Below are 57,671 nucleotides of genomic sequence, written 5' to 3' on the forward strand. Positions count from 1 at the left end.
CTCAAACGCAGCTTATTATTAGAATTTTCAGGGTTTTACATACTGTTCAATCTTCTGTTTTCAAAGTGCTTCGCATCTTCTCAGGAGGTTTGTCCTGATCCGTTGCTGACGCAGAAGGAGGGATTTGAACCCTCGCGCCGCTACTAACGGCCTACTCCCTTTCCAGGGGAGCCCCTTCAGCCGCTTGGGTACTTCTGCAATTAGCTGATTTCTTATATCTTATAACGGCTAAAACCTGCCAACGGAGAGGGTGGGATTCGAACCCACGCGCCCTTGCGGACAAACGGTTTTCAAGACCGCCTCGTTATGACCACTTCGATACCTCTCCAAATGCGCTTTTACATTTTAATAGAAGTTTGTACTTTTGTCAAGCACTTTTTTCTATTTTTTCCAAATCTCTTGGAGACTCAATGTTTCTCTTTTGTTTCTGTTTTGTTGTCTCCATCAGAAGCAACTTGGATAGTTTATCATTGTTTCCGTATTCTGTCAACATTTATTTACATATTTTTCAAATTATTTTAAAACCCTTATAAACTCGCCAAAATACGTTGTTTTGCTTCCTCTGCTGTCTTGAATCTTTCTTCACTTCCTACCATATAGTAAGCTGCATCTTGCCACTCTTCTACTGGATAATCGGAAGCTGGTATTTGGGACACAGCTACGCGGAAGCGCTCTCTATAGATAAACCCACGCAGGTCCGATAAATACATGCAGCCGGATTCTGCAGCAATCCTTTCCAAAAGCCCAGCTCTGTCATCTCGGTCGTTCTTTTCCCTGTTGTTCCCAGTCCTCATCTACCGTACCCTCTCCCCTTCTTTTCATCTGATGCAGCAGATGATAATATCGTATGGCCATGTAAACTTTAAATTATCTAACATTATATTACATATTTCTACATGGTTTTACATTAAATACTTTATATAGCTAATAATATTGTAACGAATGCAACATGTCAAGTGATGGATTGCATTAATTACTACACATATTTCATTCAATGCAATACTATGGAAACAGGAGGAGTTACCCATGTATATCGATTTCAATTTTTCCAAACGCCTCTCAGAGCTGAGAGGTCAAAAGGGTGTGTCTGCACGCGATATGAGTCTTTCCCTGGGACAAAACCCCACATATATTCATAAAATAGAAAACGGGATCGCTCTTCCATCCATGATGGGCTTTTTCTATATTTGCGAGTATCTTGATATTGAACCCGCCGATTTTTTTTCTCGAAATGTCAGCAGTCCCTTGAAATTAAAGGAACTGATGGACGATGCCCAGCATTTAAACAGAGAGCAGCTTGACCATCTTCACCTGATCGTGAAAGATCTTTTAAAATCAGGGGGAAAAAAATAAAAGGACGCTGCACCTACAGCATTCCTTTTATTTTCTCCCATAGATTCTGCTTAACAGCACTCCGGCTACTTCCATGTCCTCCGGTGTTGTTACCTTTATATTGGCATAATCGCCACGTATTAATTTCACCTTTTCCTGGGTCATGGTCTCAACTACCATGGCATCATCCGTAATTCCTGTTTGATAAGATTCCGATGTAAGTAATTTTTCATATGCCTTTAATACCAGCTCATACTTAAAAGCCTGAGGCGTCTGGATCAGCCATAGGCTGCTTCGGTCTGGCGTTCTTTTCGCATACCCATTGTCGTCGGCCACCTTTATGGTATCCTTTACCGGCATTCCTACGGCGCAGGCGTGGTAGGCTCTGGCGCCTTCCAGTGCACGCTCTATCACTTCCAGTGTGATACACGGTCTTGCACCGTCATGGACCAGAACGTATTCGCAGTCAGGTACTGATCTTAAGCCTTCATAGACAGAGTGGTACCTTTCTTTTCCGCCTTCTGTGATTCTTCTTACTTTAGTAAAGCCGTATCTTTCTACGATTTCCTTTTGACAGTATTCTGTCTCGCCCGGACCGGTTACCAGGATGATATCATCAATGGAACTGGATTCAAAGGCGCTTATGGCATAGTAAAGCATGGGCTTTCCCTGTAGTTCTAAATACTGCTTATGAACCTGACCGCCCATACGGGTCCCTTTTCCTGCTGCCAGTATGACAGCGGCTGTTTTTCCCATGAGCTTTACCTCTCACCCAGCTTTAGATTGGGCACTGCATTTAGATCCCAGCCGGCCCTTGCTCCATTGATGTATTCATAGTAGGCTGCGGTACCGATCATGGCTGCATTGTCCGTACAGTAGACAGGGGACGGATAATAAAAGGAATAGCCGGCTTTGTTACAGGCTTTTTTCATTCCTTCCCGCAGTGCAGTGTTCGATGCTACTCCACCTGCTATGGCAATCTTAGTAAAACCGTATTCTTTGGCTGCTTCCATGGTATGGCTTACCAGCACATCTACTACGGCATTTTGAAAGGAAGCTGCCAGGTCGGGAACGTGAATGGTCTCTCCCATCATATTGGCGTGATTGATATGGTTTAATACGGCTGACTTTAATCCGCTGAAGCTGAAATCATAAATATTTCCCTCAACCTTTGCTCTTGGGAATTTTATGGCTTGTGGATTTCCTTCTTTTGCGGCCTTGTCAATCTTCGGGCCTCCGGGATAGCCAAGTCCTACGGCTCTTGCTACCTTATCAAAGGCTTCGCCTGCCGCATCGTCTCTGGTACGTCCCAGTATCTCAAATTCACCATAATCTTTTACAATCACAAGATGGGTATGACCTCCGGATACAATGAGACATAGAAACGGAGGTTCCAAATCAGGATGTTCTATAAAATTGGCTGAAATATGCCCTTCAATATGATGAACTCCTACCAGAGGCTTTTTCGCTCCGTAGGCAAGGGCTTTTGCTTCGGCAACGCCAACTAAGAGGGCTCCTACAAGACCTGGGCCATAGGTGACCCCAATGGCATCCATATCCTTAAGAGTTTTCCCTGCTTCAAGAAGGGCTGCTTCTATGACCTGATTGATTTTTTCTATATGCTTTCTGGAGGCAATTTCCGGCACAACTCCGCCGTATAATGTATGCAGGGCGATCTGGGAGGAAATTACATTGGAAAGAACCTCTCTGCCATTCTTTACTACGGCTGCTGCCGTCTCGTCACAGGAGCTTTCAATCGCCAGTATATATACATCTTCCTCTGTATGATTTTTCTTCATTTCCATTCCCTCATTCCTCGTCAAATTCCAGCTCTGCGGTCCAGGCATCTTTTGCCGCTTTGGCTCTTGGAAAGATTTCCCGGACTTTGTCCATAAATTCCTCTGGTCTTGTTAGGGAGGGGCTGTAATGAGTCAGCCACATCTCTTTTGGCTGGGCTTCTTTTGCCAGTTTTGCTGCTTCATAAAATGTCATGTGCTTATATTCTCTGGCCTTTGTTTCTTTTCCTTCCTCTCCGTACATACCTTCGCAGATAAAAAGATCCGCCTCCTTTGCGTATTCCGCAATGACAGGAACCGGCCTTGTATCCGTACAGTAGGTCACTTTAAGTCCACGCCTGTCCGGTCCTAAGACCATATCAGGGGTGAGAACCCGTTCTCCGTCATCAATTGTTTCCCCCTTTTGAAGACGGCTCCAGAATTTCTGAGGAATTCCGGATTCCCTGGCACGGTCCACATCAAAGCGGCCTGTCCTGGGAATGGAGATGGAATATCCGTAGCAGATCACATTGTGATTCACCCGGTAAGCATCTATTACATAAGGAGCGATGGTTATCTGCTCCCGGCTTTCTGACAGTTCTATGAATTTCAGTTCAAACGGAAGTTCCGGCGCTATGGTGCGCAGTGCTCCCACGACACGCTCCAGGCCTTTGGGGCCAATGAGGGTAAGGGGTTCGGTCCGTTCGGCATTTCCCATGGTTAAAAGAAGTCCCGGAAGTCCGCTGATATGATCGGCGTGGTAATGGGTAAAACAGATGATATCTATGGGCTTGGGGCTCCAGCCTTTTTCCTTCAGTGCAATCTGGGTTCCTTCTCCGCAGTCAATCAAAAGATTACTGCCATCACACCTTGCCATCATGGCTGTCAGCCAACGATATGGCAGAGGCATCATGCCTCCGGTCCCCAGTAAACATATATCCAACATAAAATTTCCTCGCTTTTGCTTCTATCAATGAATGGCGGTCAAAAAACCGCCTCACAAAATCATATCACAAAGCGAAGGCAATTAGCAACTATAAATATTCCAGCTGATCTTCTATTTCTACTGGTACTTTAAATTCCATGGTAATCGCATCGTAGCAATTTTCACATAAATCAAAATGATGGATCTCCCCATCTTTCTCTGAAAAGAAGTCCCAGGAATGATTGATGCTGATAACTCCTTCTCTGGCAACGCCTTCTGACACAATAATCTTTTTGCCACAACAGTTGCAAACAACCGTTTCAAGCTGACCGCCGTTTTTGTACTTTCTCATCTTACTCTCACCTTTCCTTTTACCGCCAATGCTTTTCATTTTTGAGCATAATGGTATGCCTGCAAGGCGTTCCTTTTTCACTCTTTCCATGTCTGCCCTCATTTGTCACCGCTTAATCGGAAGGTGGAAAAAAGGGCATCCCAACTGGATACCCCTACATTATAAACGGTGTTTTCCCTTATTTTTAGTGGTAAATGTTTCATGTCAAATCGCGGCACATGACCACTGCATCTTCCTGTGGATTCTTGTAATAATTTTTACGAATTCCGGTCTCAATAAAACCATAGAATCTATATAGGTTTCTTGCTGTTTCGTTGCTATTTCTTACTTCCAGAAACAAAGACTTTACGGAATTATGAATGGAATATTCCACCAACTGGTCCATAAGTTTCTTAGCAAGGCCCCTCCCCCTGTATTCAGGGCGCAGGGCAATTCGTAGAAGTTCCCCTTCAAAGGCGATAATCCGGAGGATTAAAAATCCGATTACCGTATCTCCTTCTAAAAGGACCAGCCAGGTATCGAACCGGTTTTTCTGCCCTTCTTTTATGGTATCAGGAGACCATGGATCAGAAAAACAGACGCTTTCTATTTCAGAAACAGACTGGACATCTTCCTCGGTCATTTTACGAATTAAGAACATTTCCTTTTGCCTCCTGCTCCTCACGTTCCCGCTCTGCCTGGGGCTTTCTTAAGTAATCCGGGGCATGCTCCGCTGCGGTAACGATGTTGCCTTCTTCAAAATATAGGCTTCCAAGGGCAGCTACGGAGGCGCCTCTCTGTCTGCTTACGTGAGCCGGGGCAAAGGAGAATGGAACTGTCATGGCTTCTTCAATCTGTTTTTTGTATACAGGAACTCCGTCTCCCAGGAAAATGACGGCTTCTCCCATTTCATTTAATTCCTGGATCAGATCGCGGATGTCCATGGCACAGGATTCTTTTCGAATGGAGAAACCGTCTTTATTCTCATAGATTCCGGTATACACCTGATCCCTTCTGGCATCCATGATGGGACAGACGATGGAGGCACAGCCATATAGATTGTAGGCCATGGCATCTATGGTCGGAACTGAGACCATGGGCTTATCAAGCGCAAGTCCTAAGCCTTTTCCCGTTGCGGAGCCGATCCGAAGTCCGGTAAAGGAGCCAGGTCCTGCAGATACTGCGATGGCATCAATGGTTTCTAAATCAAAGCCTGTCATCTTTACCACTTCATCAAGCATGGGCAGAAGGGTCTGGGAATGGGTCTTTTTAAAGTTAACAGTATATTCCGCAGTTACCACCTGGTCGGTGACAATGGCCACAGAAGCTACCAGGGACGAGCTTTCGATTCCAAGTATGTTCATTTACATTCCCTCCACGGTTATTTTTCGATAATCAAATCCTTTTTCCAAATCCTTTTCAATGGTAATGGATATGATTGTTTCAGGGAGAATCTCCTCGATCAGCTCAGACCATTCAATAAGGCTCACCCCGTCTCCGTAAAAGCAGTCTTCATAACCGATCTCATCCATCTCACTTACGTCACCAATCCGGTACACATCAAAGTGATAAAATGGAAGGCGTCCGTCATCGTATTGCTGAACAATTGTAAAGGTGGGGCTGTTTACCGCTTCTTTGATTCCAAGACCGGAGGCAAAGCCCTGAGTGAAAACGGTCTTTCCCACCCCAAGGTCTCCATTTAAGCAGTATACGGAGGAGGCAGCTGCCTGCTCCCCAAGCTTCTTTCCAAGTAAAAATGTATCTTCCGGCTTCCAGCTTTCTATTACCATAATCTATATCCTCTTTCGCCTCTTTGGAGGCATTTTATTAATTAACATTGCTTCTAATCGCGGTTTATGAAATCCGGCTGAGGAATCTGGGATCAGATAGTTAAAGTCGTCGATGGTCTGCAGAACCAGAATCGTTCCAACCTGCTCTGCTTCCTCAACTTTTGACCAGGGAACAAATGATACATTCTCTCCACGGATTGCCTCAATACCTTCCTCTCCCAGGGATATGATCAGAGGCTCATGATTGTTTGACCACCGGACCTCTCTGCATGCTCTCCAGTAAGTATAAAGGGGCTTGTATAACACGATAACCACATACCCGGCTATCAACAGTCCCCGGTAGAGGGGAGATATTTCGTTCCAGGTATCTGCAATGACATAAATACCTGCAAAAATCGAAATTGGATAATAAATCTTATACACTCCACGAAACATTAGCCGCATATAATACTGCCAAAGTTCCCTCACGTTCATTGTAATGTTGATCCTGATGGAATGATCCTGATCCAAGGCTTCCTCCTCCCCGTGTGATTCCCACATGTCTCTCTCTTATATTTTCATGGTCAGAGCGATACGCTTCTTCTCTGCTTCCACGCTGATTACCTTAACTTCAACGATATCTCCTACGCTGACTGCCTCTAAGGGGTGCTTTATGAACTTGTCTGACATCTGGGAAATATGGACAAGGCCGTCCTGATGGACTCCGATGTCTACAAATGCTCCGAAATCAATGACATTTCTCACGGTTCCTTTTAAGACCATTCCAGGCTTTAAATCCTTCATGTCCATGACATCAGTCCGTAAAATGGGCTTTGGCATCTCATCTCTTGGATCCCTGGCTGGTTTCTCCAGCTCCTTTACAATATCTCTTAAGGTAATTTCACCAATCTGAAGTTCCTCTGCCATGGCCTTATAATCCAGTATCTTTTTGCCGAGTCCACTCAGCCCGCCGTTTGTGAGCTGCTTTTGATCATAACCAAGCTTTGACAGGAGCTTCTTGGCTGCTTCATAGGATTCCGGATGGACACTGGTTCCATCGAGAGGATTTTTGCCTCCCTGAATTCTCATAAAGCCTGCACACTGCTCGTATGCCTTTGGTCCAAGCTTTGCCACCTTAAGAAGCTGGCTTCTGCTTAAGAATGCTCCGTTCTCCTCCCGGTATGCCACAATGTTCTTTGCAATGGGTTTTGAGATACCTGAGATGTATTCTAATAGAGAGGCTGAGGCTGTATTTAAATCAACACCCACCTTATTTACACAGTCTTCTACCACGCCCTGAAGGGCTTCACTTAAATTCTTCTGGTTCATATCATGCTGATACTGGCCCACTCCAATGGACTTTGGATCGATTTTTACCAGCTCGGCAAGAGGGTCCTGAAGTCTTCTGGCAATGGAAGCTGCACTTCTTTGTCCCACATCAAAGTTTGGAAATTCCTCTGTGGCAAGCTTGCTGGCTGAATACACGGAAGCACCTGCTTCATTCACAATGATATACTGGATCTGTTCCGGTATCTCTTTTAAAAGCTCTACGATGATAGCTTCTGATTCCCGGGAAGCAGTTCCATTCCCTACGGAAATCAGGGAGATGTTATATTTCTTAATCAGCTTTTTAACAACTGCTTTGGCTTCCTCTACTTTATTTTGAGGAGCCGTGGGATAGATGACTACAGTATCTAAGACTTTACCGGTCTCATCAACCACTGCAAGCTTACAGCCAGTCCGGAATGCAGGGTCCCAGCCAAGGACTACCCGGCCTACAATGGGAGGCTGCATGAGAAGCTGCTCTAAATTTTTTCCGAATACCTTGATGGCTCCATCTTCTGCTTTTTCCGTCAGTTCACTCCTGACCTCTCGCTCAATGGCAGGAGCTATGAGACGGTCGTAGCTGTCACTCACCACTTCTTTTAACACCGGTGTGGTATGGGGGTTGTCCCTTATAATGACCTGTTTTTCTAAGTATCTGAGAATCTGGTCTACCGGTGCGGCTGCTTTTACAGTAAGAAGCTTTTCTTTTTCTCCCCGGTTAATGGCAAGGATTCTGTGGCCGGCTGATTTTTTAATTGGTTCTTCATAGTTATAATACATCTCATAAACAGAAGGTGCCTCTTCATCCTTTGCCACTGACTGAAGGCTGCCCTGGCTTAAGGTGGCATTTCTGATATAGGTACGGTATTCTGCATTGTCAGAAATCCGCTCTGCCAGAATGTCTTTTGCTCCGTTTACGGCTTCTTCTAAGGATTGCACTCCCTTTTCCTCTGATATGTAAGCTTGCGCCTCTTGTTCCAAAGGGGTCTTTGTCATCTGGAGCATGAGGATATCGGCCAGAGGCTCTAAGCCCTTTTCCTTTGCAATGGTCGCCCTGGTTCTTCTTTTTGGTTTATATGGACGGTATAGATCTTCCACAGCTACCAGAGTTTTTGCCTCTGTAATCTTCTGTTCCAGCTCTTTCGTCAGTTTTTCCTGATCCCGGATGGAGGAGATGACCTGTTCCTTACGTTCTTCTAAGTTTCTTAAATAACGGAGGCGTTCGTCTAAATTTCTCAGCACCTCATCGTTTAAGGAACCGGTTGCTTCCTTTCGGTATCTGGCAATGAAGGGAATGGTATTTCCCTCGTCTATGAGCTTTACCGCTGCTTCTGCCTGACTCCTGGAAATAGCCAGTTCTTCATGTAACGCTTTGATTATATCCATGCTGTTCCCCTTGTTTCTTATTAGTTCTTTCAATTTTTATTATTATAGTTCATCAGACTTTGGTTTGCAAGACCCGACTGGACATGCCAACCGTTTCGTGATACAATCAAACAGTGCGAGAGAACGCAATCCTTGCTTACGAAAACACGCAAATGAGGTACAAACACAAATGGATGATAACAACAAAAATTACGGGAAAGTGCCCCAGCTTCCTCCTTCCGGATCCTTTATGAGCTATTGGTCTGTGTTCCTGGGAGGTCTTGGACTGGTAAGCGGCTGCCTTCCTTTATTCAGCATCTGGAATCTTCCGGCCGGACTGTTTTTCGGACTGGGCGGTATCGCATGCGCAGTACTTTCCAGACATGGAAAACCATTTACCCAACAGGCTCAGCTTGGTCTGATTCTTTCTGTTATTTCTCTTGTCTGCGGTCTGCTGATGTCTTTATTCATTATCTTTGTTTATGATACCATGGATACCAACACTGCTCTTGGCCGTTATTTCAGAGAAACCATTGAAACCACTACCCAGGTCCTAATTCCTAGTCGTGGCGCCGGGCAATAATCTTATTAAAAGATAGGAAGTAAATCCACGCCCCGAAAGACCAGCATATAATTTTTAAAAATCCAGTTTACCACCACGATGGCGGCCCCTGTGAGAATAAAGAATCGAACTCGTTTCTTATGATCCATGGGGCGGCTGTTTTTTTTGGAGATTTTTCGAAGAATGACCTCCAAAAGAATCACAAAAACGGTATAAAGGACCAGCGGGTGATATTGAAAGCTCATCCGCAGGTCCCCGCTTAATAAGGACAGGACCGCCCTTGTTCCGCCGCACCCCGGACAGTAAAGTCCGGTGAGGGATTGGAACATGCAGGGAGGTCCAAATTTTAATATTTGTTTTAACCAATTCATTGTATCACCTGTTTAATCTGCCAGATCAAAGGCATCATGAACCGTTCTCATGGAACGCTCCACATCTGCTTCATCAATCAGAACGGTTATCCGAATCTCAGAAGTTGCGATCATCTTAATATTTACATTGGCATTGGAAAGTGCCTCAAACATCTTGGCTGCTACTCCAGGATTGCTTGACATTCCGGCACCGATGATGGATATCTTCGCTACGCCTTCCTCACTGGTCACATCCTGAGCCGTAATGGTAGTCATGTTCTCTCTCAAGAGATCCATGGTCTCTTTTAAGTCTGTCTTTGCTACGGTAAAGGAAATGTCTTTTCTCTCTTCCCGTCCGATGGACTGAATGATTATGTCGACGTTTATGTTATGCTTTGCCAGGAGATTAAAAATCCGAAATGCTATTCCCGGCATATTTTTTACTCCAATGACCGATATACGGGCAACGTTCTTATCTGCGGCAACTCCGCTAACCAGCATTCTTTCCATTTTTGCTTCCTCCTTGACAACCGTACCTTCTTCCCTTGTGAGACTTGATCGGACAACTAACTGTACTCCATACCTCTTTGCCATTTCCACGGAACGGTTATGAAGAACCTTTGCTCCCAGGGAAGCAAATTCCAGCATCTCGTCATAGGAAACTTCGGGAAGCTTTCTGGCGTTTTCCACGATTCTTGGATCTGCTGTGTATACACCATCCACGTCCGTGTATATTTCACAGGCATCTGCATGAAGGGCTGCTGCCAAAGCAACGGCTGTGGTGTCGGAGCCGCCTCTTCCGAGGGTTGTTAAGTCATCGTATTTATTGACACCCTGAAAACCGGTGATGACTACGATCTTTCTGGAATCCAGTTCATGGAGGATTCTTTCGGTATCGATCTTCTTTAATTTGGCTGTGCCGTAAGCGGAGGTGGTATGCATGGCCACCTGAGCTGCATTTAGTGAAACAGCAGGCACGCCAAGCTCATGAAAGGCCATGGCCATAAGGGCCACGCTTACCTGCTCTCCGGTTGCTAAAAGCATATCCAGCTCTCTCTTTGGAGGATTTGGATTTATCTCAAGAGCCTTGGCAATGAGTCCGTCTGTTGTCTTACCCATAGCGGATAATACGACCACTACCTGATTGCCTTTTTCATACTCCTCAATACAACGCTTTGCTACATTGAAAATTCTTTCCTTGTCTGCGACGGAGCTGCCGCCAAACTTCTTGACTACTAACATTGTTGCCTCCTGGCGAAAATTAGAATTCTGCGCGGATGCGCTGTCTGATTCCTGACAGCTTTTTCGCTCTGTTGTCGTACTCTTTTTCTGTCATGGACTCTGTTACGACAGCAAATTCATCCATGTGGTCAAGCTCTATGGCCTCCACGGTACCAAACACTTCTTCCACTTCCTTTAATCGCTTAGACGCGATTCCCTTAATTCGTACAAAGTAGCGGAAAGACATGGTCTCCATCGGGTAGATCTTAAGGCTTTCTTCATCCCAGCCAAGTTCCACATGCTGGTCTTCATTGTTAAGAGCTTCTATAATGTCTGCAATCACTGCGCTGGCTGTGGGAAGCTTTCCAGCTCCGCTGCCATAGAACATGGAGGTTCCAAGCATGTTTCCTTTTACTAAAATACCGTTATAAACGTCACTGACGGAATACAGAGGGTGGTCCATTCCGATCATGACCGGTGCCACAAATGCATGAGCAGCCCCTTGTTCCAGACGGCTGGAGCCTAACAGCTTAATGGAGGTCCTTAAGCTTTCTGCGTAAGCAAAATCCACATCTGTGATATTTGTTATCCCTTCTGTATAAATATGCTCGTAATTCACTTCGTGACCCGCTGCCATGGCAGTTAAAATGGCAATTTTTCTGCAGGTATCATGTCCTTCCACATCTGCTTCGGGATTGCGCTCGGCATAGCCTAAATCCTGGGCTTCCCTTAAGGCATTCTCAAAGGTGTCTCCGTTTTTGTCCATCTTAGTCAGTATGTAGTTGGTGGTTCCGTTTAAGATTCCGGTGATTTCCTCAATCTCTTCTCCTGCAAGAGAGGTATAGAGAGGGCGAATAACAGGAATACCGCCGCCTACGCTGGCTTCAAAGAGAAAGTTCACCTTGTGTTCTTTTGCGATGCGAATCAGTTCTGTTCCGTATGCGGCTACCAGTGCTTTATTGGAGGTCGCCACATGCTTTCCTGCTTCCAGGCTTGCTTTTACAAAGGCATAGGCTGGCTTTAAGCCGCCCATTGTTTCAATTACCATGGAAACTTCCGGGTCATTCACTATCACGGAAAAATCATGAACAATTTTGTCTTCCACCGGCGTACCTGGAAATTCTCTTAAATCCAGAATGTATTTAACGGAAACAGGTTCGCCTACCTTTTTGGCTATGACCTCTTTATTTCTATCTAATATCTCAACAACACCAGAACCGATGGTACCATAGCCCATAACTGCAACATTTTTCATATCATTCTACTCCCTGGCTAATATTTTTACGTAATGAACCCCATTCTTTACTTCCATATCTTCCACCATCCCCGATACATTTCCAGTGGTTTCAAGTACTTCCACACTGAGAGTCAAGGTAGCGACTCCATTGACCGGGATACTCTGGTGAATGGTCAGGATATTGGCACGGTATACCGCTACTACGTGGAGAAGATCCGACAGCAAACCTGGTTCATCATCCATCTGCATCACAAGTGTAATGGTTTTCCCTTTTGTGTTATCGTAAAACGGAAAGATATCATCCTTATACTTATAAAAAGAGCTGCGGCTGATTCCGACCCGGTCAGTCGCCTCCTGAACGGTGATGACACGCTCCGATTCCAACAGTTTTTTTGCCTCTACTACTTTCAGCAATACTTCAGGTACAGCTTTCTGCTTTACCACAAAATATTTACTCTTTTCTTCCATAAAAAAATATCTTCCCTTCTGTGTCCGCAACAGAAAAACATCTGTGCTCATAGGGAAGATATTATCATATTTGTGAATGGTATGCAACTCTTTTTCTATTTATTTTCTTCGTTTTTTGTAAAAATACGTTGAAAATTCTATTCTGATTGGTCCTCGCTCATCTTTGATCCAGTGCTTATCCAGCGGAGGTACGCGTACATGAACTGGTCTAAAGAACCGTCTAATACGCTGTTTACATTGCCGGTTTCTGCATTGGTTCTATGATCTTTGACCATGGTATAAGGCTGCAGAACATAGGAACGAATCTGATTTCCCCAGCCGATTTCTGTCACATCGCCTCGAATGCCGGAAAGCTTCTCTGCATTCTCCTGCTGCTTTAACAGATAAAGCTTGGCCTTTAACATCTGCATTGCCTTGTCTTTATTCTGGAACTGGGAACGTTCATTCTGGCACTGAACCACGATTCCTGTAGGAATGTGAGTGATACGGATGGCTGAAGAGGTCTTATTGATATGCTGTCCACCGGCTCCACTGGATCGGTAGGTATCAATTCGTAAATCCTCATCGTTGACCTCCACATCAAGGTCCTCTTCAATGTCAGGCATGACATCACAGGAAACAAAGGACGTCTGGCGTTTGCCGGCTGCATTAAAGGGTGAGATTCTTACCAGACGGTGAACTCCCTTTTCTGATTTTAAATAGCCGTAGGCATTGATGCCGTTGACCTGAATGGTAACAGACTTAATGCCTGCTTCATCTCCGTCAAGATAGTCAAGGACTTCAATCTGAAAGCCTTTTTTCTCTGACCAGCGGCAGAACATACGGTAAAGCATGCTGCACCAGTCACAGGATTCGGTTCCACCAGCCCCTGCGTTTAACTTAAGGATGGCATTATGGTTGTCGTATTCCCCGGATAACAGGGTGCTTATCCGCATGGCCTCCAGCTTTTCCTTAAACTCACGAAGCATCTCTTCCACCTCGGGAACTAAGGAAGGATCATTTTCTTCATTTCCCATCTCTATCATGACGCCAATGTCTTCGTACTGCTGTTCTAATTCTTTATAACCGCCTACTGTATCTTTTAAATTCTTGGCAAGCTGAACGATCTTTGTAGATTTTTCCGGATCTTCCCAGAAGCCCGGTTCTTCCATGGATTTGTCCAGCTCATCGATTCTCTTTAACTTATTATCTAAGTCAAAGTGAATCCCTCACTTCCACTAATGGTTTTTGAAACGTTGATAATTCATATTTGTACTGATCTAACTCTACCACTGTGTCACCCACTTTCTGATTTTGATATTTATAAATATAAAATTGGGGCCCGCCCTTTCACAGGTGCGGACTCCAATCCTATAAAATACTATACTATTTTACGTCCGCAGCACTGTTTGTACTTTTTACCGGAACCGCATGGACATGGATCGTTTGGATAAACCTTTGCCTCTACCTTTTTCACAGGGGCTTTAGCTGCACTTTCATCCTTGTTGGTTCCTGTCACTTTGGCAGCAGGCTCTCTTTCGACTTTCTGCTCAACCCGAATATGGAAGAGGACTCTTACAGTCTCTTCACGGATGGCTGCTATCATCTCATCAAACATCTGATAGCCGTTCATCTTATATTCTACCAGAGGATCTCTCTGGCCATACGCCTGAAGGCCGATACTCTGACGAAGCTGATCCATATCGTCGATATGGGACATCCATTTATTATCGATTACTTTTAAGAGAATTACTCGCTCGATTTCACGAATCTGCTCTGCTTCCGGGAATTCAACTTCTTTGGATTCATAAAGCTTAATGGCTTCTTCCTTCAGCATGTGCTTTAATTCATTCTTACGGATCTTCTTATCTTCTGGAATGGTAATTGGCTTTAACGGAATTACGGAAAGAAGTAAGGTATTCAGTTCGTTTAAATCCCAGTCTTCCGGTGCCTGATCCTCTGTAATACAAAGGTCAACTGCATTTTCTACAATATCTGTCACCATCTTTAAGATGACGTCACGCATATTGTCTCCGTCTAATACTTTTCTTCTCTCGGCATAGATGACCTCACGCTGGTCGTTCATGACCTCGTCGTATTTTAAGAGGTTCTCACGAATTCCGTAGTTATTGGTCTCTATCTTCATCTGCGCTTTTTCAATGGCATTGGAGAGCATCTTATGCTCGATTTCCTCGCCTTCGGGCACACCAAGGGTATTGAACATGGTTACAAGTCGCTCGGAACCAAAGAGACGCATTAAATCGTCTTCCAGGGAGATATAGAATCTGGATTCACCTGGGTCACCCTGACGTCCGGCACGGCCACGGAGCTGATTGTCGATACGGCGTGATTCATGACGCTCGGTACCGATGATCTTTAAACCGCCTGCTGCTTTTGACTCGTCATCTAGCTTAATATCCGTACCACGGCCTGCCATGTTGGTAGCAATGGTAACTGCTTTGTGGACACCGGCATCGGCTACGATCTCAGCCTCCAGCTCATGGTATTTGGCATTCAGTACCTTATGAGCAATGCCGCGGCGCTTTAACATACCGCTGAGCATCTCGGATGTCTCGATGGTAATCGTACCAACCAGAACGGGCTGTCCCTTCTGATAAGCCTCTTCTACCTCTCTGCAAACTGCCTCAAACTTTTCTTTCTTTGTCTTATAAACGGCGTCTTCCCGGTCGTTACGTGCGATCGGACGGTTGGTTGGAATAGAAATAGCATCCATGCCGTAGGTATTACGGAATTCCTTCTCCTCTGTAAGAGCGGTACCCGTCATACCTGATTTCTTTGTATACTTATTAAAGAAGTTCTGGAAGGTAATGGTAGCAAGTGTCTTACTCTCTCTGCGCACATTTACATGTTCCTTCGCTTCAATGGCCTGATGAAGACCGTCAGAATAACGTCTTCCCGGCATGATACGTCCGGTAAATTCATCTACGATCAGTACTTCATCGTCTTTTACTACATAATCCTTATCACGGAACATCAGGTTGTTGGCACGGAGCGCAAGAATGATGTTGTGCTGGATCTCTAAGTTCTGAGGATCGGAAAGGTTTTCAATATGAAAGAACTGCTCTACCTTTTCCACACCCTGCTCGGTTAAGTTCACTACTTTATCTTTTTCATCGACTATGAAATCACCGGTTTCTGTAATTTCTTCGCCCATGATGGCTGCCATCTTGGAAAACTCAGCAGAAGCCTCACCGCGCTCTAACTGGCGGGCAAGAATGTCACAGACTTCATATAATTTTGTAGACTTACCACTCTGACCAGAAATAATAAGAGGTGTTCTGGCCTCATCGATCAGCACAGAGTCAACCTCATCAATAATACAGAAATCAAGATTTCTTAATACCATCTGTTCTTTATAGATGGCCATGTTATCTCTTAAATAATCAAAACCAAGTTCATTATTGGTTACGTATGTGATGTCACAATTATAAGCATCACGTCTTTCATCGGAGTTCATGGAGTTTAATACAACGCCTACAGTCATACCTAAGAACTCATGAATTCTTCCCATCCACTCCGCATCACGCTTTGCCAGGTAATCATTGACCGTTACGATCTGCACGCCATTGCCTGCAAGTGCGTTTAAATATGCCGGACAGGTAGATACCAGGGTTTTACCTTCACCGGTCTTCATCTCCGCAATACGACCCTGATGAAGAACGATACCACCGATTAACTGAACACGGAAATGTTCCATATTAAGAACTCTGCGTCCAGCCTCTCTTACGGTTGCAAATGCTTCAGGTAATATATCGTCAAGAGTCTCGCCTGCTGCCAGTCTCTCTTTAAACAGCTTTGTGTTGTTCTTCAGCTCTTCATCCGTAAGGGCTACCATAGTCGGACGGAGTGCCTCTATTTTATCCACAATGGGATGGATCAATTTTAATTCTCTTTCACTATGAGTTCCAAATATTTTCTGAACGAGGTTCATGTTTCATTCTCCTACTCTTCTTAACTATATACACCGTACAATCTTGTATATTGTAGCACTAACTCCTCTTTAATTCAACGAATTCATAAAAAATTAACATTCTGGTAATAATACCACCACATTCTGCCAGTTCTATTCAATTATTCCACGGCAAACAGCAGCAAAACCGGTGAAAATTATGGTTAACCTGACACATTGCACAAAAAACATGTTCGATTCTTTGATTTTCCACATTATCCACATCCGTCTATGTGCGTTTCCCCCATTTTTATCCCCACCATTTCCTCCCATAAAAGCGTAAAAAAACAGTTATACACCGAGTTATCCACATTATCCACATTTATTCTCCACAGATTACCAGTTTTCCCGAAAAGGTCTTGAAGTGGCTGATTTTTGTATACTTGTCATAAAATTTCCTTTTTCGACGGAAAATTCCATTTTTCCCTTGACTTTTTTTAAAGCCCATCTATAGTTTTTCAATAATTTGATAAAATATAAGTAGAGACATTTCACAAATAATTCACATCAATTATCTAAAAACTTTACAATCATATTGAATTATTCTCAAAAATGTGCTATACTATAACCATCTCAAGAAAAAGGAGCTGATGACTTATGCGTTTTATCATTACAGGAAGAAATATTGAGGTTACATCAGGTTTACGGGAAGCGGTTGAAGACAAGCTTGGAAAATTGGATCGTTTCTTTGCTCCTGCTACAGAAGCCACAGTAAGACTCAGCGTTCAGAAAGAAATTCAGAAAATTGAAGTAACAATTCCAGTGAAAGGACATATAATCAGGGCGGAAGAATCCAGTACAGACATGTACGTCTCCATCGATCTTGTGGAAGAGATCCTGGAACGTCAGCTGAAAAAATATAAGAACAAGCTGATTGACAAAAAGCAGAATGTCCCTTCTTTCTCAGAAGCATTTATTGAAGAAGAGAATTCATATGAAGATCATATTGAGATCGTAAAGTCAAAGAAGTTTGCAGTAAAGCCTATGGATTCTGAAGAAGCCTGTGTACAGATGGAGCTTCTTGGACATAGCTTTTACGTATTCTTAAATGCAGATACAGACGAAGTCAATGTCGTATATAAAAGAAAAGGCGGTTCTTACGGACTCATTGAACCAGAATTTTAATCATAATCATAAAGATATCAGCCAGGCAAAGCGCCTGGCTGATTTTTAGTTTACCTGAAGTCTTGTTAGGTAGCGTTCCACACTGGTGATGGCATTGGCACCATCGGATACCGCTGTGGATATCTGTCTTAACTGTTTGGTACGTACATCACCGACTGCAAAGATACCAGGTATGTTAGTCTCACAGTCTTCTCCTGCTTTGATGTATCCATGATCCATCTCCACCAGGCTGTTGAAAGCCTCGCTTTGAGGATTGATTCCTACGGCTATAAATACACCGTCCACGGCCAGCTTTCTGGTCTCGTCTGTATTGGCATTTCTTATTGTCAGAGATTCTACCTGATCTCCGCCTTCGATTTCATCGACTACGGTATCCCAGATGATTTCCACATTTTCCTGGTTAAACAGCTGGGTCTGAAGTGTTTTGGCTCCTCGTAACTGGTTTCTCCTATGAATTAAGTATACTTTCTTACACATTCTTGCTAAGAAAATTGCATCTTCAATGGCTACATCTCCGCCACCTACAACTGCAGCTACTTTGTTACGGAAGAATGCGCCGTCGCAGGTTGCGCAGTAAGATACGCCCATGCCGGTAAGTTCATCTTCTCCGATCACGCTTAATTTCCGGTGCTGTGCTCCGGTTGCAATGATTACGGATCTTGTCACATAGGTCCTCTCTTCTCCCACTACGGTAAACTCACCTTCAGCGGCTTCGATTCGAAGGACTTCATCATTAGAGAACTCTGCTCCCAGCTTTTCTGCATGTTCCCGGAACTTCATGCCCAGATCATATCCGTTGATGCCTGGAAGTCCAGGGTAATTATCCACTTCATAGGTGTTAAGTATCTGGCCTCCACTGGCCATCTCTTTTTCAATCACTATCATTTTAAGTTCTGCTCTTTTTCCATAAACCGCGGCAGTGAGGCCTGCCGGACCTGAGCCGATAATTACCACGTCATAGATTTCGTTCATATTTATCTACCTGCTTTCTGTTTCAATCTGATATAAATTTTCTCTGTTCTCATTATATCTTACAAACCCGGAAGTATGCAATGTCTGATATAAGAGAATCCTGTAAGTTATCAGGAGCCTTTTTGTGATTCTTGCATTGCTCCTTTTGATTTGGTAAAATATCCCTATATAATGAAAGAAAGGGGAATATTCATGTCCAGGAAAACTGTACTTATCACCGGCGCTTCCCGAGGAATCGGAAAAGCCATTGCCGTTAAATTTGCAAAAAAGGGCTATAATGTAGCCATCAACTGCCTGCACAATGAGGATCAGCTCCTGCAAACGAAAAAGGAACTGGAATCCTATCAGATCTCCTGCCTTTCCTACGTGGGTGACATGGGAGACGCAAGCCAGTGCAAGGAATTCTTTGACCGGGTCCGCAAACAATTTGGTACACCCGATGTTCTTGTTAACAATGCAGGGATTTCCTACATTGGTCTTCTCCAGGATATGAGCACGGAAGCCTGGGACCGGATCATTCGCACCAATTTAACTTCCGTTTTTAACTGCTGCCGCCTTGCTATCCCTGGTATGGTGGAAAAAAAATCAGGGAAAATCATCAATATCTCTTCCGTCTGGGGTGTGGCAGGCGCTTCCTGTGAAGTAGCTTATTCCGCCACGAAGGGAGGAATCAATGCCTTTACAAAAGCCCTTGCTAAGGAGCTCGCGCCCAGTAACATTCAGGTCAATGCCATCGCCTGCGGTGCCATCGATACGGAAATGAACCGTTTCTTGGAAGAGGACGAACTGATTGCCCTGATCGATGAGATTCCTACCGGAAGGCTTGGAAAAGCGGAAGAGGTAGCTGATCTGGTGTATCACCTTGGCTATAAAAATGCTTACCTGACCGGTCAGATCATCGGCCTTGATGGTGGGTGGATCTAGATACTGCTCTTTTGCCGGTATGTCTTTACGATCTAAGAAAGGCCTGCCGGCAGAACTTCTCGTTTGTACCATAGAAATTTAAGTTCCGGTGGTCTTTTATATAGTCCCATAGTAAATCATATGTTGCAATCCAACGGCTGGTACACAAAGTACAATATGGACAAAATAAATTGTATAAAATTAAACATTATACAATTATTATATAGTGATTACAGCAAAATGTCAACATCCTGCTCCTAATAAATAAAAAACGCCCGGAAAAAGATATTCTTCTTCCGAACGCCCTGATTTTCTTAAGCTTCTGGCTTTTCAATCTCAACGACTGCTGACTTCTGCATAGGTATTCTGCAGTTTTTATTATTTCCAAATTCAACAATTACAGTATCTTCTGTCATATCGATGATTACACCATAAAATCCGCTGGTTGTTAGTACGCTGTCACCTACGGCAATACTGGAAAGCATATCCTGCTGTCTCTTCTTTTCTTTCTTCTGTGGTCTGATTGCGATAAAGTACATAAAGCCAAAGATTACTGCGATGTAAAGAATCCAGAAACCCATGCCCATGCTGCCGCCTGTTGCTAATAACATAACCATTTCCTCCTTATATAACGATCCGCCAAAATGCTGCGGTATCTTGTCCAGCTTTTAGGATTGAGCTTCCGTCATTCCGGCAAGCTTTCTTTCCTTATATTCCCCATAACACTGATTGTCAATCGCGTCACGAATCTCTTCCATCATTGTATTATAAAAATACAAATTATGCAAGACACATAATCTCATGCCGAGCATTTCTTTTGCCTTTAAAAGATGTCTGATATAGGCTCTGCTGTAGGAACGGCAGGCCGGACACTGACAGCCTTCTTCAATCGGTTTGGCATCAAGCTCAAATTTGCTGTTAAACAGATTCAGCTTTCCTTTGTTGGTGTAGACATGTCCATGACGTCCGTTCCTTGAAGGATAGACACAGTCAAAGAAATCCACGCCCCGGTCAACAGCCTCTAAGATGTTTGCCGGTGTTCCTACGCCCATGAGATAAGTAGGCTTATTTTCCGGAAGATAGGGAACGGTTTCATCTAAAATCCGGTACATCTCGGAATGGCTTTCTCCAACAGCAAGTCCGCCAAGGGCATAACCATCTAAGTCCATGGCAGAAATGGTTTTTGCATGAGCGATACGGATATCCTCATAGGTTCCGCCCTGATTAATACCAAATAATAGCTGTTCTTTATTAATGGTCTCTGGAAGGGAGTTAAGCCTTGCCATCTCGGTACGGCAGCGCTCCAGCCATCTGGTGGTTCTGTCCACGCTGTTTTGCATATATTCCCTGGTAGCAGGGTGAGGCGGGCATTCATCAAAAGCCATGGCAATGGTTGAGCCAAGGTTTGACTGAATCTGCATGCTCTCTTCTGGTCCCATGAAGATCTTATGTCCGTCGATATGGGACTGGAAATAAACACCTTCTTCTTTTATCTTTCTTAATCCGGTTAAAGAGAACACCTGGAATCCGCCGGAATCCGTAAGGATGGGGCGGTCCCAGTTCATGAACTGGTGCAGGCCGCCAAACTGTCTGATCAGCTTATCTCCGGTACGTACGTGAAGATGGTAGGTGTTTGACAGCTGCACCTGAGTCTTTATCTCCCGTAAATCATCGGTGGATACAGCGCCCTTAATGGCTGCAACCGTACCTACGTTCATGAATACAGGGGTCTGAATGGTGCCATGGACTGTGGTGACCTCTGCCCGTTTGGCCCTGCCATCCTTTTTTATTAAAGTATACTTCATTGATAGTCCCTTACTTTTGTTTCTGAGTTTTCAGTTACACAGCGGGTAATTGATTCTTATTCTTCTGCCAGCGCAGCCTTGATCATGATGGAACATTCCACCCGCTTCTTTTCCATCTCGCATCCGATATCATATGCATCTGTAATATTGCCATGGAAGTTGTAGGAATTGGCTGCACAGCCGCCGCTGCAATAAAATCTTGCAAAGCAGTCCTGGCATTTGTCTTTTGCATATACGTTGCAAAGCTTGAATTCATCGCGTACTTTTGTGTTCAGCAGACCTTCGTCTACATTTCCAAGAAGGTAATCGTCCTGTCCTACGAACTGGTGGCAGGGATAGAAATCGCCCCATGGAGTTACCGCTAAATACTCGGTACCGGAACCGCAGCCGGCAAGACGCTTTGCCACACATGGTCCCTGCTGTAAATCAATATTAAAATGGAAGAAATTAAAGCCTCTGCCTTCCTTACGACGTTTGATGTATTCCACTGCAAGGTTATCGTATTCTTCAAGAATCTGAGGAATGTCCTCTTCCCGAATGGCATAATACTCTTCCGCCTGAGCCACTACTGGTTCAATGGACATGCTCTTAAAGCCTAAATCTGCAAATTCCAGAACGTCTTTGGCAAAATCCATGTTTTCTCTGGTAAAGGTTCCTCTGATATAATAATCCTTGTTTTCACGAAGCTTTGCAAATTTCTGGAACTTTGGTACGATTAATTCGTAGCTTCCCTTTCCGTTACGGAACGGACGCATCTTGTCGTTGACTTCCTTACGTCCGTCAAGACTTAATACCACATTGCTCATTTCCTTGTTGCAGAACTCCATGATCTCGTCATTTAAAAGAACGCCGTTGGTGGTCATGGTGAAACGGAAGTTCTTATTATATTCTTTCTCTTTTGAGCGTCCGTATTCAACAATCTGCTTAACAACTTCCCAGTTCATTAACGGTTCGCCGCCAAAGAAGTCTATTTCTAAGTTTTTGCGGTTGCCGGAATTTAAAAGAAGGAAGTCAATGGCCTTTTTTCCTACCTCAAAGGACATGAGAGCACGGCGGCCGTGGTATTCCCCTTCTTCTGCAAAGCAATACTGGCAAGCCAGGTTGCAGTCATGAGCAATATGTAAACAGAGCGCTTTTACCACTGTCTTTCTCTTCTTAAAATCTACCACATAGTCATGGTAAACATCTTTTGAAAATAATTCCCCTGCATCGATGAGATACTGGATTTCCTCTAATGCCTCTGCGATTTCGGCTTCAGGATAAGAATCCTTTAAACGGCTTATGACTGCCTCCGTTACCTGACCGGACAGCTTTTCCGGCTTTTCCATATCAGGAATCAGTTCCTTTGCTGCTGCCACTGCATCATACATCACCGCATCTACGGAATGGACTGCTCCGCTGTTGACATCCAAAATAATATGGAAGCCATTATTAATATATTGATGAATCACTTGTATTCTCCTAACTTTTAGAAAAAGGTTGACCCTTTGATTGATGTTAGGCAGACAAGCGAAGGAACCCCTACTGTCTTAAGACCGTAGGGGCATCTGCTTCTCTGCCTTATGGCTGTTCTATACAGTTTTAATTAGCGGTTGGTGTTCTCACAGCTCTGATTTCCTACTGTACAGGATGTTTTGCAGGCAGACTGACAGGAAGTCTGGCACTCGCCGCAGCCGCCTTTTTTCATAGATTCTTTTAATGTACTGGAACTTAATGTTTTAACGTGCTTCATAAACTTACACCTCCTGTATTTACATAATTCCTTGCGATTATACCACATGTTTTTTGACAGCGCAAGATGAATCGGCCCTGTAAAACCGGGGAAGATTGACTGAAATAGGCCAAACTCTTAGAATATACTCTACAGGGAGGGAATATACTGAACCATAAGACAAGATGTGAGGAGTAATCAAATGGAAAAATCAAAGCTTCAGGTCACACTTAGAAATCTGCTCATCTCCTACATACTGACCGGTATCCTGCTTGTTGTCCTGGCCTTGGCACTTTATAAATTTCAATTAAAGGAAGGCCAGATACGGCTGGGAGTCAATGCGGTCTACATTATTACCTGTCTCTTTGGCGGAATTCTCATGGGGAAAAGCATAAGACAGAGAAGGTTCTTCTGGGGACTTTTGCTGGGGCTGCTTTATTTTGTGGTCCTGCTTGCGGTCTCATTTCTTATGAGCAAAGGAATTAACGGCTCCATGAACCAGATTCTGACTACCATGGCCATCTGTGCTGCAAGCGGAACAGCGGGTGGAATGTTAAGTTAGAGTAGCAAAACAGCTCAGGCAGAGGAGCTGGTAGGGCTTTACATTAAAAATACGTCCTGAACCTATTTATTTAAATGGTGCAGACCACACCAGTGGAGGCACCAATTATATAAGTAAGGTCAGGACGTATTTTTATAATTTTAGCGATCCCGGAAGGTACGAATCAGTTCCACGATTAAGAAAATGGCTGCTCCCAGGAAAATAAAGATATCTCCAAGATTGAAAACCACCTTTTTCAGCTTTCCGAACTGAAGGCTGAAATAATCGACCACGTAGCCACGGACCAATCTATCGTATAAATTGCTGATCGCGCCTCCAAGTACGAGGGAAAAGGCAAGTTTATCTGCGATTCTTCCTTTTGATTTTAAAAGCCCGCCAAGCATTCCTCCCACAAAGGAAGCCACTGCCAGAGGTATCATCTGAACGACTTCAGGGCGGTTCTTTAGATAGCCGAAGGAAAATCCGGCATTGTGATTCTTATATAGAAGGACTTTTCCGTTGCTTCCCTTTAATTCCTTGGGAAACTGGGATTCCTCCTGTTCTTCGATGGAACTTTTTATAAAAAGGTCCACGGCTGCCAATAATGCGATAAGACCAACAAATATCATATCATACACTCCTTCCGCCTTTATTATCTCCAACTTTCAGGACATTTTATCCTTAGAATTTCATTCTTTCCGTTCTGTCAGCTTCTCATCTGTATGAACGGTCCTCCCTTTTTATCCAGGTAGGCTCTTGTTATGACAACGGAACCGATACTTGGGTCCTTTGGAATCTCATACATGATATCCAGCATGAAGTTTTCTATAATGGCGCGCAGTGCTCTTGCACCGGTCTTTTTCTTCATTGCCTCTTCTGCAATCCACTCCAGTGCCTCTTCTTCAAAGACAAGCTGCACCTCGTCAAGCTCCAAAAGCTTTTTGTATTGTTTTAAGATAGCATTCTTTGGTTCTTTTAATACGCGGATCAGAAGGTCTTTATTTAAGGATTCCAGAGTCACCGATATAGGCAGACGGCCTAAGAACTCTGGTATCATGCCGAACTTTCTTAAATCTTCGTTGGTCACCTGGAAAAGTATATTGGAATCTTTTTCATAACGGTCCTTTAATTCTGCGGAAAATCCCATGGAGGACTTTTCCTTTAGTCGTTCCTTAATGATATCCTCGAGATCCGGGAAGGCACCTCCACAGATAAAAAGTATGTTGTCGGTACGGACAGAGGTCATGGGGGTAAGGGCATTCTTTTGATTAGAGCCTACCGGAACCTCTACGGTGCTACCTTCTAAAAGCTTTAACAGCTCCTGCTGCACGGATTCCCCGCTGACATCACGGCTGCTGGTACTTTTTTTCTTGGCGATCTTATCGATTTCATCAATGAATATAATTCCCCGCTCTGCCTTGTCCACATCGTTGCCTGCGGCAGAGAGTAGCTTTGATACCACGCTCTCTATATCATCGCCTATGTAACCGGCTTCTGTTAATGAGGTGGCATCGGCAATGGCCAGGGGAACGTCTAACAGCTTTGCAAGGGTCTTCACCAGATAAGTCTTTCCGCTGCCGGTAGGACCGATCATTAAAATGTTGGATTTTTCAATCTGCACATTACCTTCTTCATCTGTCATTCCCTTTTCTGTTAAGTAAACTCTTTTATAATGATTGTAAACAGCCACTGAAATTACCTTCTTTGCCTGCTCCTGCCCAATGACGTATTCGTCAAGCTTTTGACGAATCACATGGGGAGCCGGGATATCCTTTAAACTGATTTCAGGCTTTGCTTCCTTGTCGGAACGTTTTTTAATCTTTTGTTTCTTGGGTATATCAAAATCCTGGCTATTCAGCTTTCCAAGATCATTTAAATTCAGATTCATATATGGCATGTTGGGAATCTTACTTAGATCAAATCCGCCCTGGGACACGGAATCAAATGCCTTTTGCATACAATCATGGCATAAATTCATGGAACCCGGCATGGAGATCATGGGTCCTGTTACTTGTTCCGATCTACGGCAGACGTAACAGAACTTTTCATACTCATCCTGTTCACTCTTTGTATCTTCTCCATCAGAGCCATGGACATTATTGTCTTCCATCTTCTCCTCCAGTATCTCTTTATCGTTCAATCTATGTTCTCCTTCTATCTGTAATTATATACTTCCCACAGGGATATTATAATGCATTTAAAACTCTCCTACAAGTGCGGACGGGGAATTTAGATTTTTTTAATGAATAAGAAAATGCGCTTTGCCTCAGCACGCCAGCTGATTCAAAACGCATCTTCTTATTGGTTTTATATCGGGTTAAGCCTCTGTAACTTTTAGCTTTGTGGCTGAGTTTCTGCCGGTCTCTTTCCAAGAGTGATGTCAACATTGCGTTCCACGTACTTACCATTTTCAAGGGACTGGACTGTGACTGAAATCGTGCTTCCGCCCTTATAATATTTTAACATACTGGTAAGGTCATCGTAGGTCTTAATGGACTGTCCGTCAAACTTGGTGATAATGTCCTTTTCCTTTAAATCAGACTTGCTGGCAGCGCCGCCTTCTACGATCTTATAGATGAATACACCCTGAGGCATACCAAGCTGCTGGCTGGTCGTTGCATCAATGTTCTTGCACTGGATTCCTAAATATCCCTGCTCTGCATCAGAGACCTGAGTTCTTGTGGTCTTTGTCATCAGGTTATCAAAAATTTCCTGTGCCTTTGAAATCGGGATTGCATATCCCATTCCTTCTACTTCGGTAGAAGAATATTTTGCTGAGTTAATTCCAATGACCTCACCCTGCATATTTAAAAGAGCACCACCGCTGTTACCTGGGTTAATGGCTGCATCGGTCTGGAGAAGATTCCGGTTTGTTCCGTCTTCTGTCTGAACAGCACGATCAAGTGCACTGATATAACCTACGGTAACGGACTGGCCATATCCAAGTGCATTACCAATGGCTACTACCCCCTGACCTACCTTTAAGGTATCGGAGTTACCAAGAGAGGCTATGGCTATTTTGGATAAGGTGTCAGAGGAAATATTCTTAAGGGGAACTGCAATCACTGCTAAGTCTGATTCTGCATCGGTGCCTTTGATGGCTGCATCCACGGCCTGCTGATCAATGAAGTTTACCTTTAAAGCTTCTGCTCCCTGTACCACATGGTTGTTGGTCACGATCAACAGCTCATCGTCGTTCTTTCCTACAATAATACCGGAACCGCTTCCTTCGCCTTCTCTCTGCATGGGTCCAAACCAGGTCTGACTTTCGTAGACTACTTTACTGGTTATGGCTACCACAGACGGCATTGCTTTATCTACAATCCCCGATACATCATTGGGAACGGTTAAACTTGAAGCATTGGCAGCCGGTACCGTCGACGAGGAAGAAACAGTTTCAGCCTTGTTGATCTCAACAGAATTATTATTGCCATAAGCTCCGGCTGTCCAGTTGATTCCTACCATGGTGCTTCCTGCAATGACTCCAAAGACGAGAGCGCTTCCCACCAGGGCTGCTGCTTTTTTTACCCCGCCACGTTTTTTACGAGGCTTAGGCTCTTTTTCCAGCGTCATCTGGTCCACAATTCTTTGATTCTGGTATTCCTGGTAATGTGGAATACTCTGGCTGGTCTTTGTTTCCTCTGGTTCCGGGTCCCTCATAATAAAGTTCGTTGTCATTGGTTCTACATTTTTATTTTCCTCAGGATTTAAATTGCCTGTGTCTTTATTTTCATCAAACATAAAATCTATCTCCTTTCACCTATACTTGTTATCGCTTTCATAATCACAGTCTATCAATGAATTGTGACCAATTTGTGATAAAAATATAGTTAATATGTGAAATGAGATAGATTTATCTGTTTCCTTATGCAGCTGGTGGTGCTGGTACTACCGGAGCTTCTGTATTTGCTCCGCCCGGGACAACATTACCCGGCTGGGTCTGGTTTGAATCTACAGGTCCGGTTGTATTTGATTTGGTCGTTTCAGGAGTCGTTGGCTGGGTAGCCGCAGTTGTCTCTTTTCCACCAGGTCCGTGAGAGACCGTCGTGGTCTCTGTGGTTCCACTTGACTGGGTTGGTTTTGTCTCCCCGGGTCTGGTAGAACCGCTTGAGGATTCCTGAGCCTTTGTCTCTCCTGGCTTTGTCTCCTTTGTCTCTCCGCTGCTGGTACCTGTTCCAGGGCCTTTGATCGGCTTACCATTCGCATCTGTTTCATAGGCAGAGCTTTCATGGAATGAGGTCTCCACCTCTTCCGTCGTTCTTACCTCTTTTGTTTCATTGTCTTCTTTTTTAGGCTTATCCTTGGTTGGCTTCGTAGAATCATCGCTATACTTACCGTCCTTATACATACCGGAATCGGCAGCAATCTTGGCACTGATCTTCTTCACCATCTCAGAAGGCTCATAGCTTTCCTTTCCAAAAAGGAACTTATGAAGGTCTGATACATTGGTAACCAGGGTCTGTGGAATGACGCAATCGCCCTTTTTGCCCATCTTCATATCGCCGCGGGTGAATGGGAAACCGCCGGTCTCACCGATGTGATATTTTCCAATATCTAATAAGAGCTCAGTAAAATCACCGAAGGTCAGGTTCGTTCCTACCTGCTCTACTTCCATTAAAAGAATCCGGTTCAACAGGCCTAAATCTGCTTTTTTTGCTTTTTCAAATGATTTTTGAATGACCAGACGCTGGCGTTCTGTTCTGGCATAATCTGTATCCATCTTTCTAAGTCTGGCGTAAGCAACGGCCTGAACACCATCTAAATGGTTTAAACCTGCTGATTTTAAATGAACGGAAGGTATTCCTGTTTTTTGAACGGTCTCTGTAATAAAGGAGTTAATATATTTGAATTCTGCCTTTGTAATATCGATATCAACGCCTCCCAGCATATTAATGCCGTCGGCAACTGATTTCCAGTTAAAGGTTACATACTCCTGTATATCCAGATCAAGGTTTTTATTTAAGGCTGCCAGGGCCTGGGAAGCGCCTCCGTTGGCATAAGCGGCATTAATCTTATTATAGGTAGTGCCTTCGTTTATATTCAGATATGTATCTCTAAATACCGAAACCAGTCGTATCTCTCCTGTGTCACGGTTGATGTTGCATATCATAATAACGTCAGCATTGGTTCCCTTGTTTACGTTACCGTCACGGCTGTCCACACCGAAAACCGCAATGGTACGGTACCCGGTCATGTGCTTCTTCTGCTCTTGGGACATCTCTTCATTCCGGACCTGGTCCTTATCAAAGTTATCGGGACGCTGAATGGAGCCCATGATTCTTGCCACATAAGCATAGGAAAAAATAAGGGCCAGAGTAAAGATCTCTGCAATCGCCATAATGATGATTCGTCTGATCTTTCGTTTCTTTCCGGTGGCTCCTGCTGCACGGCTGGAAGCGGTCGGTTTTTCCTGTCTTGGCGCTCTGGACTGCTGTCTGGTGCCGCCGTCACCGATGACGATCTGTCCACGGGACGGTGACTGGCTGTTTCCCTGAGTACCTCCAGAGGATTGTCTCTGACGGGATGGGTTCTGGCCTGTGGAACCTGTCTCTGATGATGACTGTGCCCGGCGAGTTGGCTGGCTGCCTCCGTTTTCCCTGTTATTCGTATGATAGGCACCGCGGCTTTGGCGGTCTTCAAAATCTTCGTAATCGTCATCCAGGTAGTAATCTCTATCGGACGGATCTGGTTTTGAATCGTAACCGCGTCTTGCCCTTTTCTTATTCTCACGGTTTAACTCATCATCAAATTCATTTTTCATCTAATTAACCTCATCCTAATCGTGTCGTATCCTATATCAGTACGCATTTTTATTAATAAACCCTTTGAACATAGTCAAAAACAGGATTTTAAAATCAAATCCAAGGGTCCAGTTTTCGATATAGTATAAATCATGCTCAATTCTCTTGGTAATGGAAGTATCTCCCCTTAATCCATTGACCTGCGCCCAGCCGGTAATTCCGGGGCGTACCTGATGCTTGATCATATATCTTGGAATCTCTTCTTTAAATTTCTCAACAAACAAAGGTCTCTCCGGCCTTGGGCCGACTAAACTCATATCGCCCCGAAGAACGTTGATGAACTGGGGCATCTCATCTATGCTTGTCTTTCTTATGAACCGGCCCACAGGGGTCACCCTGGAATCATGAGGGGTTGTCCATTTGGCTTTTTCCTCAGACGGGGCCTGGACCACCATAGAACGGAACTTATACATATGAAATGGCCGGTTGTGTAATCCCACCCGCTCCTGTTTATAAATGAGCGGACCTGGAGCTGTCAGCTTAATCAGGACCACAGTCAGAAGCATAACAGGGGAAAACAGGATCAGTGCAACCGCTGCACCTACAATATCTACGGCTCGTTTTGCCAGCGCATTCACCGTATCCGTAAGAGGAACTCTTCGGATATTGACCACTGGAAGTCCCTGTAAGTCCTCAATAAAAGGTCTTGTTGGGATCATGTTGTTATAATCGGGGATAAATTTTGTATGGACTCCTGACTTTTCACAGGAAGCCACTATTTTTTCTAAGTTGGCATATTCGCTGATACTTAAAGTGATTGCAATTTCATCAAGAGAGTTTAAGGCCAGAATCTCATCTAAATCCTTAATCTTTCCTATCACATTAATGCCTTTGTATCCGGTTCCCCATTCTTTTTTATTGTCCAGAATTCCTTTGACCTGATATCCCCATTCCGGGTTTAAACGCACCCGGTCAATAAAGCCTTCTGCCGCACGGCTGTAGCCGATTAAAAGAATGTGTTTCTGGTTATAGCCCTTGGAGCGCATGGAACGCAGTATGCTTCGAATCGAATTCCGCTCGATGGTCTCCAGTATAATGTTGATGGCAAAGAAGTAAAATACCATCCTTGTGGAAAACTCACGGAAAAATGGATTCTTCTTAATCAGAAACAGGATTAATATAAAGATGAGCACTCCCAGTACATTAGCCTTTAATATATTGGCAAATTCATACCGGCTCTCCTGTACTCTTTTGGGAGCATAAAGCTGAAAGACTCCGTAAAGCAAAAGATAGGTGGGCAATATTACTATAAGTGCTGCAAAATAGTACTGTGGTGCCAACACCTGCTTATCCGGGCTGAACAACCGGTTGCCAAGCAAAAGAAAGAGCCAGGCAATAACATAGGAAAGGATGATGACCAGCCCATCCAGTACTACATGAAATCCATTAAATTTTTTCTGATTATCCTTTATCATAGCAGCAAACCTTCCAATCGTGCATTGCACCATACTTCTCCATGATAATTTCCCGTTTATTATACATGATATGTTCTTATAGTGCTATAAAAAATTTCTTAATAAGACCTGTCAATTTTTAGTTTTCTTCTTAAAAATTCCCAAACATACAGGAAAGTGCCAAAAATCAGCTCACCTTCGATTTTAACGTAGTTCTTAAGCCGGGACATCTGAAACCTTACTTTTTTTGTGGTATGGGCAGTTTTAAGACCTTCCTTTAAGCCTTCCACATAGTCGGATTCAAATCCAATTTTCTTGAAAAACATGTATTTCACACATATTCCAATAATAATAGGAAAGAGATTCATAAGAAGCTGTAAAAACGGCATATTCTTATAATTTAAATAAATATTATTTCTGGCAGCCAGTTTTACCTTAAAGGAATTATACTTGGAACCGCTGGTGCCGCTGCCTACGTGATAGACCACTGCACTGGGGCAGTAAACATTATCATAGCCGTATATCTTCGCCCGGTATCCCACGTCAATGTCTTCCAGATAAGCAAAATGAGCTTCATCAAAACCACCGATCTCGTCAAATACCTCTCTTCGGTAGATGGCAGCTCCGGCGCAGGCGGCAAATACATTCCGGGGCTTTTTATATCCCTTAATGCTTTGTCCCACTCCTCTTTGATAGGCCCAGCCAAGGACGCTGTACATATCTCCCGCATCATCCATAAGGTCCTTATGATAAAGCTGGATCATCTTACTGCTTGCGGAAAATATCTTTTTGGAGCTGTCCATGGTGCGTACCAGCTCCCTTACATAATCCGGTTCCGGCTCTGTATCATTGTTAAGAAGAATCACATACGGAGTTTTTGACTCCTTAATTCCTACATTCACAGCTCCGGAAAATCCAGTATTTTCCTTTAAGAATATTGATGGAATATTACGTTCCTTCAGCCATTCCACACTGCCGTCTGTGGAACCGTTATCCACCACAAGAAGCTCAAAGTTTTTATCACTTTGAGTTTCCAGCGCTTTCATACACGGTTCCATAAATTTAAGACCATTATAATTTGGAATAATGATGGTTACTTTTTTTAGCATCTCATACCTCAAGTTGATAGGGCTCTCCGATTTTTTCCTTCCGCAGGTCGCGAAGGGCAAAATTAGATTTGCGCAGGGTCAGATTCGGATTGTAGTAAGGATCTCCGTCTCTTAAAATATCCGGCCATTTATCAGAGAATTTCTTGATTTCCCGGTTAAAACGGGCTACCTTTTCCGGTGTGTCCTCAAGTCCTCTGGACTTAGATTCGTAATGATAAAAGAGGGCGTATGGGGCATAAACCACCAGTTTATCCAAAGAGCGGATCTTCATGCAGTAATCAATGTCATTAAAGGCAACGGCCAGGTCCTCGGAAAAACCTCCTACCTGATCAAACAGGGACCGTTTGCTCATCATACAGGCTGCTGTTACCGCACTGTAATTTCTGGCGCACATGGCCTGGTTAAAATAGCTGCTTTCTGACTTATGAAGGCCGATAAAGGTATGACCTGCAATTCCTCCAAAACCAACCACAACTCCAGCGTGCTGAATGGTATCATCGGAATAAAGGAGTCTGACACCTACGATTCCTACCTCATCTCTCTGACAGAATCCAAGCATTTCGGTAATGCTGTCTGGATTAATGATTTCGGTATCGTTATTTAAAAACAGAAGATATTCTCCTTTGGCAAAGGTGACACCAAAGTTATTGATGGCAGAATAATTAAACTCCCGTTCCCATTTCACTACATGGACAAAATCAAATTCTTTTTGAATCTTCTCATAGTAGTCAAAGGTAGCAGAATCTGCGCTGTTATTCTCCACCACAATAAATTCAAGATTCTTATAGGTAGACTTTTCAATGATGGAGCGCATGCAAAGATCCAGATCCTGAGAATGATCCTTGTTGGGGATAATAACAGAAACAAGTGGATCTCCCGTGATTTCAAAGGTGGAATGATAAATACCGTAATCAATGCCTTTTTCAACGGAAACTGCCTTCACACCAATCCGGTCATAATGAGCTTTCACCGCTCTTGCTCCCGCTTCAAAGGCATAAAGCTTACTCTCCGGGTTGCTGGCTGTGGAGTTTTGATGACAGCGCCAGTGATAAAGAGCCTTTGGTACGTGATAGATCTTTCTTGCTTTTTCCGTACAGCGAAGGATAAAGTCATAGTCCTGAGCGCCATCGTATTCTTCCCGGAAGCCTCCTACTTCTAATAGAAGCTCATGGTTCACTACGAATAAATGACAGATATAATTAACGCTGGTCAAAAGGTCCGGATTAAAGTCTGGCTTAAAGTGAGGCTCAAATAATTCTCCTCCATCGATATCCAGCTTATCTTCGTCCGTATAGACCACGTCGATTTCAGGGTCGGAATTGATTGCTTTTACACATTCAAACAAGGCATCAGGAGCCATGGTATCATCGTGATCGGCCAATACAATAAAATCTCCCGTAGCCATCTCAATAGCTGCGTTTGTATTTCCTGAGATACCTTTATTCTCTCCAATTATCACATATCGGATTCTTTCATCTTTCATGGCGTAGCGTTTTAAGACCCGCTCTGCACTTTCTCCCCTGGGACTTCCGTCCGCTACACAAACTTCCCAGTTATCATAGGTCTGTGCTAAAAGAGAATCAAGCATGGCAGCTAAAAAGCGCTCTGGTGTCTTATAGGCAGGTATGACCACGGACATCTTTGGAGTATAATCAAAAATAAATTTTCTCTGTGCATTCAGCTCTTCTTCCGTTGGTTTTGTCAGCTCGTACCACTCCGGATAATCATAATCGCTGTCAATGCCCTGAAGCTTGTGTCTTGATTTAATCAGGAATGCTTTTAACCCATTTTCCTTTAAGAAATCGGCCGCAGACTGGAAGGTCTGGGCATTCATCATGCTCTTTAGCTTCATGGATTTTTTATGGGCAGAGCTGTTCTGCTTTTCAATGATCTGGGTATTCAGCTTTACCCGGACGGTTTTACCATCGCATGCAATCTGAAGAATCCGGTCCTCGTTGTCTTCTCTTACATAAGGAATGCGTATGTCAAAACCAAGATCCTCTGAAACTACATTCTTAAAATAAATCTGGCTCACATCATCTCTGCGGACTGGGACATATTTAAATTCCATCTCCTGATCCTGACCGTCAAATACCTTTACTTCCACCTTGGAACCAGGATTTTTTCCGATTACCCAACCATTTAATACAATGGAATTTTCACGGATTCTTGCTACGTCTATCTTATATTTCATCTCTGTTACCATCCTCCATAGAGGCTGCTGTCAAAAGCATATCCTCCTCCGGGCCATATTCTTTTCCGGATGTAAAATTAATTCTCTCTTCTTCTATGACAAGAGGGCGCTTCATAATACGGGCGTTCATGGTGAGAATGTATTCTCCCACCAGACCGATAAAAAATATCTGAACGGACCCAAGAAAGAACATGCCGATCAAAAGTGGTGCCGTGCCGGCAGGGAAACGATCCCAATAAATCAGCTTTAAAACCAGATAAATTAAAGCTACCAGCATGCTTGCAAAGCAGCAGATGCTTCCGAAAATAGTAGCGATCCGCAGTCCCACCTTTGTGTAGGACGTAATGCTTAACATGGCTGCATCATACAGGCGGTAAAAGTTATTGCTGGTTTTTCCAGCCCGTCTCTTTGGCTGCTCATAGGGAACTTCTTTTCTCCGGAATCCAAGCTCTGCCACGATTCCACGAAGAAATGGGGTGGGATCGTCCAGTTCCCGCATTACTTTGATGAATTTGGCATCATAAAGGCCGAAGCCGGTAAAATGCTCAATCTGCTCCACATCGGAAAGCTTTTTGATGCATTTATAATAACAGCTTCGAAGCCAGTACATGATCTTATTTTCTTTGCTGGATTTCTTGATTCCAATGACTATTTTATAACCGCTCTCCCATTCCTTCACGTACTTTGGAATCATCTCCACGGGATCCTGGAAATCAGCCGCCATAAGGATGGTGGCATCTCCGGTGGACTGGAGCATGGCGTAATAGGGGGAATTGAACTGACCAAAGTTCTTGGCATTGAAAATGCCCTTTACTCCCTGATCCGCCTTACAGAGGGAACGCACGATATCTCTTGTCCTGTCCTTGGAATCATTGTCTATAAATATAATCTCGTAGCAATATTCCGGAAGTTCCTTTTGGAAGGTACCGGTGATTGCCTGATATAGGGCCTCTACATTTTCTTCTTCGTTGTAGCAGGGAACTACGATGCTAATTGTTTTCATACGTTCACTTCCAATCTATCTGAACCATTGCTTTTATTAAATCCCGGGGCTTATCCTTCATCATCTGAAGGGCTGTTTCCACCTCGCTTAAGCCGTAAAGCTTGTGAGTTACCAGCTTCTCCGGATTGATTCTTCCGTACTGAATCATCTTTAAAAGCCGTTCGATCCGGTTTCTTCCGCCCTTTGCAAGCTCGGTATGAATGGTTTTTCCTGCCATACCCCGGCCGCCTGAAAATTTAGGAAATGCAAGGCTTCCCGTTCCCCCGTAATAATTTACATTGGAGATGGTTCCGATGCCGTATCTTGCCATATCAACTGCCTGGGTAAATACCTCGTCTCCGCCTCCGCAGAGAATCACTCCATCTGCCCCAAGACCGTTTGTCCGTTCCAAGACCTGATCTACAATATCACCGTCCCGGTAGCTTAACACCTCTGTGGCTCCGAATTCCTTAGCAAGCTCTACGCATACGGGTCTGCTTCCAACGGCAATAATTCTGGCTGCCCCTAAGTGACGGGCTCCTTCCACTGCCATTAGACCAATGGGCCCGATTCCCATGACCACAACGGTATCACCGATCTTGATGTCTGCAAATTCTGCCCCGGTAAAGCCTGTGGTCACTACATCCACACACATCAGGGCCTGCTCCAGGGAAACACCTTCCGGTATTTTAGCCAGTGTAGTATCCGCATCTGGAATCAGGAACTTTTCTGCAAAGACTCCTGGCATGGAACGTCCCAGCTGATGACCGGAGAAAGGCGCGGAAGCATGCTTATAATTCCCTTCCTGAATGCCAGCTGCCCGCCAGTCCGGAGTAATGGCAGGAACCGCAACCACATCCCCTGGCTTAAAATCAACGACCAGCTCTCCTACCTCTAAAACCTCGGCAACGCATTCATGACCAAGAATTAAATTAGGCGCCTTTCTTGAGCCTCCCCCATATACGGTGTGAACATCCGAAGAGCATGGGGTGACTGCGATGGGGCGCAAAATGGCTCCATAAGGAGTGAGGGTTGGTTCCGGTGCATCATACCAGCCTACTTTTCCCGGTTCGATTAAAACAAAAGCTTTCATAGGTTATACTTATATCCTTTCCAGATGATTGGATTTCAATGCCAGTATTTCCACATCCCGTCCAAATTTTTCCTTTATAATACCTGCAATCTCCTCCGTATAGCCAGGTGCCACGATTAATATGGCATCCACAGGGTCAGTCATAAAATGCTCTGACGGCACAATGGGAAGATGAGAGGCTGGTGCATATTTTCCCTGCTTAAAGGGAGCCGAGTCTATCATATACTCTGCAAATGCTCCGATTTTCGTGGTAGAAGCCAGTGTAAAGCCCTGATGGCTGGCTCCCCAGACTGCAAGACGTTTTCCGCCTGCCTCCAGCTCCTTAATAAGCTGATCCATCTCACTGCCGATGGTATCCTGGCTTTTTATGAGCCCTGATACGTCTATCTTGACAGCCTTCTTATCATCTTCTCTTTTCGCTGGCTGCTTTTTCTTTCTCACAATGACAGAAAGGGTATCCCGGTTGATTATCTCTTCTTCCAGAACTTCAAACCCTGCCTCCTCCACAGTATAGCGAAGGGTATCAAAGGTATAATAAGCCAGATGATCCCGGATCAGCTCATAATAGCCGTCATACTCCAGAATGTATTCTAGGCTTGGCACCGTAATTAATCCAATGCCCTCTTCCTGTAAATTATCCGCCAGACAGCGGAGCATGGAAATCGGATTCGGCTGATGCTCTAAAAAATTAAAGGAGAGGAATCCGTCATAGGGACCCTTTACACTTCCATCACCAGGAGCAAGAATCTCTCCTTCTTTAGCAAACTGCTTCCAGACATTTAAGCCCTTTTCCTTTGCCATGGCCACAAGAGGTTCCCTGTTTTCTATGCCATAAGCCTCAACCGGGAAGTTTGACAGCACGGAAAGAAATTCTCCCTGACCGCATCCTGCTTCAATCAGCTTCTTACCTTCCAGATGATAGGTTTCTATTAAATGACGATACTGACGGGTTCTTAAATTCACCATGGTGGTGCTGTAGCCGCCAGACCGGATTACGTCCTTATAATATTTCACAGGCTGGCAGTCAAACTGAACCAGACCGCAGCTACTACACTTACAAAGGTTAAGAGATATTCCCTTCTCCTCCATAAGCTCTTCCTTTGAAGGTATGTCCTGAGCAGAAGCTGGCATTCCCTCCAGAACCATCAGGGGCTCTTCTGTCAAAGGGCTGCCGCACACAATACAAATCTTATCTCTCATACCATAAAAATCCCTTCCTGTCAATATTTTTCCTCTTCATGGGTCTTTAAAATCCCTTCCCGGAAGTTGACATAAGGCTTAAAACCAGTAGCCCCTATGAGTTTCTTAATATCGGGAATGAGATTTGCGGGACCTTCTGCATTGGGCTTTCTTCTTCCGTAGCTGTAGCTTCCGTGAGAGCCTAACACCTCATACATGGTTCGGATATACTCTCTTAGCTGTCTGTTCTCTTCCTCTGGTCCTGCCACATTATAAATTCCGGAAGCCGATCCTTTTTCCTGTTCCATTAAAAGTTTCAGCGCCCGGATGCAATCGTCCAGATATAAGAAATTCCACATTTGGGTGCATTCCCCCAATGATATATATTCCCCGCGGGAAAATGTCCGGATACAGCTTTCCACCAGAGACCAGGGGTGATCCCCAGGACCGTAAACGCTGAAGATTCTGGCATGGATATATTCCATATCAGCAATTCCCTGCTGCCTCCAGCCTTCCGTCTGCTCCATTGCCCGATTTAAAAACTGAAGCTTTGCCTTTCCGTATTCGGATACTGGTCTGCACTCCGTTTCTTCAGTCATGGCATCCTGATGGATTCCATACTCTGCCTGGGAGCCGCTGAAAAGAAATCGGCGGCAGCCTAAGCGTCTGGCTCCTTCTAAAGCCTTCAGGGAGTCATCCACATTCTTCTGCTGGACCTCTCCCTTTAACCGGTTTTCACTTCCTGAACCATCCCAGCCAAAATGATAAAATGCCTGGCATTCTTCATCAATGGCCTGATTCAGTTCATGAAGCTCCTCTAAATTACGTTCTATTATGATAAGCCCGTTCCGGTCTTCTTTCAGACTGCTTCTGTTCTTAGAGCCCGGACGGACAACTGCGTACACTTTATTTCCGTCTTCCAATAACTGATCCACCAACGCTCTTCCTAAAAAGCTGGTGGCTCCTGTTACAACTGCATTCAAGGTGCTTCCTCCATACCTTAATTTAATGTCAAAGCTTTAATCCGTAAGTCTTGGGATAATCATGTTCTCTTCCATCTCTTCCTCAGAAAGAAATGGAGATAAATCCTCAAGGGGAGGAGAAACCATGGTTCCATCTGGAAGCCGTTTTGCCGAAGACTTTGGTTCAAAATTCTGTTCCCTGCTTACAAATATCTCACAAATGACTGGTCCGTCCATGGAAAGAACTCTAGAAAGCGTTTCACCTAACTCACTGTTATGGTGAATGGATACATAGGGATAACCATAGGCAGCGGATAACTTCTCCATCTCAGGGAAGCTTAAATCCCTGCTGTCATCACCAACGCCTACCAACGGCTCTCCAAAGAAATTCTTCTGGGTCTGACGGATGGAATGGTATCCTCCGTTATTAATAAGGAATATCTTAATCGGCATCTTGTGATGGATAATGGTCTGCAGTTCCTGAATATTCATCTGGATACTTCCGTCACCGGTGATCAGGATAATATCTTCGGAGGAATCTGCCATGCAGGCACCAATGGCCGCCGGAAGATCATAGCCCATGGACGCCACGGCTGAGTTGGTAATAAATCTCTGGCCCTTTTTGATGATGCAGGCATGTCCTCCCACCACACAGGCAGATCCGTTTCCTACCACTGTGATCTGGTCTTCCTTAAGCCTTTCTCCCAGCTCCCTGATGAGCGCATATACATTGGTAAGCTCATGCTCGTCCTGTTTTAAATGCTTTGGAAGGACAACGGGATACTTTTCCTTCCACATGCGACAGGTCTCATTCCAGGTCATATCCTGAATTCCTTTGCCGCCTGAAAACAGAGGACTTTCCTCAGTCGCCTTATATTCCAGGTCAAGAACCTCTTCCAAAGCCCTGAGTAACTCTTTTACATCAGCATGAACCCGCATATCGGAATGAACCGACGGCTTTTTCAGTTCTTCCTGATCAATATCATTGACAATTACAAAGGCTTCTCTTGCCCATGTTTTATAATTATAGCCCACCTGACGAATGCTTAAGCGGCTGCCAAGGGACAATAAAAGATCGCTGTTTTGAATGGCAAAATTACCGGCCCTGTCTCCCATTCCGCCGCCTCGTCCTGTATAAAGGGGATGGGTATCCCAGATGCAGTCCTGGCTGTTCCAGCCTGTTACCACCGGAACTCCAAGTTTTTCTACCACACGAAGAAATGCTTCATGGGCCTGTCCAATGCGTATCCCATTACCCGCATTGATGACTGGACGTGTCGCGTTCTTAATCCTTTCAAGGATTTCCTTTGCTATTTCCCTTGTCACAGACTCTGGAAGGGTCTGGCGTTTTTCTCCTTGTCCTGCCTCATCTTCCTTTATCTTAGCACTAGTTTTCGTCAGCCAGCCGTCTCCGCCACGTTCATAATCTTCCGGAGAAAATCCTGCCAGTTCCTCTGTCTCAATATACGCTCCCTGGACATTTAGTGGAATGTCAAGCCAGGCAGGTCCCGGACGGCCGGAGCAGGCCAGATAAATGGCTTTTTCCAGGCAATACCGGATTCTCATTGGGTCAATGACCATCTCACTGTATTTGGTCATACAGTCCACGGCCTTTACAATATCAAATTCCTGGTCTCCCATGGCACGAATGTCAACCCCAGACCATCTGGCTGTGGTGTCAAAACGAACCTGACCGGACAAAATCAACATTGGAATGGAATCCAGCCAGCCTCCAAGCACACCGGTAATGGCGTTGGTCCCCCCGGGACCCGTAGTTACACAGACAGCAGCAAGCTCATTATGGATTCTTGTATACGCTTCTGCTGCTATGGCACACGCCTGCTCGTGGTGATTATAGAGACATCTTAACCCTTCCTGATGCCCAAGAGCATCATTTAAATGCATGGCACCTCCGCCTGTCACGGTAAATACCTGGGTGATCCCTGACTCGAAAAGCTTCTGGGAAATATAGTTGGATACTTTCATTCTCATGTTTCTTCGCTCCTTTTTGAAGGAATGTTTTTATCTGTCTGTGATTATACCACACCAACCTTTATTTTCCTATTAAAGTTTTCTTACTTTCTTAAACCTTGGGATCCACGGGAAACCCCTACACTTTCTCATGTTTTTTCTTATTATGTTATCTCCTTCCATATCTGCCATGAAACCTCACTATCTTTGAGACTTTTAAATAGGTTATAATCGCAGAGTAATGCAACTATGGATTTTCGGCCACGATATAACTTATTGCAAAAAAGGAGAGAACATATTTATGAAAAAGCACTTAAAATTGATGGCTGTATTATCCGCTGCCGGTGTTATAGCTGCCGCAGCTCCAGAGCTGGGTATTTTAAGCAACGCCACCACTGCTTTCGCGAAGGCAAATGGCTGGGTAGAAGAGAACGGTTCCTGGAAATTCTATGAAGAGGGCGACTACTATGCGACCGATTCCTGGAAGAAATACGGTGAGGATTGGTATTACTTAGACGAGAATGGCGAAATTGCAAAAGGTCAGGAAGTCGATGAATATTATGTAGACGACAGCGGAAAGAGAGTAACCAACTATTGGAATTCTGTTCAGAATGACAACTACTGGGACTCCCCTGACGCACCAGAAGTTTTCTGGCATTATTACGGAAAAGACGGCAAGGCTGTTGTATCCAAATGGCAGAAAATTAACGATCAGTGGTATTACTTTGACGAACAGGGTCAGATGCTCACTGGTAAAGTTGAGATCGAAGGCTCTACCTTCTATCTTGGTGATGAAAATGACGGTGCCAAGAAAACCGGTTGGTTTGAGCTTGACAGCGTAAAAGAGGATTCTGAGAAGCCTCTCTCCTGGTACTACTTTGATAAAGACGGCGTTATGGTAAAAGATCAGGTTGATAAGAAGATCAACGGTTCTTACTATACGTTCGTAAATGGAGAAATGCAGACTGGTTGGTACAAGCTTCCGGTTAATGCAACCCCATCTGAAGCGGCCGAAAATACAACTGACAACGCTGGATCTGCTGCAGGGTACCAGTACTATGATCCTGACAACGGAACAAGAGTTGATGGCTGGAGAGAAATCGAAGGTATCACAGGTGTTAGCGTAGAAGACGAGACTCATTGGTTCTTCTTTAAAGATGGCGCTCCATACTTTGCAAAAAAGGGAATCGCGTTATTTAACATTAACTCTCAGAAATATGGATTTAATACAAAAGGTGAAATGCAGACTGGTCTTAAAGTCGTTACTTTAGAAGACGGAAATGTTGCAAACTTCCACTTCTCCTCTAACGGTACTATGGATACAGGCAAGCAGACAATTTTTAACGAAACTTTAGATGAGAACGAGATCTGGTACTTCTATACCTCAGGTTCCAAAAAGGGACAGGGTTATACCGGAATCCTCGATAATACAGTGTATGAATACGGTTTAAGAAAAGAAGCATCTACTGATTTAAGAGTCGCTCCTGTTTCTCTTAACGGCGTAAATTACCTTGTAAACACAAGCGGAGTTCTTCAGACCGCATCTTCTACTTCCAAGTCTATCGTTAAACCAGAGCTTGGTGCAGGATACAGAGATTACAAGGATGCCAACGAAAAAGTATTTGTTGTCAACACAAACGGTATCATTCAGTAAGATAATCATTAAAAATAAATTACAAAAGATTCATCCGTTCAAATGAAAGAAGCCCGCACGCGCTATGCGTTGCGGGCTCTTTTTGTGCCTTTTCTATAATAATTATTAATTTTGATGAATTTGGCGTTACATTTTCCTTTAAAATACGTTATATATTATAGAAGTAGACTGTCTTTACTATAAATCAAGAAAAAAGGAGGAGACTAATGAGAGAATTGTCCGTGTACTACTGTTGTAAATGCGGTTACTATGGATATTATCAGCTTCAGCGCAATGCGGTTTGCCCTAAATGCAGGGTCCAGATGGCTCCGCTATCTATCAGCTACCAGGCCTTTATGGATCTTTCCTGCGAAGATAGGGATGAGTTGCTTTCCCAACATATAATTGATTCCTCTTCTCCTTATGTCCAACGCCTCTTGGCGCCACACAAGGAAAATAACAGTCGGGAAGTTATCGCCCGTATGGGAGACCGCATTACTGAATTAGAGATAGAGAACGAAAAACTGAATCAAACCATCGAATGGATGCATCAGACAATATGGGAACTCGTTCGCAAAAACAAAGGAATGGTTCCAGACGACAAAATAAACCCGGATCAAGGGATAGACCCCTGACAGGGATACTCCCGGGAGTGCCCGGCACTCCCCTGACTATCCCCTGTCAGGCAATCTTATCAACGCTTATGTACCGACCGAGTAATCTGTTGAGGGTTTGATTCAACCGTTCAATCACTCTATGGAGCTTCATATTCTCTTCCGTTAACCTTTCATTCTCAAGCTCTATAATCCGCAGCTTCTCAGCGTCTGTCATATAGAAAACCCTCCTTTTTTTCTGCTTTTCTAGTAACCACTATAAGCTGTTTCATACAGTTTGAAAAGCGAAATTAATCGCAAAATTCGACACGAATTTGTTTATTTTGTATAAATTATTATATTTTTTGATGTAAAAGTAGTCAAAGTACTATATGTATTGATGGTGCAAAGGTGATACACAAGATATGCTTTTGGGATTGTTATATTATTGTCGATAAATTATGTAGCAAATTTTGCTTTTTTCGAACTATATGAGACTATTTTGTATTTAATTAAACTTGATAAGATTTTAACTATAATTGAGGCATATCATTACTTCCACATTTACGCCTTAAAAGGTCTTAAACCGCAAACCTTTGAATGGGTGTTATGAGGCATATCTATCCTTGGAGATACCGGTTTGAAGATTAGGATTTTGGTATTGTTTTGTCATGGATGAGAGCTCTTTTTGTTGTAGTTCAGCACTTAGGAGCTATCTGTATCGATCTTAGGCATTTACCATATGCCACTATCTTATTGATTGTAGAGGTACATTTTTGTTAGATTGTATCAATTACCTCTTGCAAATGGGGTTGGTAGTATCCTGAGTTTTGTATGATATTTTTGTATAAGTATTTAATGACTCTCTAGTTAGATATTACGTATGCATTTATAAGATTACCCATTGGTTTTTTTCTAATTATTCTGTATGCTTATATATAATTTTAAGTATAGCAACTTTTAAGTGTGGACACAACTATGAATCGAATTTAACTGGATAAGAAGTGTGTAACTAACAATAAACGACATGAAATTTTTCTATTGTTTTAACTGTTTATTTAATTAAAATTATATATTTTTTTATGATGAATATAAAACAATAAGGTCAATTTTAAGGGAGTCAATTTATTGAGTAGAATATAATTTTTTAATGATGATTTGCTGTTTTTTCATGAGCTGTTTGAAGAAAGTGATAATAGATGAAACACCTGCAAAGTCTATTATACAGGATTTGAAGACCTCAAACAATCCCCATTTGCCAGAAATTTCTGTTGGGAGAATTAAGATGAACAAAATATGCCGGGAAAGTAGCACCTGACATAAACCGGAACCCTATTATACGTAAACCTTTTTATTCAGAATTTTATAATATTCTATGAATCACATGAAAACACCTCCAAACAGGACTAAAATTATTACGTCCTATTTGGAGGTTGAATATTACGAATTTAAGCTTTTATCCTGTGAAATTTTCATGCAGCTGATTCTTTCATTTGACAGGGCGCATATTGACAGCTTCTGCATGTTCACATTATAACATACGCTTACTGGTAGATTTACTGATGCACAAGCAAATTGGGTAATAATTTTATCTGCTCTCATTCGATATCTTTTGGAGGTTTAACGGATCCAGGCTCCATCAGCTCCTGTTTTATAGCCATCAGGCGTAACGGTGTTAATTAGCATGGATCCCATTTTCCCATCTGACTTTTCTTGGAAATAATACCATTTGCCGCTGATTTCCTGCCATCCGGTCATCATTCTCCCTTTATTGGTACCAGTATTAGGGTTTAGATAATAGACAATACCCTCATGCTGGAACCAGCCTGTTATGATATAGCCTTTAGGGTCAAAGAAATACCAACTGTCTGTTCCGTTCCAGCTGACGATTGCCCACCGGTTTATCGGCTGGCTTCCGTCCTTTGCAATCAGCTTCCAGCCGTTCTCATCTTCCACCCAAGTACCTTCTGCGCGATTATCATCTTTTGGATTTTTATAGCCTGGTGTAACGATATCATGACTGTCATCATCTGAGTCCTCATTTTTATATACATTCATGACACGGACCGTGAAAAGATCGGTAAACCGCTTTTCTTCCCCTCGTTTGTCCAGTCCATAATAAATGACTTTCACGTTCTGATTGCCCGCTGATGAAAAATCATAAATCAGATCGTATTCATCTTCTGTAAGAAGATTCTTTCTCACCGCATTGGAGGGGCTTGCCTTCCGATATTCTGTCACTTCAAGGCCGCCGGTATCCAGCTCCTCTCCCACGGTGTAAACTGTTTTCCTCGGCTTTTTGGTCACCTGTATTTTAGTCGTGTAATATTCTTCTTCTATGATTTCCTCTTTTACTGTGACCTTAAAGGAATCCGTAAAGGTTCTATCCTCCCCGTTTTCATCCCATTCACTATAGGTAACCATCACATCAGCCTTGCCTGGCTTTGAGAAATCATATTCCACTTCATACTGAGTATCGTTCATAACGGTTTCTCTTACTGCATTGCTTGGAGTTGCCTTCTCATAGCGGCGTACCTCCATTCCAGCCTGATCAAGAGTCTGGCTTACCTGGTATTCTGTTTTATCCGGCTTTCTTGTTACTTTGATTCCGGTGGTATGGTAAGGAGTTTCTTCCGGTGCATCTTCCTTTTCCTCATAGGCGGCCAGCCAGCTGATTACCGGATCACTGCTTCCCGTTTTCTTCACATGAAATTCGATGGTCTGATCTTTAGTTAGTTCAATGACTGCTTTTGAATTTAAAATGGTCTCCTCTGCCTTAGAAATAGTTACGGATCCCAATGTCTGTGTCATTTCCTGGCCGCTTTGGTCCTGGTAAACCACATAGGTTTCCATCGGACGATTGACATTCCACCATTCATAAAAACCGCTGCTAAACTGATATCTTCCTGCTTTTAATGGCAATCGGTATACGATTTCTTTTCCAGATTTCGCCCACCATCCGGTCTTACTCCTGCTGCCGCTGCCAGATCCCATTGAACCACCAAGAGCATTTGGATCCGTATATCCCCAGGAGCCTTCTTCATACTGCTTATCAGGCACTTCATTCTCAATGCCTACGGCATCCTTTACCATGGTGTAATAAGGGGATTCCTCCAGGGAATCAGCCCCTGAATCCACGAAGTAGACAAGATTCTTTGGAACTACCTCTACGGTCATAGATATCGGAATCTTTAGACTATCAACCACACCTTTGATTGTTACGGTGCTCCACAAGGTGCTAAAGGCTTCCTTGTTTGGATATTTCCATGTAACACTCCTTTCTTCTCCGTCTACCAGAACTGTTTCCGGTAATTCCGGCAATGTGTCTTTAGAGGTTACCACAGCAGAAGGCATTTCTACTCCGGCCTCCTTTGAAACGGCCAGCCAGCTGAGCAGATGAATCTTGGTATCTGCCTTTTTAATCCTCACCTCTACGACTCCGCTTGTTGGAATTTCAAGGGATTTAGTAAATGAAACATTTCCAGTGGAGGCGCTTACTGTGGAGGTTCCGAGTTCTGTTGTTTTCCATTCTCCATTTTCCGTCTGATATCTTATAGAGATGGCACTGGAATGAGTTTCGCTCCAATACGCCTGGGCTCCTACCATGAACCGGTACTTTCCGGCATCCATAGGGAGTTTATATACGATATCTGTGTCCTTAAAATTATCTACAAATAGCCCTGATTCATAAATACCGGTCCCATAGGAAACACTGTCACTGCTCTTTATGGAGATATTCCCATCTGGAACATAGCCCCAGGAGCCTTCTTCATATCTCTTATCTGCAGCCTGGTTTTTAAGAGGTACCGATTCGGCGACCAGATCATAAAAGGCTGAGTGACCAGCTTCTCCGCTGCTGTCTGTTACATGTTCCACGCCGCTGTCAATAAACCAATCAAGGCCATAAGGGATTACGACAGCCTTAATACTTGTTTTTAAGGTCGTATTTTTGATTTTACCCGTTATGGTTACTGTGTTCCATAAGGCTTCAAACTCTTTTTCGTTAATGATCCATTCAATCTCTTTCTGCGTTTCTTCTCCTGCTGCATTGACAACGGTAACCATTTCCGGGAGTTCAGGTGTACTGTTCTGAATGACAGAAATAGATTCTGGCAGATCTTTCACGGATATGACTGTGTCAGATGGTACTACACTTAAAAATGCATTTCTAAGTCTTATCCTGCTTTTATCAACTGTTTTTTGATCCTGTGGTTGATCGATAGTCTCTTCCGCATTCAAAAGGGCATTCTCAAGCTGCTCCAGCAAAGATTGTGGATATTTTTCTGGATCAAAGGTGTAATTCTTTATGTAGGTGGTAAGCTCTGTCAGCTCCTGGGTGCGAACCGGGATTTCTACATCAAATGGTTCCGTCAGCAGATTGATTCCGTCGACCTTTAAGGTTCCCTGAGTCACCTTGATGTTAACCGTATGGGGCTTATTTTCAAGATCTTCTCTCCAATAAGAAGTTTCCCTGTCTCCAGCTGCATTGGTTGCCGCTGTTTCCGCTACTTTCCCATCGATTGTTACTTCAATTGACGAAGCACCCGAATTGCCAAATAGATCAAATCCAATACCATTAGGGATCTCAAACTCCATGCTGCTGCCTGCTGGCATTGATGTGAAGCTTCTATTATAATAGGCAAATCCCTGACCAATGTTGTGGGTTACATTTCCATTCCAGGTAATAAGGGAAGAGGTGTCGTCAAGCTTGGCTGAGGCAAATGCTGTTTTTCCTTCCACTGGCATTACTTCAAGCTGATCAAAGCTGGTATTCCAGAAGCCGCTCATTAAAGTGATTCTTCCAGTCATGACCGGACTTGATGTGTCGGTAAAGCTTCCGGCTTCTTCCCCATCGAGATACATGGTAAGAACATTTTCGTCCGCTTTCAGCTGCAGCTTATGCCATATGGCGGCATCGAAGTTTTCTATTTTCCCTGACTTTTTCACAGTGTTGTATTTTAGCAGTTCCCATTTACCGCTGTCATAAATTTTAGCACGATAGGGAGCTCCGCTTGAGTGTACCACCTCTCGAACACCCAGGACTGCAAAATTATCTCCGTAGCCATTTCCTTTGGTGTCCAGCTTTACGTCAATTCCTGCGGTATAGTTGGCCCATCGGTGATCTCCCATAACAGTCCAAGGAATATTGGTGGTCTGACTGCTTTCATCGCTTCCGCTTCCCCATGGATTCCAATTGTAGGGACGGTTATCCCCATTGATTCTCTGGGTTAAAACATATCCGGTATCGTCTGATTTTGTGACCTCAAAAGCGCCTTCAATATCTGTGGTAAATAAGGGAGTCCCTCCCCTTTCCTCTACAAAGGAATCTTCATAATCAAAGTTATCCCGGTAAGGAAGGCTTAATACGGTTCGTTCTACTCCGGAGTCATTCTGGCCGCTTTCATAGACAGTGCCACGGTCAAGGAGACTTGTTAAGGTCATGACGGAGTAGGGCTTTACGGTTACTTCAATGGTAGAGGTTCCGTCTCCATTGTCCACTGGAGCAGCTTCTTTTGTTACGTTCTGGAACCAGTTGGCGTCAAAGGCTTCTCCTGTATCTGGTCCTCTTGTTTCCCATACATTATAGGGCTGGGAAAATGTTTTTAGGTTTTTCAGCTTGATGCGGTATTTTCTTTCTTTGGCTGTATTGTTGGCAAACATTACGGAGTAATCATCGGTTTCTGGATCCTTTACTGCCAGACGGGTATCTGTTGATGTATCTACCGTAATGTCACCGTCTCCAGTTGTACCGTCGCTATAGCAGGCTTCCGGTAAGTAGTTCCAGTCACTTTCTGCAAATTGCATGAAATGCTGAACCATCTGGATTCCTCCATCTGCTTCGTAATGGCCGGACCATGGGTCAAAGGCTCCAATCAACTGCTTAGGACTATAAGCACTTCCCTCATAAAAGGCTCCAATGGCAGGCTGGAATAAAAGCTCTGTCATGTGACTGGTGTAGCCGCTGCTATTTTTATAGGCATAGGCTGATATAAAGCGCTCTGCCATAGCTGCAATGCTTGCAGAACCGCCCACGCCTCCCCGGGCGGGATCTACGTTGGCTCTGTAATAAGCATTGATCATAGGAGCTGTAGACTCGCCATACCAGACCTCTTTTCCGTATTCCTGGTTTAGCTTCGTTAAGTCTGGGCTTCCCATCCAGATCTGATAGTGATCGGATATGACATCTACCAAGTCTCTTAGCTCTGCATCTTTCATCAGATAATCTACGGTCGTACTCATGCCACGGTATAAATCGGCCGCTACGATTTTTATTTCCCTGTAATCGAAGGCTCCGACTCCGTTAGCACCATCTTCGTTAAACCGCTTAGCACAATATTTAATCCAGGCAAAATCGTCGGGATAATCTTTTCTTCTTTCATTTTGTCCCGGACTTACTTCTGTGATTTTATAGCCGTAGGTTTCGTATACCGCATCAATGGTTTTGCGGTACCACTGGTATCTGGCTTCATATTTTGGCTTGTCATACTCTTCGTATCCAATGCCTTCTTGTGTCCATCTTGGCTCTCCCCATCGTAGTATTTCTACTGAGATGTCGGGGTTGATGGTTTTTGCGTCGGCGGCAAACACAAAGCCAGCGCCACGTTTTACATTGGGAGACTCGTCAGGGGAACGCATGGTGGCTGGTTCGGTTCCTGAGGATGAGTTTACGTCGGCACCCATTTCTATTTTTACATGGTTTAAGCCGGCGCCTTTTTCTTTGTCAAAAAGGAGAGTCATCATTTCCCAGTATTTATCTTCGTGGAGGGCTTTGTAGTCCATTAAGAGTCTGGAGGTGTTATTGCAGGTTACGGAACCGAAGCCGCCGAAGGTGTTGGCTTTATCGATTTGGGTTCCGTCCAGGGTGACTGGGATGTGGCTGTCTATTGGAAGGTCCTTATCTGTTTTGATGATGGTGAAGCCGGAAAGAACGGCTTCCTGGGTGCTTGTAGAGCTTTTTTGAAAGGATAAGGTGACTTCCTGGCTGGATGTTATGGTGAAGCTGCCTTGGGCTGTGTCTATGTTTCTGCCGTTTCCTAATTCGGCAGTGTCAAGGAGATCGGTTTTCGTTTGGCCGTCTTTATCTTTGTAGGTGACTTTCATGTCTACCGATCGCTGCATTGACCACCATTCGGCAAATTCTCCGGATACAAGATAGGTTCCCGGGTCTAGAGGGAGCTTGTAGGTGATTGCTTTGCCTGCTTTGGCGTAATAACCGGTTTTTCCTTTGGTGTCTTTTAGGGGGGTGTATTCACCCTTGGCAGACATGTCTGTGTTAAGTACGCTGGTGTATCCCCAGGAACCGGCGGTGTAAGCCTGGTCGGGGACTGTGTTTTTTAGGGTTGATGTGTTTCCATTTTCTTTGAAGCGTTTGTAATCTGCTGAGGAATCTGGTGATGGTATGTTGGAATCCACCAGATATATTACTTGCTCAGGCACTGCTAGAATGGATGCCTTCTCCTGTTGTCCATTCTCTTTTATGGTGCCGGTTACATTTACTGTGCTTCCTGCGTTGTTAAAGGATCCGTTGTTGTTGATCTCCCAGGTGATTTCCTTAGGAGTTTGGATGGATGCCCCTTCTGCTACACAGTTTACAATGGAGGGCAGTTGTTCGATGGAAGATGCCTTGGTGGGTATCTCTCCTGCCTGAATTGTATACTGGGCTGCATATCCTTCCAGTAATCCGGTTCCCGGGAAGCCAGTTGCTACCATTCCGGTGCTGAGTAGCAGGCAGATGGACTTCCGGGCTAATTTTTTAATTCCCAATTTTCGTTCCTCCCCAATGTTGATTTGATAAATTGGATTTGAGCTCATTTTTTGTGATTTGATGGTTTGTGTTGTACAAGTCAAGGTTTTGTACTATTTTTGATTCATTTAGCTTTGTGTTATGTTTTTATAAATGAGCTTGTTGCAAAATTTATTACAGGATAATCTATGTGTTAGTGGACTTTTAGATTTCAGAGAGTATATAATCCCTTCTCCTGCAATTTATCTGTATATATTAATTGCCTCCTTTCTGGTCACATATTATTTTATCAGTACATTAGGGCATTTTACATGTAATTAATTACGAGGGCCAGAGAAATACTGGTGAAATTTTACAGGATTTTTAAGTGAGACTTAATCAGAATGTTCTTTATATGCATTTTTTATTTATTTCTTGTAATTTATTATAAATAGTTTTCTAAAAAGTAATTATCAAATAAGTTGGTGTATAGAAAAACAGACAGCCTCTGTTTATAATTAAGGCTGTCTGTTAACGGCAAAGTTTTTGAATCATAGGATCCCATGGCATATATTCTTCCAGTTATTCTGGATATTCAAGTAATGAAGTTCCGGGAATATCGCTGAGAATGAACTTTATATACTTCCATGGATTTAATCCATTGGCCTTGGCTGTTTCAATTAAAGTATAGATACCCGCACTTGCTTCTGCTCCTTTGGGACTTTCTGAGAATAGCCAGTTCTTCCAGCCAATTGTAAATGGACGGATAATATTCTCTGCCAGATTGTTTGATATGCTGCAGTTGCCATCAAGAAGATAATTCATCAGTCCTTCTTTTAGGTTATTCGCATACTGAAAGGCTTTGCCCAGTCTGGAACTCGCAAGGACATTCGATGAGGTCTCTTTTACTCCCGACCAAAAAGCATCAAGTACATGCTTTTCCTGTACCAGCCGCTGTTACTTCCGTCCTGCTGGGGATAGAACTTCCAGTTTTTTGTCAATCTCAAAAAGCTGATTGATATATCTGACTGCCTGGGCTGGAATGGTTGCTTCCGGGCTGTCGACCTCCTTGGGAAATGCTTCAATAAGATATCTCCTCAGATGAGTCCAGCAGATGCACCGGGTAATACCGGATACTTTTTCATAACCTTTGTAAGCATCGGTATGAATGAATCCATGGCATCCCTTTAAATATTTCTGGGGATATGTTCCGCTCCACCCTGGCTGATAAACAAACTGGCGGACTGGTCGCCCGAAGTTTTTGATAGAGCAGTACACCCACATATAAGAATCCATTGTATTTTTTCAATCCGGTTCATTCATGACCTGTACCGGCGTTTCATCGAAGTGAAGGTATTGCTGCTCTAACAGTTTTTATGAAGAAGACCAACCACCGACGAAAGCCAGTCCCGGTAACTGTTAAGGATCCAGTTTGACATTGTTGCAAGGCTTAAGGCTACTCCCAGGTTTCCCCATTCCTTTTCCTGACGGTATAAAGGAACAGCCAACTCATACTTTTGATGAATAACCCATGCAACCGCTCCGGAGGAAGCATAGGACTGCTGGATGACCGGATAAGGCATTGGGTATTTCTCCATATATTCTTTTCCTTCTTTACGGCACATTCTGCATTCAAAGGTCTCACGGCAATAATCTATGACACGCACGCTAGCAGGAATGAATTCAATCTCTGTACGGACGAATTCTTCCCCAACAGATACAAGGGGAGTGCCGCAAGTCTCACAGAAACGGTTTTCTTCCGCAAGCGTGCAGAGTTTCTTTTCATGAGGGAGATCCTCTAACAGTCCTTCCTTTTGCCCTTTATGCTTCCGTTGGCGATAGGAGGCAACGTCTTTTAAATCTGGTTCTGCAGCCTTCTAATCTGCTGAAGCCTTTGCGTCCACAGAACAAAAACAAGCTATTGGAAAAAGAATCAAATCTGAAGTTTTGCTGTACAATGGCGGATAGACCATCAATGGATTTGCGCATATCCGTATAACCACAGGCAAGAAAGATATGTTCTGCCATTGAAATATCGCCTAACATAGATGTCTGATGGTACGAAGGGTATTTTCGATTGCTTCCTGGTCCGCACCATTCTGGATTTCCAGAGTTGTATTTCCAAGTCTAATAATGACAGCGGTTGATGAGCTGAAATTGGCATTTGTATGAGGAACTTCAGCAAACATAGAGGGCTGGAAAGAAACATTTGGAACTTTAGGTTTTCTTTTAGCAGGAATTGCATCAAACGCTTCGTGCTTGATCTTGCGAAGCCAGTAATAATAGGACTTTATACTGACATCATGAGCGGTGCACCAATCAGACACTTTCTGAGTGCTTGCCCTGCATTCCCCAATCCGTTCAATTCAAAGGCTGAATTTCTGGGAATAAGTTGCTACGGGTAAGTGATCCATAGATAAATCTCCAATCCCTTAAGGTACTTAAATTCCTTAAGACTTTTAGAATTAGAGACATTATCTCACAATTAAAAGTAAAAAAATATACACCGACATATTTGACGCTTACACTATACACGTACTTATTAGACACTTACCTTACGTTTTACCCAACACCCCCAAAAGCACTTTTATAATACAAAAATGGACAAGAACCAATGAAAAATGGCCTTGCCCATAAATAACAATAATATTTTATATCAACTATTTAAGTTTAAAAGGACTAAGAAACGGTCTACTGATTCACTTTGAAGCGCCTCTCTCTACTTAGCTAATTCAAACATAACCAAAATTTTTAAAAAATATAAGTCTTATTACGCAACTTATACATTATTATATCATTATATAACCTAATATTCTTTTTCCCAAGTCATTTACATATTCTATATCTCTTTTGATTTTACTAAACCTAGAACCACCGCAATTACCTACAAATATTACTTCATCAAACTCATTTATTTTTTGTAATGTTACAATTCTTTTTCCCATATAAATACCACAGTCTATCTTTGCACTAGGCATCTTTTCTTGTAATTTACTAGTTATATCATTTAATATCTCTTCTTCAATATCTCCAGTAAGAAATATAGACATTGGCTTTAGTGAAAAGTTGTTTATATTAGTTGCAATTATGTCATAAAACAACTCTTTGGACACCTTATCTATCCCCTCTAATTTATCCAACCATTTATCTATAAAGCAGAAAAATTTATTATGATTATCCATGCCTAACGCCCCTATAAACCTTAATCCAAATTTCTCCTTTAATTCTCTATCAGTAACCAACCTATCACCTTTTATAAATATTAAGCATATTCCAAATATGCTTAATAAAGTTCCCACAACAAAGCCTATTACTCCGTATTTTAATACTTCCTTGATACTTAACATTACTGATAGTTCAATAGGGCCTTGTGGTTTTTTTAAATCATTAAGAGCTTTATTGGTAACATCCAAATTTTGTGTCGCATCCACCAAATCTTTAATACTTTGCTTTTGATAATCTGCCAATGATTGATCTATCACAACACCTGAATCCTTATTTAATATAGATACAGTATGTTGTCCTAGGCTTTTTTCAATTATTGGAATGATAGAATTAATATTTTTTAATAATTCTAATAAAATATCATATGCTCCCTCTTGATCTATATAAGATACAGTAATATTATACATATTACTATCATAATCTGCAGTGATCTTGATTAACTCACTAAAATAAGTCAAATCTATTCCCTTAAGTTTTGCTAATTCTAAGAGAGTATCATTAGTATTTAATGCAGATACATACGCTTTTACGATACCATCAGCATAGTCTACAGAAGTTACATTTACTGAATTTACACCTGCCTCTTCAGGTACCTTTATAAAAACATCTGCTGATGCAACACCTTTTCTATATGGATCTATTTTCAAAAGAATTGAATTATCTCTGTATTTTTCTAAATAGCTTTTTCTATCTGCCAAATCTTTAAGATCTTTTTCTAATTCATACTTTTTATTTTTATATTTAATTTGATCCTGCTGTTTCTGCTCCTTCAAATCTAGAATATATGATTGATTTCTCTGAACAAAAAATATTTTGCCAGCCTTATACCCCCCAGCAAATACTGATATAGCAAGTGAAAAGAGCACTACAAAACGCCACTTTCTTAGGAAAAAAAATGTTAGATCCTTAAAATTAAGTTCCTCATCTTTTATATAATTATTCATATTTTTTATACCGTGTACTAGACTTAATACACGTATATTCCTCCTTCTACAAAAATAAAAAAGATTAATATTTCTAGATTTGTTTAATAAACTTACATGATCTTTTGCTTATATAATTTTAACCTAGTAATTAAAATACGCCAAATGCATTTATAAATAATTATCATTCAAATCTTTTTATGTAAATAAAACTTTATTATAAAACTTAGTCTAGCCTTTATTATTTCTATAAATCTAAGTTATTTAGATGATAAGTTGGTACAATATAGGTAACAGCCTCTTTTATACTATCAGAATCCCTATTAGCTATAGTATAAAGTTCTTTTAATTGGTTTTCAAAATGATCATGGTCAAAATCTAATGGCTTACCTATGTATATTGACTTGTTCGGCGTCTCTCTTAATCCTTCTTCATCCATAAGTATTTCTTCATATAATTTCTCACCTGGCCTTAATCCTGTAAATTCAATCTTAATATCTTCTCCTGCCTCATAACCTGATAATTTTATAAGATTTTTAGCTAAATCAACAATTTTAACTGGTTCTCCCATATTTAGGACAAAAATTTCCCCTCCTTCTGCATAAGCTCCTGCTTGTAAAACAAGAGAAACTGCTTCTGGTATAGTCATAAAATATCTTATTATATCAGGATGGGTAACAGTCACAGGTCCACCTTGTTCAATTTGTTTTTTAAATAAGGGGATTACTGATCCATTAGATCCAAGAACATTACCAAACCTTACAGCAACAAATCTTGTGCGAGACCGTTTAGCCATCATTTGAATGATCATTTCGCACATGCGTTTAGAAGCTCCCATAATATTTGTTGGATTAACAGCCTTATCTGTTGAAATAAGTACAAAACGTTCTACTCCGAAGCGATCAGCTGCCTGTGCAGTCTTGTAGGTTCCAAATACATTATTTTTTATTGCTTCATTAGGACTATCCTCCATTAAAGGTACATGTTTATGAGCTGCTGCATGAAAAACTATACTGGGTTTATATTTTTCAAAGATGGAGTTTACTCTATTACTATTTCTAACCGATCCGATTAGATACTCAATATCAATATCTTTATATTTTGTATTTAATTCTTGTTGTAGATCATATATATTATTTTCATAAACATCAAATAAGATCAATTTTTTAGGATTATGATTTACAATTTGTCTACAAAGTTCTGAACCGATAGAACCTCCTCCTCCTGTAACCAATATCGTTTTTCCTTCTATATATCCCATAATTTCATCGAGATTAGTTTTGATTTGCTCCCGGCCAAGAAGATCCTCTATTTCAACATTTCTTAATTGCGAGACCGAAACTTCTCCATTAACCAATTGATACATACCTGGAAGAACCTTTACATCAGCCCTAGTTACTTTACAAATTTTAATTATTTCTTTCCTTTCATTAGCAGAAACAGAAGGCATAGCTATATAGATATCATTAATATTAAATCTCTCAACTAAATCAGGAATGGCATCTCTATTACCATATACTTTAACACCATTAAGTATCTCTCCCACCTTATATTCACTATCATCTATGAAACATATTACCCTGCCTTTTGTATATTGACTATTTCGAACCTCTTTAAGCAATGCAGTTCCAGCACTCCCTGCACCAACTATCATTATTCTTCTCTTGTCATTAATACCCTTTAATTGTAGGTCAAGGCTCTTTAATGCTCTATAAGAAAATCTCAATAACATCTCAAATCCAATAACAGATACAAAACAAATGGCAAAGTAACTCCTAGGAAGACTTAATTGTAACATAGTTACAATGGCAACTTGCACTAAACTCGCCATAAAACAAGCAGTAAAAATATATATGCTTTCTCTAAAGCCTGCCATTGACCATAGAATAGAATATAAATGCATTAACCAAAAAATAAATATTGTAGACAATATATAAAAAGGTATTATCTTAATAATTGCCATAATATATTCATTAGGTATATTCGCAATATTAAAATCGAAACGTACCCATACCCCTAGAAAAGAACTGGCAACTATTATTAATATATCGAATATTAAATACATAATCTTTCTAAAGTTTCTATGTCTAGCACTCAAATCACTAAGATGTGTCATTTAACTTTTCCCCTTTTATAATCTTATCAGCTAATATAAATATATATTAATAACAGTATTCCTATAATAGTTTCCTAAATGTTACTCATCAAGTTTTTTAATATAAATACTTCTTAATTCAACTGTAATTAATAGAATTAAGAATATCTAGATCAGTTATTACAATCAAATATCAAAATAAGAAATAGCAAAAAGGAGAGTAATTGATGGAACTTTCTATTAAAACACTTAACAGTATTTATATAGTAATATTTATTAATCTCTTTGATACAAATCTCTAGTATAAACTTTTTCTTTTACATCGTCCAATACATTATCATAACGATTCACTACAATTACATCTGAAATACGTTTAAACTCATCCAAGTTTTTATATACCTTAGAATTATAAAAATAATCCTCTTTTATTGATGGTTCAAATACAATAACATCAATACCTTTAGCTTTAATCCGTTTCATGATTCCCTGAATCGAGGACTGGCGAAAATTATCAGAGTTGGCCTTCATTGTTAATCTATATATTCCCACTACATTTGGATTAAGGAGAAGTATTTGTGAGGCAATAAAATTTTTCCTTGTCGTATTAGAATCTACTATAGCACCTATTATATTATTAGGTACATCTTTATAATTGGCATATAGCTGTTTTGTGTCTTTAGGCAAACAGTAGCCTCCATATCCAAATGATGGATTATTATAATGCCCTCCAATACGAGGGTCTAAACCAACACCTTCAATTATTTGAGCAGTATTTAACCCCCTCACTTCTGCATATGTATCTAATTCATTAAAAAAAGCTATACGTAAAGCTAAGTAAGTATTTGAAAATAATTTTATTGCTTCTGCTTCTGTTAAATCCACAAATAACGTCGGTATATTTTGTTTTATGGCACCCTCTTGCAATATACAAGCAAATTGCTCTGCTTTGGACTTTAATTTTGCATTCCCCCTCGGACAGCCTATAACGATTCTTGAAGGGTAGAGATTATCATATAATGCCCTCCCCTCTCTTAAAAATTCCGGGGAAAAGATAATATTATCTAAATTATATTTCTTTCTTATATTTGCAGTAAATCCAACTGGAACAGTGGATTTAATTACCATAG

47 protein-coding genes, 2 tRNA genes and 1 pseudogene (1 of these 50 running past the window's edge) are annotated in these 57,671 nt (G+C 42.6%); 7 read left to right on the forward strand and 43 right to left on the reverse strand.

The genetic code is table 11. The annotated features are described in order from the left end of the window. Positions 1 to 109 precede the first annotated feature (109 nt). The 3 genes from T546_RS0117065 to T546_RS23850 all read right to left on the reverse strand — a co-directional run bounded on the left by T546_RS0117065 (position 110) and on the right by T546_RS23850 (position 794). A tRNA-Ser gene (locus tag T546_RS0117065) sits at positions 110 to 198 on the reverse strand. 44 nt (positions 199 to 242) lie between these two features. Then, positions 243 to 328: transfer RNA gene (locus T546_RS0117070), tRNA-Ser, on the reverse strand. A 199-nt stretch (positions 329 to 527) separates the two neighbouring features. Further along, positions 528 to 794: a hypothetical protein gene (locus T546_RS23850; protein ID WP_034599783.1), complete on the reverse strand. Its 267-nt coding sequence runs from the start codon at positions 792 to 794 to the stop codon at positions 528 to 530. 232 nt (positions 795 to 1,026) lie between these two features. Between T546_RS23850 and T546_RS0117080 the strand changes: the two genes are divergently transcribed. After that, positions 1,027 to 1,353, forward strand: coding sequence for a helix-turn-helix domain-containing protein (locus T546_RS0117080; protein ID WP_024837273.1), 327 nt, complete (start codon positions 1,027 to 1,029; stop codon positions 1,351 to 1,353). Positions 1,354 to 1,380: 27 nt separating this feature from the next. Here T546_RS0117080 and ispD read toward each other — a convergent pair whose 3' ends face one another. The 9 genes from ispD to T546_RS0117125 form a co-directional block, all read right to left on the reverse strand. After that, complete coding sequence (gene ispD, locus T546_RS0117085) at positions 1,381 to 2,088, reverse strand: 2-C-methyl-D-erythritol 4-phosphate cytidylyltransferase (protein WP_026892669.1); 708 nt, start codon at positions 2,086 to 2,088, stop codon at positions 1,381 to 1,383. Between the two features lie 5 nt (positions 2,089 to 2,093). After that, on the reverse strand, positions 2,094 to 3,131 hold the full coding sequence (gene tsaD, locus T546_RS0117090; protein ID WP_026892670.1) for a tRNA (adenosine(37)-N6)-threonylcarbamoyltransferase complex transferase subunit TsaD: 1,038 nt from the start codon (positions 3,129 to 3,131) through the stop codon (positions 2,094 to 2,096). 10 nt (positions 3,132 to 3,141) lie between these two features. Next, a complete protein-coding gene (locus T546_RS0117095) occupies positions 3,142 to 4,053 on the reverse strand; it encodes a ribonuclease Z (protein WP_026892671.1) in 912 nt (303 codons plus the stop codon). A gap of 88 nt (positions 4,054 to 4,141) precedes the next feature. Continuing rightward, positions 4,142 to 4,384 (reverse strand): hypothetical protein, encoded by a 243-nt coding sequence (locus T546_RS0117100; RefSeq protein WP_024837277.1) that lies wholly within the window; start codon positions 4,382 to 4,384, stop codon positions 4,142 to 4,144. 199 nt (positions 4,385 to 4,583) lie between these two features. Continuing rightward, entirely contained in the window at positions 4,584 to 5,024 is a 441-nt protein-coding gene (gene rimI, locus T546_RS0117105) for a ribosomal protein S18-alanine N-acetyltransferase (RefSeq protein WP_026892672.1), read from the reverse strand. Next, on the reverse strand, positions 5,008 to 5,727 hold the full coding sequence (tsaB, locus tag T546_RS0117110; RefSeq protein ID WP_026892673.1) for a tRNA (adenosine(37)-N6)-threonylcarbamoyltransferase complex dimerization subunit type 1 TsaB: 720 nt from the start codon (positions 5,725 to 5,727) through the stop codon (positions 5,008 to 5,010). The genes rimI and tsaB overlap by 17 nt, the downstream gene beginning before the upstream one ends. Beyond that, positions 5,728 to 6,153 (reverse strand): tRNA (adenosine(37)-N6)-threonylcarbamoyltransferase complex ATPase subunit type 1 TsaE, encoded by a 426-nt coding sequence (tsaE, locus tag T546_RS0117115; RefSeq protein ID WP_024837280.1) that lies wholly within the window; start codon positions 6,151 to 6,153, stop codon positions 5,728 to 5,730. It lies immediately after the preceding gene. A 3-nt stretch (positions 6,154 to 6,156) separates the two neighbouring features. Next, positions 6,157 to 6,663, reverse strand: a complete 507-nt coding sequence (locus T546_RS0117120; protein ID WP_156951358.1) for a hypothetical protein — start codon at positions 6,661 to 6,663, stop codon at positions 6,157 to 6,159. A 39-nt stretch (positions 6,664 to 6,702) separates the two neighbouring features. Beyond that, a complete protein-coding gene (locus tag T546_RS0117125) occupies positions 6,703 to 8,844 on the reverse strand; it encodes a Tex family protein (RefSeq protein WP_026892675.1) in 2,142 nt (713 codons plus the stop codon). A gap of 169 nt (positions 8,845 to 9,013) precedes the next feature. Between T546_RS0117125 and T546_RS0117130 the strand changes: the two genes are divergently transcribed. Continuing rightward, on the forward strand, positions 9,014 to 9,406 hold the full coding sequence (locus T546_RS0117130) for a sodium:solute symporter (RefSeq protein WP_026892676.1): 393 nt from the start codon (positions 9,014 to 9,016) through the stop codon (positions 9,404 to 9,406). A gap of 5 nt (positions 9,407 to 9,411) precedes the next feature. On the opposite strand, the gene T546_RS0117135 is transcribed toward T546_RS0117130, so the two are convergent. From T546_RS0117135 to secA, 6 genes are all read right to left on the reverse strand, one after another. Further along, positions 9,412 to 9,756 carry a DUF2752 domain-containing protein gene (locus T546_RS0117135; protein ID WP_026892677.1) on the reverse strand — a complete coding sequence of 115 codons (345 nt, stop codon included), beginning with the start codon at positions 9,754 to 9,756 and terminating at the stop codon, positions 9,412 to 9,414. Between the two features lie 12 nt (positions 9,757 to 9,768). After that, positions 9,769 to 10,977, reverse strand: coding sequence for an aspartate kinase (locus T546_RS0117140; RefSeq protein WP_026892678.1), 1,209 nt, complete (start codon positions 10,975 to 10,977; stop codon positions 9,769 to 9,771). 19 nt (positions 10,978 to 10,996) lie between these two features. Beyond that, positions 10,997 to 12,211 (reverse strand): homoserine dehydrogenase, encoded by a 1,215-nt coding sequence (locus T546_RS0117145; RefSeq protein ID WP_026892679.1) that lies wholly within the window; start codon positions 12,209 to 12,211, stop codon positions 10,997 to 10,999. Positions 12,212 to 12,217: 6 nt separating this feature from the next. Then, positions 12,218 to 12,661, reverse strand: a complete 444-nt coding sequence (locus T546_RS0117150; protein WP_024837287.1) for an ACT domain-containing protein — start codon at positions 12,659 to 12,661, stop codon at positions 12,218 to 12,220. Positions 12,662 to 12,798: 137 nt separating this feature from the next. Then, positions 12,799 to 13,933 (reverse strand): peptide chain release factor 2 gene (prfB, locus tag T546_RS0117155; RefSeq protein ID WP_156951359.1). Its coding sequence is split into 2 segments (ribosomal slippage): positions 12,799 to 13,857 and positions 13,859 to 13,933, totalling 1,134 coding nucleotides; the frame shifts between segments, so codons are not numbered across the junction. 88 nt (positions 13,934 to 14,021) lie between these two features. Beyond that, the gene (secA, locus tag T546_RS0117160) at positions 14,022 to 16,592 is read right to left on the reverse strand and encodes a preprotein translocase subunit SecA (protein ID WP_026892681.1); all 2,571 of its coding nucleotides are present in this window, start codon (positions 16,590 to 16,592) and stop codon (positions 14,022 to 14,024) included. Between the two features lie 615 nt (positions 16,593 to 17,207). On the opposite strand from secA, the gene hpf reads away from it, so the two are divergent. Further along, positions 17,208 to 17,735, forward strand: a complete 528-nt coding sequence (gene hpf / locus T546_RS0117165) for a ribosome hibernation-promoting factor, HPF/YfiA family (RefSeq protein WP_026892682.1) — start codon at positions 17,208 to 17,210, stop codon at positions 17,733 to 17,735. A gap of 45 nt (positions 17,736 to 17,780) precedes the next feature. Here the strand turns inward: hpf and trxB are convergent, their stop codons facing one another. Continuing rightward, entirely contained in the window at positions 17,781 to 18,707 is a 927-nt protein-coding gene (trxB, locus tag T546_RS0117170; protein WP_026892683.1) for a thioredoxin-disulfide reductase, read from the reverse strand. Positions 18,708 to 18,899: 192 nt separating this feature from the next. Between trxB and ymfI the strand changes: the two genes are divergently transcribed. After that, positions 18,900 to 19,631, forward strand: coding sequence for an elongation factor P 5-aminopentanone reductase (ymfI, locus tag T546_RS0117175; protein WP_026892684.1), 732 nt, complete (start codon positions 18,900 to 18,902; stop codon positions 19,629 to 19,631). A 293-nt stretch (positions 19,632 to 19,924) separates the two neighbouring features. On the opposite strand, the gene yajC is transcribed toward ymfI, so the two are convergent. The 4 genes from yajC to scfA all read right to left on the reverse strand — a co-directional run bounded on the left by yajC (position 19,925) and on the right by scfA (position 23,147). Then, on the reverse strand, positions 19,925 to 20,221 hold the full coding sequence (gene yajC / locus T546_RS0117180) for a preprotein translocase subunit YajC (protein WP_084326498.1): 297 nt from the start codon (positions 20,219 to 20,221) through the stop codon (positions 19,925 to 19,927). 57 nt (positions 20,222 to 20,278) lie between these two features. Next, the gene (tgt, locus tag T546_RS0117185; RefSeq protein WP_026892686.1) at positions 20,279 to 21,415 is read right to left on the reverse strand and encodes a tRNA guanosine(34) transglycosylase Tgt; all 1,137 of its coding nucleotides are present in this window, start codon (positions 21,413 to 21,415) and stop codon (positions 20,279 to 20,281) included. A gap of 56 nt (positions 21,416 to 21,471) precedes the next feature. After that, positions 21,472 to 22,866 carry a thioether cross-link-forming SCIFF peptide maturase gene (scfB, locus tag T546_RS0117190; RefSeq protein ID WP_026892687.1) on the reverse strand — a complete coding sequence of 465 codons (1,395 nt, stop codon included), beginning with the start codon at positions 22,864 to 22,866 and terminating at the stop codon, positions 21,472 to 21,474. 134 nt (positions 22,867 to 23,000) lie between these two features. Beyond that, positions 23,001 to 23,147, reverse strand: coding sequence for a six-cysteine ranthipeptide SCIFF (gene scfA / locus T546_RS23855; protein WP_034599788.1), 147 nt, complete (start codon positions 23,145 to 23,147; stop codon positions 23,001 to 23,003). Between the two features lie 181 nt (positions 23,148 to 23,328). On the opposite strand from scfA, the gene T546_RS0117200 reads away from it, so the two are divergent. Continuing rightward, complete coding sequence (locus T546_RS0117200; protein ID WP_024837298.1) at positions 23,329 to 23,688, forward strand: TIGR04086 family membrane protein; 360 nt, start codon at positions 23,329 to 23,331, stop codon at positions 23,686 to 23,688. Between the two features lie 140 nt (positions 23,689 to 23,828). Here the strand turns inward: T546_RS0117200 and T546_RS0117205 are convergent, their stop codons facing one another. From T546_RS0117205 to T546_RS0117260, 12 genes are all read right to left on the reverse strand, one after another. Further along, positions 23,829 to 24,296: a signal peptidase II gene (locus T546_RS0117205; protein WP_026892688.1), complete on the reverse strand. Its 468-nt coding sequence runs from the start codon at positions 24,294 to 24,296 to the stop codon at positions 23,829 to 23,831. Positions 24,297 to 24,373: 77 nt separating this feature from the next. Then, positions 24,374 to 25,789, reverse strand: a complete 1,416-nt coding sequence (clpX, locus tag T546_RS0117210) for an ATP-dependent Clp protease ATP-binding subunit ClpX (protein WP_026892689.1) — start codon at positions 25,787 to 25,789, stop codon at positions 24,374 to 24,376. Positions 25,790 to 26,001: 212 nt separating this feature from the next. Beyond that, positions 26,002 to 27,408 (reverse strand): S1C family serine protease, encoded by a 1,407-nt coding sequence (locus T546_RS23860; protein WP_034599790.1) that lies wholly within the window; start codon positions 27,406 to 27,408, stop codon positions 26,002 to 26,004. A gap of 124 nt (positions 27,409 to 27,532) precedes the next feature. Further along, positions 27,533 to 29,428 carry an LCP family protein gene (locus T546_RS23865; RefSeq protein ID WP_051629929.1) on the reverse strand — a complete coding sequence of 632 codons (1,896 nt, stop codon included), beginning with the start codon at positions 29,426 to 29,428 and terminating at the stop codon, positions 27,533 to 27,535. A gap of 36 nt (positions 29,429 to 29,464) precedes the next feature. Continuing rightward, positions 29,465 to 30,883: an undecaprenyl-phosphate glucose phosphotransferase gene (locus tag T546_RS0117225; RefSeq protein ID WP_026892690.1), complete on the reverse strand. Its 1,419-nt coding sequence runs from the start codon at positions 30,881 to 30,883 to the stop codon at positions 29,465 to 29,467. A gap of 98 nt (positions 30,884 to 30,981) precedes the next feature. Then, positions 30,982 to 31,971: a glycosyltransferase family 2 protein gene (locus tag T546_RS0117230; RefSeq protein ID WP_026892691.1), complete on the reverse strand. Its 990-nt coding sequence runs from the start codon at positions 31,969 to 31,971 to the stop codon at positions 30,982 to 30,984. A gap of 1 nt (position 31,972) precedes the next feature. Continuing rightward, positions 31,973 to 34,165, reverse strand: a complete 2,193-nt coding sequence (locus T546_RS0117235) for a glycosyltransferase family 2 protein (protein ID WP_026892692.1) — start codon at positions 34,163 to 34,165, stop codon at positions 31,973 to 31,975. After that, positions 34,155 to 35,168, reverse strand: a complete 1,014-nt coding sequence (locus T546_RS0117240; RefSeq protein ID WP_026892693.1) for a glycosyltransferase family 2 protein — start codon at positions 35,166 to 35,168, stop codon at positions 34,155 to 34,157. Before T546_RS0117240 ends, T546_RS0117235 begins: the two co-directional genes overlap by 11 nt. A 4-nt stretch (positions 35,169 to 35,172) precedes the next feature. Further along, positions 35,173 to 36,240, reverse strand: coding sequence for a zinc-binding dehydrogenase (locus T546_RS0117245; protein WP_026892694.1), 1,068 nt, complete (start codon positions 36,238 to 36,240; stop codon positions 35,173 to 35,175). A gap of 9 nt (positions 36,241 to 36,249) precedes the next feature. Next, positions 36,250 to 37,440 carry a class I SAM-dependent methyltransferase gene (locus tag T546_RS0117250; protein ID WP_026892695.1) on the reverse strand — a complete coding sequence of 397 codons (1,191 nt, stop codon included), beginning with the start codon at positions 37,438 to 37,440 and terminating at the stop codon, positions 36,250 to 36,252. A gap of 20 nt (positions 37,441 to 37,460) precedes the next feature. Beyond that, complete coding sequence (locus tag T546_RS0117255) at positions 37,461 to 38,402, reverse strand: NAD-dependent epimerase/dehydratase family protein (protein WP_026892696.1); 942 nt, start codon at positions 38,400 to 38,402, stop codon at positions 37,461 to 37,463. Positions 38,403 to 38,438: 36 nt separating this feature from the next. After that, positions 38,439 to 40,373 carry a thiamine pyrophosphate-binding protein gene (locus tag T546_RS0117260; protein WP_026892697.1) on the reverse strand — a complete coding sequence of 645 codons (1,935 nt, stop codon included), beginning with the start codon at positions 40,371 to 40,373 and terminating at the stop codon, positions 38,439 to 38,441. Positions 40,374 to 40,653: 280 nt separating this feature from the next. Between T546_RS0117260 and T546_RS0117265 the strand changes: the two genes are divergently transcribed. Both T546_RS0117265 and T546_RS0117270 read left to right on the forward strand, forming a co-directional pair. After that, positions 40,654 to 42,006: a cell wall-binding protein gene (locus T546_RS0117265; RefSeq protein WP_026892698.1), complete on the forward strand. Its 1,353-nt coding sequence runs from the start codon at positions 40,654 to 40,656 to the stop codon at positions 42,004 to 42,006. 206 nt (positions 42,007 to 42,212) lie between these two features. After that, entirely contained in the window at positions 42,213 to 42,620 is a 408-nt protein-coding gene (locus T546_RS0117270) for a hypothetical protein (RefSeq protein ID WP_026892699.1), read from the forward strand. Between the two features lie 46 nt (positions 42,621 to 42,666). On the opposite strand, the gene T546_RS25590 is transcribed toward T546_RS0117270, so the two are convergent. The 8 genes and pseudogenes from T546_RS25590 to T546_RS0117320 form a co-directional block, all read right to left on the reverse strand. Further along, positions 42,667 to 42,816 carry a hypothetical protein gene (locus T546_RS25590; protein ID WP_166429831.1) on the reverse strand — a complete coding sequence of 50 codons (150 nt, stop codon included), beginning with the start codon at positions 42,814 to 42,816 and terminating at the stop codon, positions 42,667 to 42,669. A gap of 1,382 nt (positions 42,817 to 44,198) precedes the next feature. After that, positions 44,199 to 50,342 (reverse strand): bacterial Ig-like domain-containing protein, encoded by a 6,144-nt coding sequence (locus T546_RS24730; RefSeq protein ID WP_051629930.1) that lies wholly within the window; start codon positions 50,340 to 50,342, stop codon positions 44,199 to 44,201. A gap of 541 nt (positions 50,343 to 50,883) precedes the next feature. Further along, a pseudogene (gene tnpC, locus T546_RS26485) lies at positions 50,884 to 52,178 on the reverse strand (IS66 family transposase); the annotation flags it as partial. Continuing rightward, positions 52,123 to 52,347: an IS66 family insertion sequence element accessory protein TnpB gene (tnpB, locus tag T546_RS23880; RefSeq protein ID WP_408643064.1), complete on the reverse strand. Its 225-nt coding sequence runs from the start codon at positions 52,345 to 52,347 to the stop codon at positions 52,123 to 52,125. The gene tnpB and the pseudogene tnpC, both read right to left, overlap by 56 nt. After that, positions 52,341 to 52,667 (reverse strand): IS66 family insertion sequence element accessory protein TnpA, encoded by a 327-nt coding sequence (gene tnpA, locus T546_RS0117305; RefSeq protein ID WP_408643066.1) that lies wholly within the window; start codon positions 52,665 to 52,667, stop codon positions 52,341 to 52,343. The genes tnpB and tnpA overlap by 7 nt, the downstream gene beginning before the upstream one ends. Positions 52,668 to 53,090: 423 nt before the next feature. Next, on the reverse strand, positions 53,091 to 54,470 hold the full coding sequence (locus T546_RS0117310; protein WP_026892704.1) for a hypothetical protein: 1,380 nt from the start codon (positions 54,468 to 54,470) through the stop codon (positions 53,091 to 53,093). A gap of 226 nt (positions 54,471 to 54,696) precedes the next feature. After that, entirely contained in the window at positions 54,697 to 56,565 is a 1,869-nt protein-coding gene (locus T546_RS0117315) for a polysaccharide biosynthesis protein (protein WP_026892705.1), read from the reverse strand. Between the two features lie 255 nt (positions 56,566 to 56,820). After that, a protein-coding gene (locus T546_RS0117320) for a nucleotide sugar dehydrogenase (protein ID WP_026892706.1) crosses the window boundary here: on the reverse strand, positions 56,821 to 57,671 show its 3' portion. 334 nt of this gene lie beyond the right edge of the window; 851 of the gene's 1,185 nt are visible here — the last part of the coding sequence; its start codon lies beyond the right edge, outside the window; its stop codon occupies positions 56,821 to 56,823.

The sequence above is a fragment of the [Clostridium] aerotolerans DSM 5434 genome (assembly GCF_000687555.1).
GTDB classification, from domain to species: Bacteria; Bacillota; Clostridia; order Lachnospirales; family Lachnospiraceae; genus Lacrimispora; species Lacrimispora aerotolerans.

What these genes read in the sequence shown, in the direction of transcription:
- T546_RS23850 (WP_034599783.1), bottom strand. Translation starts at nt 794, where the DNA reads ATGAGGACTGGGAACAACAGGGAAAAGAACGACCGAGATGACAGAGCT.
- T546_RS0117080 (WP_024837273.1), top strand. Translation starts at nt 1,027, where the DNA reads ATGTATATCGATTTCAATTTTTCCAAACGCCTCTCAGAGCTGAGAGGT.
- ispD (WP_026892669.1), bottom strand. Translation starts at nt 2,088, where the DNA reads ATGGGAAAAACAGCCGCTGTCATACTGGCAGCAGGAAAAGGGACCCGT.
- tsaD (WP_026892670.1), bottom strand. Translation starts at nt 3,131, where the DNA reads ATGAAGAAAAATCATACAGAGGAAGATGTATATATACTGGCGATTGAA.
- T546_RS0117095 (WP_026892671.1), bottom strand. Translation starts at nt 4,053, where the DNA reads ATGTTGGATATATGTTTACTGGGGACCGGAGGCATGATGCCTCTGCCA.
- T546_RS0117100 (WP_024837277.1), bottom strand. Translation starts at nt 4,384, where the DNA reads ATGAGAAAGTACAAAAACGGCGGTCAGCTTGAAACGGTTGTTTGCAAC.
- rimI (WP_026892672.1), bottom strand. Translation starts at nt 5,024, where the DNA reads ATGTTCTTAATTCGTAAAATGACCGAGGAAGATGTCCAGTCTGTTTCT.
- tsaB (WP_026892673.1), bottom strand. Translation starts at nt 5,727, where the DNA reads ATGAACATACTTGGAATCGAAAGCTCGTCCCTGGTAGCTTCTGTGGCC.
- tsaE (WP_024837280.1), bottom strand. Translation starts at nt 6,153, where the DNA reads ATGGTAATAGAAAGCTGGAAGCCGGAAGATACATTTTTACTTGGAAAG.
- T546_RS0117125 (WP_026892675.1), bottom strand. Translation starts at nt 8,844, where the DNA reads ATGGATATAATCAAAGCGTTACATGAAGAACTGGCTATTTCCAGGAGT.
- T546_RS0117130 (WP_026892676.1), top strand. Translation starts at nt 9,014, where the DNA reads ATGGATGATAACAACAAAAATTACGGGAAAGTGCCCCAGCTTCCTCCT.
- T546_RS0117135 (WP_026892677.1), bottom strand. Translation starts at nt 9,756, where the DNA reads ATGAATTGGTTAAAACAAATATTAAAATTTGGACCTCCCTGCATGTTC.
- T546_RS0117140 (WP_026892678.1), bottom strand. Translation starts at nt 10,977, where the DNA reads ATGTTAGTAGTCAAGAAGTTTGGCGGCAGCTCCGTCGCAGACAAGGAA.
- T546_RS0117145 (WP_026892679.1), bottom strand. Translation starts at nt 12,211, where the DNA reads ATGAAAAATGTTGCAGTTATGGGCTATGGTACCATCGGTTCTGGTGTT.
- T546_RS0117150 (WP_024837287.1), bottom strand. Translation starts at nt 12,661, where the DNA reads ATGGAAGAAAAGAGTAAATATTTTGTGGTAAAGCAGAAAGCTGTACCT.
- secA (WP_026892681.1), bottom strand. Translation starts at nt 16,592, where the DNA reads ATGAACCTCGTTCAGAAAATATTTGGAACTCATAGTGAAAGAGAATTA.
- hpf (WP_026892682.1), top strand. Translation starts at nt 17,208, where the DNA reads ATGCGTTTTATCATTACAGGAAGAAATATTGAGGTTACATCAGGTTTA.
- trxB (WP_026892683.1), bottom strand. Translation starts at nt 18,707, where the DNA reads ATGAACGAAATCTATGACGTGGTAATTATCGGCTCAGGTCCGGCAGGC.
- ymfI (WP_026892684.1), top strand. Translation starts at nt 18,900, where the DNA reads ATGTCCAGGAAAACTGTACTTATCACCGGCGCTTCCCGAGGAATCGGA.
- yajC (WP_084326498.1), bottom strand. Translation starts at nt 20,221, where the DNA reads ATGTTATTAGCAACAGGCGGCAGCATGGGCATGGGTTTCTGGATTCTT.
- tgt (WP_026892686.1), bottom strand. Translation starts at nt 21,415, where the DNA reads ATGAAGTATACTTTAATAAAAAAGGATGGCAGGGCCAAACGGGCAGAG.
- scfA (WP_034599788.1), bottom strand. Translation starts at nt 23,147, where the DNA reads ATGAAGCACGTTAAAACATTAAGTTCCAGTACATTAAAAGAATCTATG.
- T546_RS0117200 (WP_024837298.1), top strand. Translation starts at nt 23,329, where the DNA reads ATGGAAAAATCAAAGCTTCAGGTCACACTTAGAAATCTGCTCATCTCC.
- T546_RS0117205 (WP_026892688.1), bottom strand. Translation starts at nt 24,296, where the DNA reads ATGATATTTGTTGGTCTTATCGCATTATTGGCAGCCGTGGACCTTTTT.
- T546_RS23860 (WP_034599790.1), bottom strand. Translation starts at nt 27,408, where the DNA reads ATGTTTGATGAAAATAAAGACACAGGCAATTTAAATCCTGAGGAAAAT.
- T546_RS23865 (WP_051629929.1), bottom strand. Translation starts at nt 29,428, where the DNA reads ATGAAAAATGAATTTGATGATGAGTTAAACCGTGAGAATAAGAAAAGG.
- T546_RS0117225 (WP_026892690.1), bottom strand. Translation starts at nt 30,883, where the DNA reads ATGATAAAGGATAATCAGAAAAAATTTAATGGATTTCATGTAGTACTG.
- T546_RS0117230 (WP_026892691.1), bottom strand. Translation starts at nt 31,971, where the DNA reads ATGCTAAAAAAAGTAACCATCATTATTCCAAATTATAATGGTCTTAAA.
- T546_RS0117235 (WP_026892692.1), bottom strand. Translation starts at nt 34,165, where the DNA reads ATGAAATATAAGATAGACGTAGCAAGAATCCGTGAAAATTCCATTGTA.
- T546_RS0117240 (WP_026892693.1), bottom strand. Translation starts at nt 35,168, where the DNA reads ATGAAAACAATTAGCATCGTAGTTCCCTGCTACAACGAAGAAGAAAAT.
- T546_RS0117245 (WP_026892694.1), bottom strand. Translation starts at nt 36,240, where the DNA reads ATGAAAGCTTTTGTTTTAATCGAACCGGGAAAAGTAGGCTGGTATGAT.
- T546_RS0117250 (WP_026892695.1), bottom strand. Translation starts at nt 37,440, where the DNA reads ATGAGAGATAAGATTTGTATTGTGTGCGGCAGCCCTTTGACAGAAGAG.
- T546_RS0117260 (WP_026892697.1), bottom strand. Translation starts at nt 40,373, where the DNA reads ATGAGAATGAAAGTATCCAACTATATTTCCCAGAAGCTTTTCGAGTCA.
- T546_RS0117265 (WP_026892698.1), top strand. Translation starts at nt 40,654, where the DNA reads ATGAAAAAGCACTTAAAATTGATGGCTGTATTATCCGCTGCCGGTGTT.
- T546_RS0117270 (WP_026892699.1), top strand. Translation starts at nt 42,213, where the DNA reads ATGAGAGAATTGTCCGTGTACTACTGTTGTAAATGCGGTTACTATGGA.
- T546_RS25590 (WP_166429831.1), bottom strand. Translation starts at nt 42,816, where the DNA reads ATGACAGACGCTGAGAAGCTGCGGATTATAGAGCTTGAGAATGAAAGG.
- tnpB (WP_408643064.1), bottom strand. Translation starts at nt 52,347, where the DNA reads ATGTTAGGCGATATTTCAATGGCAGAACATATCTTTCTTGCCTGTGGT.
- T546_RS0117310 (WP_026892704.1), bottom strand. Translation starts at nt 54,470, where the DNA reads ATGAATAATTATATAAAAGATGAGGAACTTAATTTTAAGGATCTAACA.
- T546_RS0117315 (WP_026892705.1), bottom strand. Translation starts at nt 56,565, where the DNA reads ATGACACATCTTAGTGATTTGAGTGCTAGACATAGAAACTTTAGAAAG.